The sequence below is a fragment of the Lysobacter enzymogenes genome (assembly GCF_023617245.1).
Taxonomy (GTDB): domain Bacteria; phylum Pseudomonadota; class Gammaproteobacteria; order Xanthomonadales; family Xanthomonadaceae; genus Lysobacter; species Lysobacter yananisis.
In genome coordinates this window covers 2,382,161-2,438,570 of the sequence record NZ_CP067396.1, presented here as the reverse complement: position 1 = coordinate 2,438,570, position 56,410 = coordinate 2,382,161, and the positions used below count along the sequence as shown (strand labels likewise).

At 70.4% G+C, this 56,410-nt stretch carries 48 protein-coding genes and 2 pseudogenes (1 of these 50 only partly in view); 19 read left to right on the top strand and 31 right to left on the bottom strand.

The window, feature by feature from the left end:
* Nucleotides 1–776, top strand: partial view of an ABC transporter ATP-binding protein gene (locus JHW41_RS10180; protein ID WP_250449827.1) — the 3' portion only. It extends 1,123 nt beyond the left edge of the window; only the last 776 of its 1,899 coding nucleotides appear in the window; the start codon falls outside the window, past its left edge; the stop codon is at nt 774–776.
* Nucleotides 777–1,019: 243 nt separating this feature from the next.
* The gene (locus JHW41_RS10175; protein WP_250449826.1) at nt 1,020–2,216 is read left to right on the top strand and encodes a PQQ-dependent sugar dehydrogenase; all 1,197 of its coding nucleotides are present in this window, start codon (nt 1,020–1,022) and stop codon (nt 2,214–2,216) included.
* 146 nt (nt 2,217–2,362) lie between these two features.
* On the opposite strand, the gene JHW41_RS10170 is transcribed toward JHW41_RS10175, so the two are convergent.
* Nucleotides 2,363–4,756: a Tex family protein gene (locus JHW41_RS10170; protein ID WP_250449825.1), complete on the bottom strand. Its 2,394-nt coding sequence runs from the start codon at nt 4,754–4,756 to the stop codon at nt 2,363–2,365.
* Between the two features lie 283 nt (nt 4,757–5,039).
* On the opposite strand from JHW41_RS10170, the gene JHW41_RS10165 reads away from it, so the two are divergent.
* Both JHW41_RS10165 and JHW41_RS10160 read left to right on the top strand, forming a co-directional pair.
* Nucleotides 5,040–5,849, top strand: a complete 810-nt coding sequence (locus JHW41_RS10165; protein WP_250449824.1) for a ferredoxin--NADP reductase — start codon at nt 5,040–5,042, stop codon at nt 5,847–5,849.
* A 4-nt stretch (nt 5,850–5,853) separates the two neighbouring features.
* Entirely contained in the window at nt 5,854–6,444 is a 591-nt protein-coding gene (locus JHW41_RS10160) for a TlpA family protein disulfide reductase (protein ID WP_250449823.1), read from the top strand.
* Nucleotides 6,445–6,481: 37 nt separating this feature from the next.
* Here JHW41_RS10160 and JHW41_RS10155 read toward each other — a convergent pair whose 3' ends face one another.
* Nucleotides 6,482–7,405, bottom strand: a complete 924-nt coding sequence (locus JHW41_RS10155; RefSeq protein ID WP_078999178.1) for a LytTR family DNA-binding domain-containing protein — start codon at nt 7,403–7,405, stop codon at nt 6,482–6,484.
* 154 nt (nt 7,406–7,559) lie between these two features.
* Here JHW41_RS10155 and JHW41_RS10150 point away from each other — a divergent pair, with 154 nt between their 5' ends.
* Nucleotides 7,560–8,753: an acyltransferase family protein gene (locus tag JHW41_RS10150; protein WP_250449822.1), complete on the top strand. Its 1,194-nt coding sequence runs from the start codon at nt 7,560–7,562 to the stop codon at nt 8,751–8,753.
* A gap of 276 nt (nt 8,754–9,029) precedes the next feature.
* Nucleotides 9,030–9,188 (top strand): DUF6053 domain-containing protein, encoded by a 159-nt coding sequence (locus JHW41_RS26810; RefSeq protein WP_428995531.1) that lies wholly within the window; start codon nt 9,030–9,032, stop codon nt 9,186–9,188.
* Here the strand turns inward: JHW41_RS26810 and JHW41_RS10145 are convergent.
* The 5 genes from JHW41_RS10145 to JHW41_RS10130 all read right to left on the bottom strand — a co-directional run bounded on the left by JHW41_RS10145 (nt 9,118) and on the right by JHW41_RS10130 (nt 15,359).
* A complete protein-coding gene (locus JHW41_RS10145) occupies nt 9,118–9,603 on the bottom strand; it encodes a glutathione peroxidase (RefSeq protein ID WP_078999176.1) in 486 nt (161 codons plus the stop codon). The two genes, JHW41_RS26810 and JHW41_RS10145, sit on opposite strands and share 71 nt — an antisense overlap.
* Nucleotides 9,604–9,692: 89 nt before the next feature.
* Nucleotides 9,693–10,022, bottom strand: coding sequence for a DUF6053 domain-containing protein (locus tag JHW41_RS26805; protein ID WP_428995497.1), 330 nt, complete (start codon nt 10,020–10,022; stop codon nt 9,693–9,695).
* Complete coding sequence (locus tag JHW41_RS10140) at nt 9,928–12,228, bottom strand: TonB-dependent receptor (RefSeq protein ID WP_428995496.1); 2,301 nt, start codon at nt 12,226–12,228, stop codon at nt 9,928–9,930. Before JHW41_RS10140 ends, JHW41_RS26805 begins: the two co-directional genes overlap by 95 nt.
* Before the next feature lie 566 nt (nt 12,229–12,794).
* Entirely contained in the window at nt 12,795–14,867 is a 2,073-nt protein-coding gene (locus JHW41_RS10135; protein WP_250449821.1) for an amidohydrolase family protein, read from the bottom strand.
* Between the two features lie 78 nt (nt 14,868–14,945).
* On the bottom strand, nt 14,946–15,359 hold the full coding sequence (locus JHW41_RS10130) for a VOC family protein (protein WP_250449820.1): 414 nt from the start codon (nt 15,357–15,359) through the stop codon (nt 14,946–14,948).
* A gap of 191 nt (nt 15,360–15,550) precedes the next feature.
* Here JHW41_RS10130 and JHW41_RS10125 point away from each other — a divergent pair, with 191 nt between their 5' ends.
* From JHW41_RS10125 to JHW41_RS10105, 5 genes are all read left to right on the top strand, one after another.
* Entirely contained in the window at nt 15,551–17,764 is a 2,214-nt protein-coding gene (locus JHW41_RS10125) for a M3 family metallopeptidase (RefSeq protein WP_250449819.1), read from the top strand.
* A gap of 349 nt (nt 17,765–18,113) precedes the next feature.
* The gene (locus JHW41_RS10120; RefSeq protein WP_057948034.1) at nt 18,114–18,881 is read left to right on the top strand and encodes a response regulator transcription factor; all 768 of its coding nucleotides are present in this window, start codon (nt 18,114–18,116) and stop codon (nt 18,879–18,881) included.
* Between the two features lie 549 nt (nt 18,882–19,430).
* Nucleotides 19,431–23,411, top strand: a complete 3,981-nt coding sequence (locus JHW41_RS10115) for a YadA family autotransporter adhesin (RefSeq protein WP_250449818.1) — start codon at nt 19,431–19,433, stop codon at nt 23,409–23,411.
* Between the two features lie 248 nt (nt 23,412–23,659).
* The gene (locus tag JHW41_RS10110) at nt 23,660–24,097 is read left to right on the top strand and encodes a hypothetical protein (protein WP_250449817.1); all 438 of its coding nucleotides are present in this window, start codon (nt 23,660–23,662) and stop codon (nt 24,095–24,097) included.
* Between the two features lie 95 nt (nt 24,098–24,192).
* Nucleotides 24,193–25,029, top strand: coding sequence for an NAD-dependent protein deacetylase (locus tag JHW41_RS10105; RefSeq protein WP_250449816.1), 837 nt, complete (start codon nt 24,193–24,195; stop codon nt 25,027–25,029).
* A gap of 124 nt (nt 25,030–25,153) precedes the next feature.
* On the opposite strand, the gene JHW41_RS10100 is transcribed toward JHW41_RS10105, so the two are convergent.
* The 3 genes from JHW41_RS10100 to JHW41_RS10090 form a co-directional block, all read right to left on the bottom strand.
* Complete coding sequence (locus JHW41_RS10100) at nt 25,154–26,368, bottom strand: glycerophosphodiester phosphodiesterase family protein (protein ID WP_078999211.1); 1,215 nt, start codon at nt 26,366–26,368, stop codon at nt 25,154–25,156.
* A gap of 302 nt (nt 26,369–26,670) precedes the next feature.
* Nucleotides 26,671–26,985 (bottom strand): hypothetical protein, encoded by a 315-nt coding sequence (locus tag JHW41_RS10095; protein ID WP_250449815.1) that lies wholly within the window; start codon nt 26,983–26,985, stop codon nt 26,671–26,673.
* Between the two features lie 322 nt (nt 26,986–27,307).
* Entirely contained in the window at nt 27,308–27,613 is a 306-nt protein-coding gene (locus tag JHW41_RS10090; protein WP_250449814.1) for a hypothetical protein, read from the bottom strand.
* A 217-nt stretch (nt 27,614–27,830) separates the two neighbouring features.
* Here JHW41_RS10090 and JHW41_RS10085 point away from each other — a divergent pair, with 217 nt between their 5' ends.
* On the top strand, nt 27,831–29,267 hold the full coding sequence (locus JHW41_RS10085; protein WP_057948042.1) for an amino acid permease: 1,437 nt from the start codon (nt 27,831–27,833) through the stop codon (nt 29,265–29,267).
* Between the two features lie 82 nt (nt 29,268–29,349).
* Here JHW41_RS10085 and cfa read toward each other — a convergent pair whose 3' ends face one another.
* Nucleotides 29,350–30,495 carry a cyclopropane fatty acyl phospholipid synthase gene (cfa, locus tag JHW41_RS10080; RefSeq protein ID WP_250449813.1) on the bottom strand — a complete coding sequence of 382 codons (1,146 nt, stop codon included), beginning with the start codon at nt 30,493–30,495 and terminating at the stop codon, nt 29,350–29,352.
* Nucleotides 30,496–30,684: 189 nt separating this feature from the next.
* Between cfa and JHW41_RS26800 the strand changes: the two are divergent.
* Nucleotides 30,685–30,792 (top strand): annotated as a pseudogene (locus tag JHW41_RS26800) (DUF6053 domain-containing protein); the annotation flags it as partial.
* An 80-nt stretch (nt 30,793–30,872) separates the two neighbouring features.
* Here JHW41_RS26800 and JHW41_RS10070 read toward each other — a convergent pair.
* From JHW41_RS10070 to JHW41_RS10055, 5 genes are all read right to left on the bottom strand, one after another.
* Entirely contained in the window at nt 30,873–31,712 is an 840-nt protein-coding gene (locus tag JHW41_RS10070; RefSeq protein ID WP_057948044.1) for a DUF3298 and DUF4163 domain-containing protein, read from the bottom strand.
* A 132-nt stretch (nt 31,713–31,844) separates the two neighbouring features.
* Nucleotides 31,845–32,558 (bottom strand): pseudouridine synthase, encoded by a 714-nt coding sequence (locus tag JHW41_RS10065; protein WP_078999146.1) that lies wholly within the window; start codon nt 32,556–32,558, stop codon nt 31,845–31,847.
* 126 nt (nt 32,559–32,684) lie between these two features.
* Nucleotides 32,685–32,897, bottom strand: a complete 213-nt coding sequence (locus JHW41_RS26795) for a DUF6053 domain-containing protein (protein WP_428995495.1) — start codon at nt 32,895–32,897, stop codon at nt 32,685–32,687.
* 26 nt (nt 32,898–32,923) lie between these two features.
* Nucleotides 32,924–33,199 (bottom strand): GNAT family N-acetyltransferase, encoded by a 276-nt coding sequence (locus JHW41_RS10060; protein ID WP_250449811.1) that lies wholly within the window; start codon nt 33,197–33,199, stop codon nt 32,924–32,926.
* Nucleotides 33,200–33,340: 141 nt separating this feature from the next.
* Entirely contained in the window at nt 33,341–34,966 is a 1,626-nt protein-coding gene (locus JHW41_RS10055; RefSeq protein WP_250449810.1) for a hypothetical protein, read from the bottom strand.
* 318 nt (nt 34,967–35,284) lie between these two features.
* Between JHW41_RS10055 and JHW41_RS10050 the strand changes: the two genes are divergently transcribed.
* Nucleotides 35,285–35,458 (top strand): hypothetical protein, encoded by a 174-nt coding sequence (locus JHW41_RS10050; RefSeq protein WP_157490394.1) that lies wholly within the window; start codon nt 35,285–35,287, stop codon nt 35,456–35,458.
* A gap of 138 nt (nt 35,459–35,596) precedes the next feature.
* Here JHW41_RS10050 and JHW41_RS26790 read toward each other — a convergent pair.
* The 5 genes and pseudogenes from JHW41_RS26790 to JHW41_RS10030 form a co-directional block, all read right to left on the bottom strand.
* Nucleotides 35,597–35,647 (bottom strand): annotated as a pseudogene (locus tag JHW41_RS26790) (DUF6053 domain-containing protein); the annotation flags it as partial.
* Between the two features lie 33 nt (nt 35,648–35,680).
* A complete protein-coding gene (locus tag JHW41_RS10045; protein WP_057948048.1) occupies nt 35,681–36,298 on the bottom strand; it encodes a rhomboid family intramembrane serine protease in 618 nt (205 codons plus the stop codon).
* Nucleotides 36,299–36,354: 56 nt separating this feature from the next.
* Nucleotides 36,355–37,977 carry an oligopeptide:H+ symporter gene (locus JHW41_RS10040; protein WP_250449809.1) on the bottom strand — a complete coding sequence of 541 codons (1,623 nt, stop codon included), beginning with the start codon at nt 37,975–37,977 and terminating at the stop codon, nt 36,355–36,357.
* A gap of 174 nt (nt 37,978–38,151) precedes the next feature.
* Nucleotides 38,152–38,928, bottom strand: coding sequence for a hypothetical protein (locus JHW41_RS10035; protein WP_250449808.1), 777 nt, complete (start codon nt 38,926–38,928; stop codon nt 38,152–38,154).
* A 35-nt stretch (nt 38,929–38,963) separates the two neighbouring features.
* On the bottom strand, nt 38,964–39,590 hold the full coding sequence (locus JHW41_RS10030; RefSeq protein WP_250449807.1) for a glutathione S-transferase family protein: 627 nt from the start codon (nt 39,588–39,590) through the stop codon (nt 38,964–38,966).
* A 346-nt stretch (nt 39,591–39,936) separates the two neighbouring features.
* On the opposite strand from JHW41_RS10030, the gene JHW41_RS10025 reads away from it, so the two are divergent.
* The 3 genes from JHW41_RS10025 to JHW41_RS10015 all read left to right on the top strand — a co-directional run bounded on the left by JHW41_RS10025 (nt 39,937) and on the right by JHW41_RS10015 (nt 43,175).
* Nucleotides 39,937–41,706 carry a M14 family metallopeptidase gene (locus JHW41_RS10025; RefSeq protein WP_428995530.1) on the top strand — a complete coding sequence of 590 codons (1,770 nt, stop codon included), beginning with the start codon at nt 39,937–39,939 and terminating at the stop codon, nt 41,704–41,706.
* A gap of 183 nt (nt 41,707–41,889) precedes the next feature.
* Complete coding sequence (locus tag JHW41_RS10020) at nt 41,890–42,306, top strand: hypothetical protein (protein ID WP_250449805.1); 417 nt, start codon at nt 41,890–41,892, stop codon at nt 42,304–42,306.
* A complete protein-coding gene (locus JHW41_RS10015; protein WP_250449804.1) occupies nt 42,303–43,175 on the top strand; it encodes an endonuclease/exonuclease/phosphatase family protein in 873 nt (290 codons plus the stop codon). The genes JHW41_RS10020 and JHW41_RS10015 overlap by 4 nt, the downstream gene beginning before the upstream one ends.
* 16 nt (nt 43,176–43,191) lie before the next feature.
* On the opposite strand, the gene thpR is transcribed toward JHW41_RS10015, so the two are convergent.
* The 9 genes from thpR to JHW41_RS09970 form a co-directional block, all read right to left on the bottom strand.
* Nucleotides 43,192–43,785 (bottom strand): RNA 2',3'-cyclic phosphodiesterase, encoded by a 594-nt coding sequence (gene thpR, locus JHW41_RS10010; protein WP_250449803.1) that lies wholly within the window; start codon nt 43,783–43,785, stop codon nt 43,192–43,194.
* Between the two features lie 38 nt (nt 43,786–43,823).
* Nucleotides 43,824–45,029 (bottom strand): hypothetical protein, encoded by a 1,206-nt coding sequence (locus tag JHW41_RS10005; RefSeq protein ID WP_250449802.1) that lies wholly within the window; start codon nt 45,027–45,029, stop codon nt 43,824–43,826.
* A gap of 38 nt (nt 45,030–45,067) precedes the next feature.
* A complete protein-coding gene (locus JHW41_RS10000; protein WP_250449801.1) occupies nt 45,068–45,823 on the bottom strand; it encodes a helix-turn-helix domain-containing protein in 756 nt (251 codons plus the stop codon).
* A 580-nt stretch (nt 45,824–46,403) separates the two neighbouring features.
* Entirely contained in the window at nt 46,404–48,287 is a 1,884-nt protein-coding gene (locus tag JHW41_RS09995) for an ATP-binding cassette domain-containing protein (protein WP_250449800.1), read from the bottom strand.
* A gap of 103 nt (nt 48,288–48,390) precedes the next feature.
* Nucleotides 48,391–49,254 carry a GNAT family N-acetyltransferase gene (locus JHW41_RS09990; RefSeq protein WP_250449799.1) on the bottom strand — a complete coding sequence of 288 codons (864 nt, stop codon included), beginning with the start codon at nt 49,252–49,254 and terminating at the stop codon, nt 48,391–48,393.
* Between the two features lie 189 nt (nt 49,255–49,443).
* Entirely contained in the window at nt 49,444–51,006 is a 1,563-nt protein-coding gene (locus JHW41_RS09985; RefSeq protein ID WP_250449798.1) for a protein adenylyltransferase SelO, read from the bottom strand.
* A 320-nt stretch (nt 51,007–51,326) separates the two neighbouring features.
* Nucleotides 51,327–52,004, bottom strand: coding sequence for a glutathione S-transferase (locus JHW41_RS09980; protein ID WP_250449797.1), 678 nt, complete (start codon nt 52,002–52,004; stop codon nt 51,327–51,329).
* 60 nt (nt 52,005–52,064) lie between these two features.
* Nucleotides 52,065–53,066 carry a nucleotidyl transferase AbiEii/AbiGii toxin family protein gene (locus tag JHW41_RS09975; RefSeq protein WP_250449796.1) on the bottom strand — a complete coding sequence of 334 codons (1,002 nt, stop codon included), beginning with the start codon at nt 53,064–53,066 and terminating at the stop codon, nt 52,065–52,067.
* Nucleotides 53,035–53,772: a hypothetical protein gene (locus JHW41_RS09970; protein WP_250449795.1), complete on the bottom strand. Its 738-nt coding sequence runs from the start codon at nt 53,770–53,772 to the stop codon at nt 53,035–53,037. Before JHW41_RS09970 ends, JHW41_RS09975 begins: the two co-directional genes overlap by 32 nt.
* Before the next feature lie 225 nt (nt 53,773–53,997).
* Here JHW41_RS09970 and JHW41_RS09965 point away from each other — a divergent pair, with 225 nt between their 5' ends.
* Complete coding sequence (locus tag JHW41_RS09965; RefSeq protein WP_057948063.1) at nt 53,998–54,480, top strand: YaiI/YqxD family protein; 483 nt, start codon at nt 53,998–54,000, stop codon at nt 54,478–54,480.
* Nucleotides 54,481–55,024: 544 nt separating this feature from the next.
* On the opposite strand, the gene JHW41_RS09960 is transcribed toward JHW41_RS09965, so the two are convergent.
* Nucleotides 55,025–56,209 carry an MFS transporter gene (locus JHW41_RS09960; protein WP_250449794.1) on the bottom strand — a complete coding sequence of 395 codons (1,185 nt, stop codon included), beginning with the start codon at nt 56,207–56,209 and terminating at the stop codon, nt 55,025–55,027.
* On the opposite strand from JHW41_RS09960, the gene JHW41_RS26785 reads away from it, so the two are divergent.
* Nucleotides 56,195–56,326, top strand: a complete 132-nt coding sequence (locus JHW41_RS26785) for a DUF6053 domain-containing protein (protein ID WP_428995494.1) — start codon at nt 56,195–56,197, stop codon at nt 56,324–56,326. The two genes, JHW41_RS09960 and JHW41_RS26785, sit on opposite strands and share 15 nt — an antisense overlap.
* Nucleotides 56,327–56,410 lie beyond the last annotated feature (84 nt).

Below are 56,410 nucleotides of genomic sequence, written 5' to 3'. Positions count from 1 at the left end.
CCGCGGCGGTGCCGAAGCCGATCCGCACCGGCTTCGTATTCGACAACGTCGGCTTCCGCTATCCCGACGCCGAGCACTGGGCGCTGCGCGGGCTGAGCTTCGAGCTGCGCGCCGGCGAAGTGCTGGCCCTGGTCGGCGAGAACGGCGCCGGCAAGACCACTTTGGTCAAGCTGCTGGCGCGGCTGTACGACCCCGACGAGGGCCGCATCCTGCTCGACGGCCGCGACCTGCGCGAGTACGACCTGGACCAGCTGCGCGCGAGCATCGGCGTGATCTTCCAGGACTTCGTCCGCTACCACCTCACCGCCGGCGAGAACATCGGCGTCGGCCAGATCGACGCGATGGACGACGGCGAGCGCATCCGCGAGGCGGCGCGGCGCTCGATGGCCGACGAAGTCATCGAATCGCTGCCGATGGGTTACGACCAGCAGATCGGCCGGCGCTTCAAGACCGGCGTGGACCTGTCCGGCGGGCAGTGGCAGAAGATCGCGATCGCCCGCGCCTACATGCGCGACGCGCAGGTGATGATCCTCGACGAACCGACCGCGGCGCTGGACGCGCGCGCCGAGTTCGAGGTGTTCCAGCGCTTCAAGGAACTGTCGCAGGACAAGACCGCGGTGCTGATTTCGCACCGCTTCTCCAGCGTGCGCATGGCCGACCGCATCCTGGTGCTGGCGCAGGGGCGGCTGGAGGCCAGCGGCACCCACGAGGAGTTGTTGGCGCAGGGCGGGCGCTATGCGGAGTTGTTCGAATTGCAGGCGGCGGGGTATCGGTGAGCGGCGGCATGCGGTCGTGCGCGCGGCCGTTGCGGCGGCACGGGCATAGACGGATGGCGACGTAGGCGAAGGTTCGCGGTCGCGGCTCGCGCCGCTCCTACAGGGAGCCCATGTAGGAGCGGCGCAAGCCGCGACCGCCATGTTCAGGCCTCTGCGCGAGCTACAAACGCAAACACAAGTCGAATTGTCGCGATCACCGCATCGGGCTATGGTCGAACGCATGTCCCCGCCCAGGAGCGATGCATGACTTTCGACCTACGCCGCGGCGCGCTCGCCGCCGCCCTGCTGCTCAGCCTGGCCGCCTGCCAGCAAGGCAACGACGCCGCGGCCGCGGCCGCCGCGCCAAAGCCGGCGCCGACGCAAGCCACCACCCACGCCGTGCCGAGCGAACTGGGCGAACTGCAGGTGACCGAAGTCGCCAGCGGCCTGGAGCATCCCTGGGCGGTGGCGCTGCTGCCCGACGGCGGCTTCCTGGTCACCGAACGCCCCGGCCGCCTGCGCCGGGTCGGCGCCGACGGCGCGATCTCCGCGCCGCTGAAGAACGTGCCCGAGGTCTGGGCGCAGGGCCAGGGCGGCCTGCTCGACGTAGTGCTGGCGCCGGACTTCGCCAGCAGCCAGCGCATTTATCTCAGCTACGCCGAGCCCGGTCCCGACGACAGTGCCGGCACCGCGGTGGCGACCGCCACGCTCGGCGCCGACGCGCTGAGCGATGTGAAGCGGATCTACCAGCAGCAGCCGAAGCTGGTCGGCCCCAATCATTTCGGCTCGCGCATCGCCTTCGACGGCAAGGGCCACGTGTTCATCACCCAGGGCGAGCGCCAGCAGCGCATGGCCTCGCAGGAGCTGGACAAGCTGCAGGGCAAGTTGGTGCGGCTGAATCTCGACGGCAGCGTGCCGGCCGACAATCCGTTCGTGGGCCGCGGCGACGCGCGCGCGGAAATCTGGAGCTACGGCCACCGCAACATGCAGTCGCTCGCGATAGACCCGCGCACCGGCACCGTGTGGGAAGCCGAACACGGCCCGCGCGGCGGCGACGAGATCAACCTGCCGCAAGCGGGCAAGAACTACGGCTGGCCGATCGTCACCCACGGCATCGACTACAGCGGGCTGAAGATCGCCGAGGCCGAAGGCAAGGAAAAGCCCGGGATGGAGCCGCCGTACCACGTGTGGGAGAAATCGCCGGCGCTGTCGGGCATGGCCTTCTACACCGGGCACGCCGGCTCGGGCTGGAACGACAGTCTGTTCCTGGGCGCGCTGTCGGACGGCAGCCTGATCCGGCTGAGCCTCGACGGCGACAAGATCGTCGGCGAAGAACGACTGCTCAAGCCGCTGGGCTGGCGCATCCGCGACGTGCGCGTGTCGGCCGACGGCAAGGTGTATGCGCTGACCGACGACAGCGATGGCAAGTTGTTGCGGATCGAGCCGCCCAAGGCGAAGTGATGGCGGCGGCGCGGTAGGACGGGTTCGTCGCTGTTGAAGGTTCGCGGTCGCGACCGCGCCGATGCAACCACCGCGAAAACCACCCGCAGCCCGATAACGAAAAAGCCGCCCGAGGGCGGCTTTTTCTTTGCATCGCTACGCGCGAATCAGGACTTCTGCTTGGCCCGCGCGAAAGCATCCGCCAGCGCACCGCCCAGCGGCGCCGAGCCCTTGCCCGGCGGCGCGAACGAACCGCCGCGCTGCTGCGGCTGATCTCGGCGACCGCCGCCGCGCGGACCGCCACGGTCGTTGCGCGGCTCGTTGCCACCGCCGCGTTCGCCGGGCGCGCGCGGCGCCGGCACCGGGTCGTCCAGGCGCCGGGTCAGGGCGATGCGCTTGCGCGGGATGTCCACTTCCAGCACCCGCACCTTGACCACGTCGCCGGCCTTGACCACGTCGCGCGGGTCCTTGACGTACTTGTCCGACAACGCCGAGATGTGGATCAGGCCGTCCTGGTGCACGCCGATGTCGACGAACGCGCCGAACGCGGCGACGTTGCTGATCACCCCTTCCAGGATCATGCCGACCTGCAGGTCCTTGAGGTCCTCGACGCCGTCGGCGAACTTGGCCGCCTTGAACTCGGGGCGCGGATCGCGGCCGGGCTTTTCCATTTCCTTGAGGATGTCGCGCACGGTCGGCACGCCGAACTTCTCGTCGGTGTACGGCTCCGGCTTCAGGCTGCGCACGAACTGCGGATCGCCGAGCAACTGCTTCACCTCGCGCCCGCACTGCTTGACGATGCGCTCGACCACCGGATACGCCTCCGGGTGCACGGCCGAGGCGTCCAGCGGCTCGTCGCCGTCGACGATGCGCAGGAAACCGGCGCATTGTTCGAACGTCTTGTCGCCCAGGCGCGGCACCTTGAGCAGTTCCTTGCGGGTCTTGAACGGGCCGTTTTCGTCGCGGTGGCGGACGATGTTCTCGGCCACGGTCGAGGACAGGCCCGAGACCCGCGCCAGCAACGGCGCCGAGGCGGTGTTGACCAGTACGCCGACCGCGTTCACGCAGTCCTCCACGCGCGCGTCGAGCGCGCGCGCGAGGCGGTACTGGTCGACGTCGTGCTGGTACTGGCCCACGCCGATCGCCTTGGGTTCGATCTTGACCAGTTCGGCCAGCGGATCCTGCAAACGCCGCGCGATCGACACCGCGCCGCGGATGCTCACGTCCAGATCCGGGAACTCCTTCGAGGCGAACTCGGACGCCGAATACACCGACGCGCCGGCTTCGCTGACCACGGCCTTGGTCAGCTTGGCATCGGCCATGAGCTTGATCAGATCGCCGGCGAGCTTGTCGGTTTCGCGCGACGCGGTGCCGTTGCCGATCGCGATCAGCTCGACCCCGTGCTTGACGCACAGCGCGCGCAGCGTGTGCAGCGACTGGTCCCACTGCTTGCGCGGCTCGTGCGGGTAGATGGTGTCGTGGGCGACGAACTTGCCGGTGGCGTCGACCACCGCGACCTTGACCCCGGTGCGCAGGCCCGGATCGAGCCCTAGCACCGCGCGCGGACCGGCCGGCGCGGCCAGCATCAGGTCCTTGAGGTTGTCGCCGAACACTTCGATGGCTTCGGCTTCGGCCTTTTCGCGCGCCTGGCCGAACAGGTCCAGCAACAGGTGCAGGTGCAGCTTGGCGCGCCAGGTCAGGCGGCAGCAGTCCAGCAGCCAGCGATCGGCCGGGCGGCCCTGGTCGCTGATGCCGGCGTTGACCGCGACGCGGCCCTCGCCCTGCTGGTGGCCGGCTTCGGCGTCGCTGCCCGGATCGAGGTCGAGGAACAGGATTTCCTCGCGGCGCGCGCGGAACAGCGCGAGCAATCGATGCGAAGGAATCTTGGCCAGCGATTCGACGTGGTCGAAGTAGTCGCGGTACTTGGCGCCTTCGTTCTCCTTGCCCTCGGCCACGCGCGCGCGGATCATCCCGACTTCGCCGAGCCAGGTGCGCAAGCCGCCGACCAGGGTCGCGTCCTCGGCCCAGCGCTCCATCAGGATCGCGCGCGCGCCGTCGAGCGCGGCCTTGACGTCGGCGACCTGCTTTTCCTCGCTGACGAAACCGGCGGCGAACTCGTCCGGCTTGAGCGTCGGATCGGCCAGCAGCGCATCGGCCAGCGGCTCCAGTCCGGCCTCGCGCGCGATCTGGGCCTTGGTCCGGCGCTTGGGCTTGTACGGCAGGTACAGGTCTTCCAGCCGCGCCTTGCTGTCGGCGGCCTCGATGTCGGCGCGCAGCTCGTCGCTGAGCTTGCCCTGCTCGGCGATGCTCTCCAGCACCGCGGCGCGGCGGTCCTCCAGCTCGCGCAGATAGCGCAGGCGCGATTCCAGATCGCGCAGCTGGATGTCGTCGAGCCCGCCGGTGACTTCCTTGCGGTAACGGGCGATGAACGGAACCGTGGCGCCTTCGTCCAGCAGGCCGACCGCGGCCTGGACCTGCGAGGTTTGGGCGCCGATCTCGCCGGCGATGAGCTGGGCGATCTTGCGGGCGATCTGTGCGGACTGCGCGTTCTGGTCTTGCATCGTTTCCAATCGTCTAGCCCCGACCGCGGGGCGCGCGTGGATTGTCGCAATGCTGGGGGGATGGGGGAACCCGTTGACAGGACTAGGGTTTTGGGGTCCGGGAGGGGCAGGAGTGAGCGGAGAGGAGTGAGGAGTGAGCAAGGGCGGAATCCTGCCTTCGCTCACTCCTCACTCCTCTCCGCTCACTTCTCACTCTCCTCTCCGCTCACTTCTCCAAGATAAGAATCGATCTCATCCAATCGAGTACAATACCCGTCCGCCCCGCTCCACAGCCCACCGCGCAATGTCCTCCGCCTTTGGCACCGAGACGGTGCTGGACGTCCGTCACTGGACCGACGACTACTTCAGCTTCACCACCACCCGCGACGACGGTTTCCGCTTCGACAACGGCCAGTTCGTGATGATCGGCCTGCAGGTGCCGAACGAGGCCGGCGTGGTCAAGCCGCTGTTGCGCGCGTACTCGATCGCCAGCGCCAACTGGGAAGAGCAGCTCGAGTTCTTCAGCATCAAGGTGCCCAACGGCCCGCTGACCTCGCGGCTGAAGTCGATCCAGCCCGGCGACAGCGTGCTGGTCGGGCGCAAGCCGACCGGCACCTTGCTGATCCACGACCTGCATCCGGGCCGCAACCTGTACCTGCTCGGCACCGGCACCGGCTTCGCGCCGTGGCTGTCGGTGATCAAGGACCCGGAGACCTACGAACGCTTCGAGAACGTCGTGCTCTGCCACGGCGTGCGCAGCGAGCAGGACCTGGCCTACCGCGACTACATCGTCAACGAATTGCCGCAGCACGAGTTCCTCGGCGAGCAGATCGCGGCCAAGCTCAAGTACTACCCGGCGGTGACCCGCGAGGACTTCGTCTTCGACGGCCGCGACCAGCGCGGCCGCCTGACCCAGATGATGGACAGCGGCCGGATGGCGGACCAGCTCGGCCTGGCGCCACTGGACGCCGAACATGACCGCGCGATGATCTGCGGCAGCCCGCAGATGCTCGCCGACTTCCGCGAGATCCTCGACCGCCGCGGCTTCGTCGCCGCGCCGCGCATCGGCACGCCGGGGCAGTATGTGTTCGAGCGCGCCTTCGTCGAGAAGTGAAGCCTTGCGCCGGCTGAGGCCGCTGGCCGGCTTGCTCGTGGCGCTCGCCTGCGCGGGCGTCTACTCGAGCACGTCGGCGCAAACGCCCGCCCCCGCCGCGCCCCCTGCGGCGGCGCAACCCGCGCGTGCCGCGTCCGCCGCGCCCGCGCTCGGCGATCCCGCGCCCGACTTCCTCGGACTCGACCGCAGCGGCCGACCGGTCAAGGTCAGCGACTACCGCGGCAAGCCGGTGGTCATCAGCTTCTGGGCCGGCTGGTGCGCGCCGTGCCGGCGCGAGCTGCCGATGCTGTCGACCCTGCAGCGCTCGGTCGGCCGCGAGCATCTGCAGGTGATCGCGGTCAACCTCAACGAACCGCGGCACGACTACGAAGAATTCCTGCGCCTGAACCCGGACCTGGACCTGGACTTCATCCGCGACCCCGGCAGCGCCGCGCGCTACTACGGCGTGCGCACGGTGCCGAACCTGTTCGTGGTCGACCGCGACGGCAAGCTGGTGCAGGCGCACCGCGGCTATTCGCCGGAGAAGATCGAGCAGTTCGTGCGCGAACTGGCGCCGCTGCTGCCGCCGCGGGCCGCGCGCAAGCCCGGCGGATGAAGCGCCGGCGCGGCGGTTGCGCCCGCCGCGCGCCGGCTCACCCCGCCCGCCGATCGCGCCGCAACGCCGCGCGATAGCGCCGGCTGCACGGCACGTGGCTGCCGTCGCGCATGGTGATGCGGGCGTCGCCGCTCTCCAGCGGTTCGATTTCGCCGACGCAATCCAGATTCACGATGTAGCTGCGGTGCACGCGCGCGAAGCGTCCCGGATCGAGCTGGCCCTCGATCGCCGCCATCGTGCTGCGCAGCGGATAGTCGCGGCCGCGCACGCGCAGGTTGACGTAGTTGGACGACGCCTGCAGCCACTCCACTTCGTTGGCCGCGACCAGGAACTCCTTGCCGAGCTTGCGCACCAGGAAGCGCTCCGGGCGCTCGGGCTGGGCCGGCTCGGGCAGGTCGTCGGGCGGCGCCAGCACGCTGGCTTCGCCCTGCAAGCGCCGCAGCAGCAGCCGGTAGCCTTCGATCCACAGCACCATGTAGCCGTAGGAGCGCGCGTCCTTGAGGTATTCGTAGACGAGGTTGATGCCCCAGCCGCCCAGTTCGTAGCGTTCGCCGACGCTGGCGTAGACCGCCTGCCGGATCGCGACCATGCCGACCACGTGCAGGACCGACCAGACCACGCTGGCGAGCAGGTGCAGGGCCAGCGTCCGGCGCCAGCCGTCGAGCTGCAGCGGCACCGCGCGGGTGAACCAGACCAGCGCCGGCACCAGCGCCAGCGCGGTCGCGCAACTGCTGGTCTCCCACACCAGCGGCGCCCAGTCGGGGATGTCCAGGCCGTAGCGGTGGATGTCGATGATCGAAGTCAGGGTGCCGGCGGCGGCGTTGACCGCGAACAGCGCGACCCAGAAAGCGATCTCGACCGGCCGGCGCCAGGGTCGGTAGCGGTCCCAGGCGCCGCGCTCGGGCTCGGCGGCGGTGGCGGGCGGGACGGCGGCGAGGGCCGCGGAAGCATCGGCGTTCATGCCGCGCATTCTCGCCCGCGCGCGGCCCGGGACGGCAACCGGTCGTCCCCGCGGACCGCGTTCCGTCCCCGCCGCGCCCCGTCCGGTCACCCCGCGGCGCCGCGCAAGTGATTGAACCGGCAAGGTTCGCCCCTCCTCCCAGCGCGGACCGACCATGCAACGCCGCTACGACATCGACGCTCTGCGCGCCCTCGCCTTCTGCCTGCTGATCCTCTACCACTGCGCCATGCTCTACGTCGCCGACTGGGGCTGGCACCTCAAGAGCACGCACCTGTCCGAGGGCCTGCAGTGGCCGATGCTGCTGGTCAACCGCTGGCGCATGGACCTGATCTTCCTGATCTCCGGCCTGTCGGTGCACTTCCTGCTGCGCGGCACCGGCGCGGGCCGGTTCCTGGCCGAGCGCAGCTGGCGCCTGCTGCTGCCGCTGACCTTCGGCTGCCTGGTCGTGGTGCCGATCCAGCCGTACGCCCAGGGCGTGGCCAACGGCCTGGTCGAACCCGGCTTCGGCGCCTTCCTGCTGCGCTACTACCAGTTCAAGCCGTGGCCGCAGGGCGCGTTCGACGGCTGGCAGTACGGCTTCACCTGGAACCACCTGTGGTACCTGGCCTACCTGTGGGTCTACACCGTGGTCCTGGCCGCCTTGCTGCCGCTGCTGCGCAGCCGCGCCGGGTCGCGGCTGCAGGCCGCGCTGGCCTCGTTGCGCGGCTGGGCGCTGCTGGCCTTGCCGGCGTTGCCGCTGGCGCTGTTCTCGATCCTGCTGCAGCCGCACTTCGCGGACACCGGCGACCTGATCCACGACTGGCATCGCCACGCGATCTATTTCACCGTGTTCCTCTACGGCTACTGGCTCGGCAACGACGCCGGCCTGTGGGCCGAGCTGACCCGGCTGCGCCGGCGCACGCTGACCTTGGCGCCGCTGCTGTTCGCAGCCTACCTCGCGCTGCTGAAGCTGCTGCCCGAAGACGTGCCCGACGCCGTGCAGTACCTGATCTGGACCTTGCGCAGCGCCTATATCTGGACCGCGCTGTGCGCGATCCTCGGTTGGTCGCACCAGTTGTTGAACCGGCCGCTGCGCTGGCTGCCGTGGGCGACCGAGGCGGTCTATCCCTGGTACGTGCTGCACCAGAGCCTGATCGTGCTGATCGCCTACTGGATCCTGCCGCTGAAGTTCGGCCCGGTCGCGGAACCGGCGATCGTGCTGGCCGGCACCGTGGCGGGCTGCTTCGTGCTGCACGAGATCGTCCGGCGGGTGCCGCTGTTGCGGCCGTGCTTCGGCTTGAAAGCGCGCAAGCGGCGCGTGCCGGCGGGCTTGGGCCCGGCTTCGGCGCCGGCGCCGAAACCGGCTTGAGGCGCGCAAGTTTTCAGGGCGCGTCGCAACCTTCGTGCGTCGCGCCTGCCCGCCGTCATGCCCGCGGAGGCGGGCATCCAGGGTTTTACCGAAGCATGACGCTGAAGTCTGTGGATCCCCGCTTTCGCGGGGATGACGGTTTGCGAGAGTCGCGGCGAAACCTTCCTGCCGTCATGCCCGCGAAGGCGGGCATCCAGGGCTTCACCGAGGTATGACGCCGAAGTCTCTGGATCCCCGCCTTCGCGGGGATGACGGTTTGGCGCAGGCGCCAGCTTGGTGGGAGGGCCTTCAGGCCCGACGCTCTCGTTTCAGATCGCGGCGATCGGCAACAAAAGCGTCGGGCCTGAAGGCCCTGCCACAGGCGTCAGGCCGCCAGCGCTTTCTCGATGTCCGCCGCGATCGACTCGGGCTTGTCGGTCGGCGCATAGCGCTTGAGCACGCGGCCGTCGCGGCCGACCAGGAACTTGGTGAAGTTCCACTTGATCGCGTCGATCCCGAGGAAGCCGCCCTTCTCGTCCTTGAGCCACTTCCACAGCGGGTGCGCCTTGTCGCCGTTGACGTCGACCTTGCTGTACATCGGGAAACTCACGTCGTAGGTCAGCGCGCAGAATTCCTTGATCTCGGCCTCGTCGCCCGGCTCCTGGTGGCCGAACTGGTCGCAGGGAAAGCCGAGCACGTCGAAGCCGCGGCTCTGGTAGTCGCGCTGCAGTTTTTCCAGGCCGGTGTACTGCGGAGTGAAGCCGCACTTGGAGGCGACGTTGACGATCAGCAGCACCTTGCCGCGGTAACGGTCGAGCGACTGGTCGCGGCCGTCGATGTCGACGGCGGAGAAATCGTAGGCGATGGTCATGGCGAAGCTCGCGCTCGCTGGGGAGGTGGCGGAACGATAGCGCGTCGAGGCGGGCTTTGCCCGGCGCGGCGCGCGGACGGCCACTGCGGTCACGGTTCGCTTCGGTGACGGCAGTCGGCTCCCGCAGGACCGTTGCGGGCTCTAGTGGGAGGGACTTCAGGCCCGATGCTCTTGTGCCAGATCGCGGCGATCCGAGCGAACGGCATCGGGCCTGAAGGCCCTCCCACAAGAGCGGAGCCGGGCCTCGCGGATACCGTCCCCGCAAAAAAACGGCCCGCCGAAGCGGGCCGTTCGATGCGATCGCTCGCGGACGCCGGGACGCGGTCAGAACTGCGCCTTGAACTCCACGCCGACGATGCGCGGGTCGTTGACGAAACCGACCAGGTTGTTGAAGTCGATGCCGCCGACCGCGCGCACATCGTCGAGGATGTTGCGCCCGTACACGGCCACGTCGTAGCGGCCGTTGTCCCACATGTAGCCCACGCGCAGGCCGCCTTCGGTCAGCGACTTGCCGCGGAACTCGCGCGCCTCGTACAGGAAGAAGTTCACTTCGCTGCGGTAGGCCCAGTCGGTGAACACGTAGAACTCGTTGCCGTTGGCCAGCGGCACGCTGTAGCGCGCGGTCAGGTTGTAGACCCACTTGGGCGCCTGCGGCAGCGGGTTGCCGTCGATCGCCGCGAGGGTCTGGCCGTTGCGCACCACCAGCGGATCGGTGACGGTGCAGCCGCCGCCGCACGGGGCCACGAACAGGTTGGCGTCCTTGATTTCGGTGTCGTTGTAGCTGGCGCCGAAGGTCACCATCAGGTTGTCGGTCACGTAGGCGTCGAAGTCGACTTCCACGCCCTGGCCGACGGTCTTGTCGGCGTTGAGCAGGATGGTCTGGTTGAGCGCGCCGCCGACGGCGTTGATCTGCTGGTTGTCGACGTTGTAGCGGAACAGCGCCACGCCCAGGCGCGCGCGCTTGTCGAACAGGTCGGCCTTGATGCCGGCCTCGTACGAAATCACCTTCTCCGCGTCGGCCACCGAGGGCTGCGGCGGGGTCTGGAACAGCAGGCGGCCCTGGATGCTCGGCGCGCGGAAGCCCTTGGCGACGCGGGCGTAGAGGTTGATCTCGTCGGTCGCCTGGAACACGCCGCTGACGTCCCAGCTGACGTCGTCGACGTCGGTCTTGACCTTGAACGGACCCGACACCGGCGCGCCGAACGGCGCGCTCTGCAGCACGCTGGCGGCGAAGTCCTTCTTGTCCTGGGTGTAGCGCAGGCCGCCGCGCAGCTTGAAGCGGTCGGTGACCGCGTACTCGACCGAGCCGAACGCCGCCCAGGCCTTGTTGCGCTGCTTCTGCTGGGCGTGGCCGGCCTGGATGCCGCCGGCGAGGGTGTCGTAGTTGAGGCTGTCGACGGTGATGTCTTCGTCGAAATAGAACAGGCCGGCCTGCCAGTTGAACGGGCCGCTGTAGTTGGATTCCAGGCGGAATTCCTGGGTCCACTGGCGGTGGTCGGGCAAACCGTCGGCCGATTCGGCGGTGAACGGAATGCCGGCCGGGGTGCTGCCGCCGGGCAGGAACGCCGCGCCGATGCCGCCGTCGATGTCGCCGCGGCTCAGCGATTCGGCCGACTCGTAGCCGGTGATCGAATACAGGGTCAGCTCGTTCGACAGGTCCCAGCTCAGCTTGGCGCTGGCGCCGTGGGTCTTGAGGTTCTGGAAGTTGCGCCCGTCGATGCCGACCTTGTCGACGTCGAAACCGTCGAACAGATCATTGGTGCCCTTCTTGAACAGCATCGCGCGGAACAGGCGCGCGGTGCCGTTGAGGCGGCGCGCGTGCACGTTGAACAGCGCATGGAAGGTGTCGCTGCCGTCGTACTGCAGCTGCAGGCGCAGCGCGGATTCGTCGTAGCCTTCCAGCTTGCGGTCGGGGCCGTTGGGATTGGTGTTGTCGACCCAGTCGTCGCGGCGCTGGTACATCGCCGAGGCGCGGCCGGACCAGTTCTCGCTCAGCGGGCCGCTGATCGCGCCTTCGAAGTTGGTGGTGCCGTAGGTGCCGTAGGAGATCTGGCCGTAGCCGGTCAGCTCGCGGGTCGGCTTGGCCGATTCGAACTTGACCACGCCGGCCGGGGTGTTGCGGCCGAACAGCGTGCCCTGCGGGCCGCGCAGCAACTCGACGTTCTCCAGGTCGAACACCGGGAAGCCCTTGAGCAGCGGGTTCTCGAGCACGATGTCGTCGTACACCAGCGACACCGGCTGCGACGCGTTCAAGTCGAAGTCGGTGTTGCCCAGGCCGCGGATGTAGAAACGCGGGAACGCGCGGCCGAACGAGGATTCGATGTTGAGGCTGGGCAGACGGCCGGACAGGAAGCGGATGTCGCCGCCGCCGGAGCCGAGCACGTGCAGCTTCTCGCGGTCGACGGTGGTCAGCGCGACCGGGACGTCCTTGGCGCGCTCGACCTTGCGCTGGGCGGTCACCATCAGCGCGTCGAGGGTCTTGGCCTCGCCTTCGGCCGGCGCCGCGGCGGCGGGCTGGGCGTCCTGGGCGAAGGCGACGGAGGAGGCGAAGGTCAGGCCGACGGCGAGCGCGAGCTTGTGGCTGCGCAGGGTACGGCGGCGGGGAGCACCAAGGTGCTTGGGCATGGTCGGGTTTCTCGGTGGACGGCGCATGGGGCGCCAGTGCTTGGGAAACCGCCGCGACGTCGCTCCCTGGCTACGGGGGATGGGACGCGAGCGCTGGACGGCGAAGGTCGATCGGACCGCCCCTTGGCGGTCGTGACGCGGATCGGCCCGCGCCGTGGTCGGCTCATTGACGGCGCGAATGTTACCAAATCATTAAAGAGCCTGTGCTCGAACGGCTGGAGGGCGATGGAAAGCCTAGCCAGATCAGCGACTTGCGGGGTCTAAGACAAAGCGAAAGGCAAAATGGATTCCGGCTTTCGCCGGAATGACGGCCTGCCAGCGGCGATGGCTATTGCCGCGGACCTGGCCGCAGGCCTGGCTCAAGCCCAAGCGCAGGCTTGGCCGTGGACCCGCCGGCGGCGGGCCGCGTTCCCGCTGCCTCCTGCCTCCCGCTTCCGTCATTCCGGCGAACGCCGGAACCCATTTTGATCTTGCTTGCAGCCGCGCGGCCGCCTGCCCCGCCGCGGCCCGGATCGGGCCGCGGGGAGCAAGCAAAGCGACGCTCACGCCGCGCGCGTCCGCCGCGCTTACTTCGCCGCCGTCACCTTCGCCGCCGGCGCGAACGGCTTCACTCCCAGCTCGGCGTACACCTCGCTCGGGTAGTACGCGGTCTGCCCTTGCAGCACCAGCGAGATCTTGCGGATGTCGCCGATGTCGCGGGTCGGGTCGCCGTCGACCAGGATCAGGTCCGAGCGCTTGCCCGCGCTGACCGAGCCGCGGTCGCCGTCGACCCGCGCGACCTTGGCCGCGTCGCGCGTGGCCACCTGCAGCGCCTGCGCCGGAGTCAGGCCGGCGCGCACGTACAGCGCCAACTCGTGCTGCAGGGTGAAGCCGGGGACTTCGTCGGTGCCGGCCAGCAGCGGCACGCCGGCCTTGTAGGCGCGGCCGACGAACTCGACCAGCTTGTCGTAGGACTTGTTGTAACGCTGCCAGGTCGCGTCGTCGGGGATGTTCATCTCCGCCGCGCGGCGGCCGCGCTGCACGTCGGGCGGCAGGTGGGTGTCGACCGCGGTGAAGATCGGCGACAGCTCGCCCTCGCGCTGGTGCAGGAACTCGAAGGTCGCCAGGGTCGGATCGATCGCGATCTTCTTGCTCGCCAGGGTCTGGATGAAGTCCTGCACCGGCTTGGAATCCAGGTCCAGGTCGGCGGTCTTCTCGGCGACGAGATAGAAGCGCTGCAGCGTGCGCGTGTCGGTCTTGTCGTCGACGAAGAAGTTCAGCATCAGCTGGTTGATGTGCTGGATTTCGTCGAAGCCCTGGTCGACCACGTCCTGCGCGCGCAGGAACGCCGGCACGTGGCCGCTCACGCGCATGCCCTTGCCGTGGGCGTAGGCGACGGTGTCGCGCAGCACCGCCTTGGGGAAGGAGTTGTAGATCTTGATCTGCGGGTAGCCGTGTTCGGAATACCAGTCCACCGCTTTCTTGGCTTCGTCCAGGTTCTTGATCACGAAGCCGTTGCGCGCGGAGTAGTCGCTCTCGCCCTCGATGAAGCCGGCCGGGACCACGTTCGGCGACATCAGCGTGCCGCCCTGGATCTCGCCGATCATCTGCTGCAGCGTCGCGTTGTCGTTGCCCATGTCGCGCACCGTGGTCACGCCGGCGGCGATGTTGAGCCCGCCGTCCCAGCGCGAGACGTGGCCGTGCATGTCGAACAACCCCGGCAGCAATGTCTTGCCCTTGCCGTCGACGGTGCGCGCGGCCTGCACGTCCTTGCCGGCCTTGCCGACCGAGACGATCCTGCCGTCGCGCACCAGCACGTCGGTCGGCGCGCCCACCGCCGCCTTCTCGCTGTCGAACACGCGCACGTCGCGGATCAGCGTGGCGCCGGCGAAATCGTGGCCGAGCTTCTTGCGCAGGTCGACCAGCAGCTCGCCCTCGGCGGCCTTCTGCCGGGTTTCCAGGTCGTTGGCGTTGGCCTGCCAGCCGTCCTGGATCAACTGCAGGAAGCCCGGATAGATCAGCGCGAACACGCGCGGCTGCGCTTCGACCGTGGCCCAGACGAAGTTCGGGGTGAAGCCCTGGCCGGTCAGCGCCAGCAACTGCACGGTCTGGCGCTTGCCGTCGCGCACGACGCTGGCCTCGCCGAGCTTGCGCGAGCTCAGGCTGCCGCCCGGCAGCAGCGGCAGCCGGCCGTCGCTGCGCTTGGCCAGCGCGCCCAGCGCCACCGACAGCCCGGCCGGGGCGCCGCCGAGCGGCGAATACAGCGCGGTGCCCGACACCGGCATCTCGCCCTGGTCGGACTTGGTCTTCCAGCGCACGCGATCGCCGTCGCGCTGGAAGCTTTCCTCGACCTTGGCGCCGAAGGTCGAGGTGCCGGTCACCGAGTACGTGCGGTAGGTGCCGTCCTCGGCCAGGGTGTAGGTCTCTTTCAGCTCGGGGCCGCGGCCGTTGTCCTTGAACACGAACTCGACCGTGGTGGTGCCGTCGTCGGCGACCGACACCACCTGCTGCCCGGCCTGCTTGCCGCCGTCGACCAGGGCCAGGTAACGCGTGGTTTCGGCGGCCAGCGCGCTGGCGCTGAAGCTCAACAGCAGGCCCAGGGCCAGGCTGCGTGCGGCGATCGAGGTCGGACGGGGATTACGCGGGCGCACAAGGGTCATCGGCACGGACTCGGCTGAGTGTTGCGGTGGAAGATCGGGGAAGCAAACGGGAAAACCGCGACGGACCGGCGCAGGCGCTCAGTCGTCCTGGCTGTGGGTGATCATCAGCACATAACCGTCCGGATCGCGCGAGCGGAACTCGCCGCGCGGCCGATAGAACGGATAGCCCATCGGGCCGGCTTCGAAGCCGGCGGCGCGCACGCGTTCGCGCATGCCGTCGACATCGTCGCAATAGACGTAGAACAGCACCGCCTGGACGCCGTCGTCGACCGGGCCGTCCGCGCGCACCAGCATCATCTGCGCGCCGGCGGGGCTTTGCATCCAGGCCCACACCGGCTCGTCGCCGCATTCGGGCACGCGGTGGACGTTGCCGACGGCGAAGCCGAGCAGTTCGTAGAACCCGATCGAGCGCGCCACGCTGGCGACGTGGATCATCGGCACGAACGCCTGCGCGACCGGCGCGCCCGCGCCGCCTTGCGATGACTGATTCATCCGCTGCTCCCGCGTGAAGTGCCCGGAGTGTAAACCGCGCCGGTCGGCGCCGGCCCGGGCGGTTGGTCATGCGCGATCTGCCGGTTCGCCCGCGCCGCGGCCCGCGCCGGCGCCGGTCTATGCCTTTCGTCATGGGCTGGCCCCGGGCCCATGGGGTAGGCTTCGGGGTTCCCTTTGACGAGGTTGAAGACATGAAGCACCCGCTCGCCGCAGCGCTGGCCGTGGCCCTGTTCGCCACCCTTCCCAGCCTGGCCCACAATGCCCAGGCCCAGGCCAAGACCGGAACCGCCGTGACCCAGACCGCCCCCAACGCCCAGCCGAGCGCCAACCCGTTCTTCCAAGCCAGCCCGCTGCCGCTGCACTACCCGCAGTTCGACAAGATCAAGGACGCCGACTTCGCGCCGGCCTTCGATCGCGGCATGGCCGACCAGCTCAAGGAAATCGCGGCGATCGCCGACAACCCCGAGCCGGCCAGCTTCGACAACACCATCCTGGCGATGGAGCGCTCGGGCCAGATCCTGACCCGCGCGATCTCGACCTTCTTCAACCTCACCGGCACCGACACCAACCCGACCCGCGAGAAGCTGCAGCAGACCTACGCGCCGAAGCTGTCGGCGCACCGCGACGCGATCTCGCTGAACCCGAAGCTGTTCGCGCGGATCAAGGACCTGTACGAGAAGCGCGCTTCGCTCGGCCTCGACCCCGAAGGCGTGCGCCTGATCGAGCGCTACTACTCCGACTTCGTCCGCTCCGGCGCCAACCTGACCGAAGCGCAGAAGACCAAGCTCAAGGCGATCAACGCCGAGCTGGCCGAGCTGGGCGCCAAGTTCAGCCAGAACGTGCTGGCCGAGGTCAAGGAATCGGCGATCGTCGTCGACACCAAGGAAGAGCTGGCCGGCCTGTCCGACGAGCGCATCGCCGCCGCCGCCGAAGCGGCCAAGGCGCGCGGCCTCAAGGACAAGTACCTGCTGACCCTGCTCAACACCACCGGCCAGCCGCCGGAAACCGACCTGACCAACCGCGCCCTGCGCGAGAAGCTGCACAAGGCCTCGGTGATCCGCGGCAGCCGCGGCAACCAGTACGACAACACCGCCATCGTCTCCAAGGTGGTGGGCCTGCGCGCCGAGCGCGCCAAGATGATGGGCTACCCGAACTACGCGGCCTACGTGCTGGAAGACGAGACCGCCAAGTCGCCCGAGGCGGTCAACAAGATGCTCGGCCAGCTCGCCCCGGCCGCGGTCGCCAACGCCAAGCGCGAGGCCGCCGACCTGCAGGCGATGATCGACAAGGAACAGGCCGCCAAGGGCGAGAAGAGCTTCCAGCTCGAGCCGTGGGACTGGGCGTTCTACGCCGAGAAGGTGCGCAAGGAGAAGTTCGCGTTCGACGAAGCCGAGCTCAAGCCCTACTTCGAGATGAAGAACGTGCTGGAGAACGGCGTGTTCTACGCCGCCGGCCAGCTCTACGGGCTGAAGTTCAAGCAGCGCACCGACCTGCCGCTGTACCACGCCGACACCAGCGTGTACGACGTGTACGACGCCAACGGCAAGCAGCTGGCGATCTTCATCGCCGACATGTACGCGCGCGATTCCAAGCGCGGCGGCGCGTGGATGAACTCCTACGTGGAGCAGTCCGAGCTGTTCGGCACCCTGCCGATCGTGGCCAACCACCTCAACATCCCCAAGCCGCCGGCCGGCAAGCCGACGCTGATGACCTGGGACGAGGTCACCACGATGTTCCATGAGTTCGGCCATGCCCTGCACGGCATGTTCTCGAACGTGAAGTACCCCTACTTCTCCGGCACCAGCGTGCCGCGCGACTTCGTCGAGTTCCCCTCGCAGGTCAACGAGATGTGGGCCGACTGGCCGTCGGTGCTGGCCAACTACGCCAAGCACTACCAGAGCGGCCAGCCGATGCCGAAGGAACTGCTCGACAAGGTGCTGGCGGCGTCGAAGTTCAACCAGGGCTTCACCACCACCGAGTACCTCGGCGCGGCGATGCTCGACCAGAACTACCACCAGATCGGCGACGTGTCGCAGGTGCCGGCGCCGAAGGACGTGATGGCGTTCGAGACCGCCTCGCTGAAGAAGGACGGCATCTACTACCCGCCGGTGCCGCCGCGCTACCGCACCCCGTACTTCAGCCACATCATGGGCGGCTACGCGGCCGGCTACTACGCCTACATCTGGTCGGAAGTGCTCGACGCCAACACCGTGGAATGGATCAAGCAGCACGGCGGCCTGACCCGCGAGAACGGCGACCGTTTCCGCGCCACCCTGCTCTCGCGCGGCGGCAGCAAGGACGCGCTGCAGCTGTTCCGCGACTTCGCCGGCCACGAGCCGAAGATCCAGCCGCTGCTGGAGCGCCGCGGCCTGACCGCGCCGGCGCCGGCCAAGCCGGCCAAGTAAGCCGGGCGGCGGTCGTCTCTCCGGGCCGGCATAAGGCCGGCCTGGAGGACGCCCCGAAACCCACGCGACACCCGTCGGACCGGCCTTGCGCCGGCCCGGCGCAAGAAGGGCGGCGTACCGTGTCCGGTGCGCCGCCCTTCTTGCGTTGGAGCGCACATGGGCCACATTCAATGCGTTATCACGATCTAAATATTGAGCATTAATTGACTGTTTTTAGAGGACTTTTGGCGAATAAAGATTTATGTCACATTAGATTCCAATGGACCCCCACTAACCTGATATTGGATATCGACGGCACTGTTTCTACTTAAGAAAACAGCTTGAAGTTCGATCAACAGGGGACATCAGGATGGCCGCCATTTCAGCAGTCCACCCCGGCTCCGGCCTCAACGGCGCCGACCACCGCAACAGCCGCCGGGTCGCCGTGGTCGAGCGCGACCCGAACCTGCGCCAACAGATCCAGCATTCGCTGCTGACCCGCCAGTTCGCCGTGGTCGAGTGCGCCAACGCCACCGCGCTGTACCGCAACCTGCTGAGCGCGCCGTGCGACATCGCGGTGATCGCCAGCGACCTGCCCGACGACAATCCGCGCAACGTCGCCCTGCACCTTCGCCAGCATTCGGACATCGGCATCATCGTGCTCGACGCCGAAGCCGGTTACGGCGGCCCGTCCGACGGCTATCACGAGATCGCCGACGCCTGCTTCCGCAAGCCGGTCGACCTGGACGGACTGGCGACGGTGGTGACCGCCATGCACAGCCTGCAACACCACATGCGCGCGCTGCCCGCGCGCGCCGGCAGCGGCCAGGCCGAATGGGAACTGGCCCTGGACGGCTGGACCCTGCGCACGCCCGACGGCGCCAGCATCGACCTCAGCGCGCCCGAGCGCAGCGTGTTGCTGCGCCTGGTCAACACCGGCGCCGGCGGCCATCCGGTCTCGCACGACAGCCTGATCGGCTCGCTGACCAACGACGTGTACGACTTCGACCCGCACCGGCTGGAGATGCTGATCTACCGCCTGCGCAAGAAGGTCGCGGTGATGAGCCCGCTGCCGTTGCCGCTGCGCGCGGTGCGCGGGATGGGCTACCTGTGCACGATCGTGCGCGCGAGCAACTGAGGCGCGCCATCGCGACGCGCAACGACGGCGGCTGCGGCCGCCGTCGCTGTTTCGGGCGGGCGGCGCGTTGGAGGCTCGGGTCCTGCCTCGATGGCGCCCTGGATGCCCGCCTTCGCGGGCATGACGGCAGGTAGGGTGCGCGCTCGCCAGCCGTCATCCCCGCGAACGCGGGGATCCAGAGGCTTCAGCGCGACGCTTCGATGAGGTTCTGAATGCCCGCCTTCGCGGGCATGACGACAGGCGGGGTGCGCGGCAACTCATTTCCCTGCGCGAAACAGCGGCCGACACCCGCGCGATCCCCACGCTCACGCACGCCCACCGCGCAACTGCCAACGTGATCACAGGTGAGCCAGGGTGAAGCAGCATGAGTGCTTTGTCCGCGCGCGCTGCCTAGCCTGCAATCGCCGATGCGTCGTCCGCGCCAGCGAACCCGGACGACCGCGGCATCGGGGGATTCAGGACAATTCGACGACGGCCGCGAGGCGGCCGCGCTGTGCGCCTGGCGCCTGCGATGCCGATCGGCTTGCGCCGATTCCGACGGAGGCTGCCATGACCCTGCGCCAACTGCGCCAACTGCGCCACCCGCGTCACACCCGTGCCTTCCCCGCCACCCCCGACCGCCGCCGCGCCGCCGCACTGCTGCGCGCCTCGCTGCTCGCCGGCTGCGTCGCCCTGGCCCTGCTCGCGCGTCCGGCCGCCGCGGCCGCACCGGGCGCGGCCGATGCCGACGCGACGCCGGCACTGGGCGAATCCGCGCCGATGACCGGCACCGAGGAATCCAACGACAGCGCGCTGTCCGAAGCCGATCCGTTCGCCGCTCCCGCGCCGCTGCTGCCGCTGGTGTTCGACGGCGTCCCCAACCGCGACACCTGGCGTTCGGCCAGCGCCTTCGACGGCGGCATGGTCTCGCCGATGAGCATCATCGAGCCGCCGCCGGCGCTCAACAACACCCTGCCCGGCCTGCTCGGCTACCTGCAGAACTGGCTGCTCGGCAACGACTACCAGTCCTGCGGCCTGCTCGGCACCGGCTGCCTGACCATCGACCGCGCCAATTTCAACTACTCCTACCTGTCGCTGATCCTCAACCTGGTGCAGTTGCCGAACGCGGTCGACCTGGACGGCAACCAGCCCGCCAACCACCTCACCCTGATCGGCGCGGTGCACTCCGACAGCTACATCCAGTTCCAGGACAGCAACTACACCGGCAACAACAACAACGCCTCGTGCGTGGTGATCGGCGTGGCCTGCACCTGGCGCACCAACGCCGCGCAGAACAACCAGGTGCTGATCGGCGACGGCAGCTACGCCAACGGCTCCAACACCATCGTCATGGGCACCAACGCCCGCCACCAGCTGCCCACCATCAGCGCGGCCGCGGCCGGCTTCACCGGCGGCCCGGACACCAACTACGCCGCGCGCCTCGGCAATTCGGTGGTGATCGGCGACAACAGCTTCGGCAACGCCAACCGCCAGACCATCCTCGGCTTCGGCGCGACCTCCACCCACGCCAACAGCGTGGCGCTCGGCGCGGGTTCCTCGACCGCGGTCGGCGCGCAGACCGGCTACGCCGCGTTCGGCCTGGCGGCGCCGCAGACCTCGTCCGGCGAAGTGTCGATCGGCGCGGCCGGCGCGACCCGCAAGCTCAGCAACGTCGCCGCCGGCAGCGTCGGCACCGACGCGGTCAACCTGGCCCAGTTGCAGGGCGCGCTGGCCACCGCAGCGAGCGATCCGTTCGCGGTCAAGTACGACGACGCCGGCGGTTCGCCGAACCTGCAGAGCGTCACCCTGCAGGGCGCCGGCGGCACCACCCTCGCCAACGTCCGCGCCGGCGCGGTCAACGCGGCCAGCACCCAGGCGATCAACGGCGCGCAGGCCTTCGCGATCAGCCAGTCCAACGCCCAGCGCCTGGGCGGCGGCGCCGCGGTCGCGGCCGACGGCACGGTGACCGCGCCGAACTACGTCATCGCCGGCAACGGCTACGCCAACGTCGGCGCCGCGCTGGCCGCGCTCGACGGCAATGCGCAGGCGCTGGACGCGTTCGCGGTGCAGTACGACGACGACGGCGCCGGCAACCCCAACTACGCCGCGATCACCCTGCGCGGACCGGCCGGTACCGGCACTGTGCTCGGCAACCTCGCCGCCGGGCAGATCGCCGCGGGCAGTTTGCAGGCGGTCAACGGCGGCCAGGTGTTCGGCATCGGCACCGGCATCGCCAATCTCTTCGGCGCCGGCGCCGCGTTCAACGCCGGCGGGACCTTTACCGCGCCGAACTACGTGATCGGCGGCAACGCGTACAGCAACGTCGGCTCGGCGTTGGCCGCGCTCGACCTCGGCGCGCAAAATGCGGATGCGTTCGCGGTGCAGTACGACGACGACGGCGCCGGCAACCCGAACTACGCCGCGATCACCCTGCGCGGGCCGGCCGGCACCGGTACGACGCTCGGCAACGTCGCCGCCGGGCAGATCGCCGCCGCCAGTTTGCAGGCGATCAACGGCGGACAGCTGTTCAACCTCGGCACCGGCATCGCCGACATCTTCGGCGGCGGCGCGACGTTCAATGCCGGCGGCACGTTCACCGCGCCGAACTACGTCATCGGCGGCAACGCCTACACCAACGTCGGCGCCGCGTTGAGCGCGCTCGACAGCAACCTCAGTAGCGGCAACGCCTTCGCCGTGCAGTACGACGACGACGGCGCCGGCAACCCCAACTACGCCGCGATCACCCTGCGCGGGCCGGCCGGCACCGGCACCGTCGTCGGCAACGTCGCCGCCGGGCAGATCGCCGCCAACAGTCTGCAGGCGATCAACGGCGGACAGCTCTTCAACCTCGGCACCGGCATCGCCGACGTCTTCGGCGGCGGCGCCGCGTTCAATGCCGGCGGCACGTTCACCGCGCCGAACTACGTCATCGGCGGCAATCCCTACACCAATGTCGGCGCCGCGTTGAACGCGCTCGACAACGGCCAGAGCGCCGGCAATGCCTTCGCGGTGCAATACGACGACGACGGCGCCGGCAATCCCGACTACGCCGCGATCACCCTGCGCGGTCCGGCCGGCACCGGCACCGTGATCGACAACGTCGCTGCCGGACAGATCGCCGCCGCGAGCCTGCAGGCCGTCAACGGCGGGCAGCTGTTCGACCTCGGCAGCGGCGTCGCCGGCCTGTTCGGCGGCGGCGCGGCGTTCAACGCCGGCGGGGCCTTCACCGCGCCGAGCTACTCCATCGGCGGCACCGCGTACCACGACGTCGGCGCGGCGCTGAACGCGCTCGACGGCAACCAGAGCGCCAGCAACGCGTTCGCGGTGCAGTACGACGACGACGGCAGCGGCAATCCCGACTACGCCGCGATCACCCTGCGCGGTCCGGCCGGCACCGGCACGGTGATCGACAACCTCGCCGCCGGGCAGATCGCCGCCGGCAGCCTGCAGGCGGTCAACGGCGGGCAGATCCAGACGATGGGCGACTCCATCGCCGCTGTCTTCGGCGGCGGCTCGCTGTTCAACGCCGGCAGCTTCGGCGCGCCGAACTACACCGTGCAGGGCGCCGGCTACAGCAACATCGGCGCCGCCTTCGCCGCGGTCGACGCCAGCCTGACCAACCTCAACAACCGCATCGACAACCTGCCGCCGGCGACCACGCCCGATCCGCGCGTGGCCATCGACGGCACCGGCAACGCCTCGGTCGCGGCCGGTTCGCGCGGGGTCGCGGTCGGCGCCAGCGCCAGCGCCGGCGGCAGCCGCGCCACCGCGATCGGCGGCGACAGCTACGCGGCCGGCGCCAACGACACCGCGGTCGGCGGCAACGCGCGAGTGAACGCCGACGGCAGCACCGCGGTCGGCGCGAACTCGAGCATCGCCGCCGGCGCGACCAACGCCGTCGCGGTCGGCGAAAGCGCCAGCGCGACCGCGTCCGGCGCGGTCGCGCTGGGCCAGGGCGCGGTCGCCGACCGCGCCGACAGCGTGTCGGTGGGCAACGCCAGCCAGCAGCGCCAGGTGGTCAACGTCGCCGCCGGCACCCAGGACAACGACGCGGTCAACCTCGCCCAGCTCAAGGCTTCGCAGTCCGGCACCGTGCGCTACGACGGCAATCCCGACGGCAGCGTCAACACCACCCAGGTCACGCTCAACAACGGCGGCGCGGCGGTGACCGTGCGCAACGTCCGCGCCGGCACCGCCAACACCGACGCGGTCAACGTGCAGCAACTCAACGACGGGGTGAACCGCGCGATCAACACCTCCAACCAGTACACCGACCACTGGGGCAACCAACTGCGCCGCGACATCGGCCAGCTCGACGACAAGGCCAGCGCCGGCGTCGCTTCGGCGATGGCGGTGGCCGGCCTGCCGCAGTCGTACATGCCGGGCAAGAGCATGGCGGCGATCGCCGCCAGCAGTTTCCGCGGCGAAAGCGGCTTCGCCGTCGGCATCTCCACCATCAGCGAGGACGGGCGTTATGTGTACAAGCTGTCGGGCAACAGCAACTCCAAGGGCGACGTCGGCGTGACCGTCGGCGCCGGCATCGTGTGGTGAGCGCGACGGCCGCAGGACGCGCGCCGTCGCCGCACCGCTGAGCATCACTGGGACCTCCCCCCGGCGACCCGCGAGCGCCCCGCGCGCGGGAAGCCAGGCCGCCCGGAGCGATCCGGGCGGCCTTTTTGTTTGGAATCAGGAATCAGGAGCCGCGGTTCAGCGGTCGCAGGCAAGCCCTGTGCGTTTGCAAAGCGACCGGGCTTGGCGTCTGCTACATCCGCCCCCCGAATCCCGAGCGCCGACCCCGCATGTTTTACATCGGTCTGTCCGCACAACCCCGCCCCGACGCGGTCGCGGCGGCGTTCGCCGCGCACGCGCCGCAGGCGCGATTGCGCTGGGGCGAGTTCGACGACGACTGCGCCGGCGTGGTGTTCGTGCAGCTGCACCGCAACGCCAGCGAATTTCCGTTCGCCCTGCACGCCACCAACCTGGCCGGCGGCGACGACTACGAGTTGGGCCTGGCGATCGCGCGCACGCTGTCGCTGGCGCTGGATTGCCGCAGCGTCTGCGACGGCACCCGCCACGGGCCCACCCGCGCGCCGGGCTGGTGCGTGGTCTGGGACCGCGGCCAGGCCTATCTGGGGGACGACTACCACAGCCTGTTCTACGACGACTCGCCGGACCTGAGCGCGGACGAACGCGCGCAGCTCGGGCCGATCCGGATCCTGCATCGGCTCGAACTCTAGGCCGGCGCATCCCGCACCGCCCGCGGACCGATCTTGGATTGGCCGCCGGCCGCACCCATTTCCTGCTCAGCCCACCGCCACGCCCCTGCCCGCGCATGACCGCCCAAGCCCCCGCCACCGACGACGCCGCCCAACGCCTGCGCGACTGGCTGCGCCCGCACCGCCGCCTGTTCGTGCTGACCGGCGCGGGCATCAGCACCGGTTCGGGCATTCCGCATTACCGCGACGAGAGCGGCGCCTGGCAGCGCAAGCCGCCGATCGATTTCCGCGCCTTCACCGGCGATGCCCGCGCGCGCTCGCGCTACTGGGCGCGCAGCTTCGTCGGCTGGCCCGCGTTCGACCGCGCCCAGCCCAACTCCGGCCACCGCGCGCTGGCGCGCTGGCAGCGGCGCGAGCCCGCACATGCGCTCGTCACCCAGAACGTCGACGCGCTGCACAGCCGCGCCGGCAGCCTCGACGTGGTCGATCTGCACGGCCGCCTCGACGAAGTCGTCTGCCTGGACTGCGGTGCGCGCCGCCCGCGCGCGCAGCTGCAGGAGGAACTGGCGCAGCGCAATCCGGACTGGCGCGACCTCGACGCCGCCGTCCTGCCCGACGGCGACGCCGACCTGGAAGGCCTGGCGTTCGAACGCTTCCAAGTCCCGCCCTGCGCCGCCTGCGGCGGTCTGCTCAAGCCCGACGTGGTGTTCTTCGGCGAGAACGTGCCGCGCGCGCGCGTGGCCGCCGCGCAGCAGTCGCTGGCGCAGGCCGACGCGATGCTGGTGGTCGGCTCGTCGCTGATGGTCTATTCCGGCTTCCGCTTCGCCCGCGCCGCGCGCGAGGCCGGGCTGCCGCTGGCGCTGCTCAACCGCGGCGTGACCCGCGCCGACGAGATCGCGACCCTGAAGCTCGAAGCCGATTGCGGCGCGACGCTGGACGCCGCGCTCGCGTAGCCGCATTCGCCTCCTGTAGGAGCGGCGCGAGCCGCGACCGCAGCAACGCAACTGCGGCGCAAGTTCCGGCGTAGTTGGTTTGTCGCGGTCGCGGCTTGCGCCGCTCCTGCAGGGGCTTACCGTTTTACTTCGCGATCGGGGCGATCTTGCTCTGTTCCAGGAACAGGTTGCGCGCAGCCACGCCGATGTCGGGGTTGTCGATGAAGAAGCCCTGCACGCCCAGGCCGTACAGCTGCAGCGCTTCGCCGAGCGCGCTCTGGTCGATGCCGTTGGCGGTCTGGGTCAGGAACGGCTCCTCGGCGCGCACGGTGTAGGGATGCACCTGCAGGCCCAGTGCCAGCGCGCGCGCGAGCACGGGGTGGACGATCCCGGTGTTGCGCGTGGCCAGCAGCGCATGGCCGTCGCCGTCGGCGTCGCGCTTGGCCGGCAGCGGCGCGCGCTCGATCAGGCTGGCCTTGTACGGGCCCAGGCCGGACGCGTAGTGCGCCTGCATCCAGCGCAGCGCCGCCGGTTCGGTCAGCGCGCCGTAGCGGGCCGCGGCCAGGCCGCCGGGGATGGCCTGGGCGAGGTCGCCGTAGATGCGCGCCAGATCCGCGCCGCTGCGCCGGTTGTAGACGATGTCGTACGGCGTGTCGCGCTCGAAATCGCCGTACAGCTGCACCAGCGGCAGGTCGATCCCGGCCTTGGGCAGGATGCGCTGCTTGAGCTCGATCAGGTTGCCGACCTCGAAGCTCTGGATATAGACCCGACGCGGATCGGTGAAGCCCTCGGCGACCAGGGTGTCGACCAGCTTCTGGCCGAGCGAGATCCCGATCCGGCTGCCGTCCAGGTGCCGGCCCTCGCTGGCGAACCAGGTCGGGTGCTTGGTTTCCGGATAGATGCCGACGACCCGGCCGTCGCGGCTCTCCTGCTTCGCCAGCGCGATCACTTCCTTCAGCGTCGCGATCGGGAACTGGCCGTCGTAACGGGTGTTGCCGGGACGCACCTGCGGGATGCGCTCCTTGGCCCGCAGGGTCTTGAGTTCGGCGAGGGTGAAGTCCTCGGTGAACCAGCCGGTCAGCGACTCGCCGTCGATGGTCTTGGTGGTCTTGCGGTCGGCGAATTCGGGATGCGCGGCGACATCGGTGGTGCCGGAGATTTCGTTCTCGTGGCGCACCACCAGTTCGCCGTCGCGGGTGGCGACCAGATCCGGCTCGATGAAGTCCGCGCCCTGGGCTATCGCCAGCCGGTAGGCCTCCAAGGTGTGCTCGGGGCGGTAGCCGCTGGCGCCGCGGTGGGCGATCACGATCAGGCCCTGCTGGCCCGGCGCGGCGGAGGTCGGAGGCGAAGCGTGGGGCATGGACGGCTTCCGTTCGGGCGCGGCGGCGCCGGCGGCGGCGGCGAACAACAGCAGCGCGAGCGCGGCCAGCGGGCGGCGCGGGAGGTTCGGGTGCGGCATCGGGGAATCCTAGATCGTACGCAAGCGGGATGCACGGCCACGCGGCCGTAGCCCCAGCCTGCCGGACGCCGATGACAGCCGTTGGGGCGGCCGCTCGCGGCCGCGGCCGCGAGGTCAGCGCGCGCGGGCCCGCTTGGAGCTTGCGGCGGGCGCAGCCGACGCGCGCCGCTTGCGCGCAGCAGGACGGGCTCACCCGACCCGCCTCACTGCGCCGGCAGACGCAGCTCGAACGCCGATCCCGGCGCGGCCGGCGTCCAGCCCGCTTCAAGGCCTAGCTGAATCGCCGCGGCCACTTGCGCCGGCGCGATCGTGGTTACCGGCTCGCCGAGCCAATGGTCCGGCCGCGCCGCGGCCGCGACGACGTGCAGGATCTGGCCCTCGCCGGCCCCGACCTGCTGCACCGCAAACGTCAGCGGCGCGCCCAGGCCCTGGGCGTAGGTCGGTCGCGACCGGACCGCCCAGCGGTACGCCTGCCCGTCGACGACGATACGGCGGCTGCCCTTGCTTGCGATGGCCATGCGCGGCGCGGCCTCCTGCCGGCGCGGGGGAAGCGCACAGCCTAGGAGCTGCCGGCGCCGCGGCCAAGAGCAGCGCGAGAGCAACTCGAGAGCAGCGCGAACACAGCGCGAGAGCGACGCGGTCGCCGCCGGCGGCGCTGCCGTCCGGCCAGACGCGTCGCGCGCGGCCCGGCCAGGCTACGTGCCGGCCTTCCGCCGCCCGCCCGGCCCGTCCGCCGGCCTGCGAGCGCAAACCCATCCTTGCGCGCAAACAGCCGCGAACGCCGCGCGGGGCGGCGGACCGGCCACCCGCCCGCCGCCCCGCGCCGACGCCCCTGCAAGCTCAGTGGCTGGCCGCGCCGACCGCGACGATGGTCACCTTGCCGTCGTCCACGGTCATGAAGATCCGGTCCGGCTCGCGCTTGCCGCCCGGATAGATCTCGATCATGTCGTGGCTGCTCTTGACCTTCTGCGCCACGATCGGCGCGTCGGCGAGCAGCCCCAGCCATTGGTTGACCTGGTCGCCGTCGACCGGCTCGGTCATCCCGGCCAGGGTCGAGATGGTCTGCAACACCGCCTGGGCCTGTTCGGGGTCGGCGAGCTTCTGGATCTTCTTGGCGTTGACGTCGTTCTGGTACTCGTACGGCATGCGGGCACTCCTGGCGGCGCGCGATCGGCGACCGCCGCGCGACGGCGGCGGTGGGGTACGGCGCCGCCCACGGCGGACGCCTCGATTGCGATAACGACCGGCCGGCCGCGGCGTGAACTCCGCCGCCGCGCCGCCGCGCCGGCCGACCATGCGCCGGCGTCCGCCGCCGGCCCGCGCAGCCGCTATGATTCGGCGGTCATTCGTATCGGAGCGCTCGATGAGCCTGGTCGCCAAGATCCTGCGGCACAAGTCGGTGGAACAACTGCAGGCGGAGGCCGGCAAGCGCTCGGACTTCCGCCGCGTGCTCGGGCTCTGGCAGCTCACCGCCATCGGCATCGGCGGCATCATCGGCGTCGGCGTGTTCGTGCTCGCCGGCCACGAGGCCGCCACCAACGCCGGCCCCGCGGTCGCCCTGGCGTTCCTGATCGCCGGCATCGCCAGCGCCGCCGCGGCGCTGTGCTACGCCGAGTTCGCCGGCATGATCCCGGTCACCGGCAGCGCCTACACCTACAGCTACGCCACCCTCGGCGAGTTGGCGGCGTGGCTGATCGGCTGGGACCTGCTGCTGGAGTACGCGCTGATCGTGGCGGTCGTGGCGATCGGCTGGTCCGGCTATGTGCAGGTGCTGCTGGAAGGCGCCGGCATCCACCTGCCGGTGTGGGCGCAGGGCGCCTACGGCACCGGCGAGGGCCGGGTGTTCAACGTCATCGCCGCCGCGGTCACCCTCGCGGTGTCGGCGCTGCTGGTGTTCCGCACCGAATGGGGCGCGCGCTTCAACACCCTGATCGTGGCGATCAAGGTGCTCGCGGTGGTGCTGGTGATCGGCGTGGGCGTGTTCTACATCAACACCGCCAACTGGGTGCCGTTCGTGCCCGAGCGCATCGTCGGCGAAGACGGCGTCGGCCATTTCGGCTGGAAGGGCGTCGGCACGGCTGCGGCGGTGGTGTTCTTCGCCGTGTTCGGCTACGACACCCTGACCACCGCGGCGGAGGAATCCAAGAACCCGCAGCGCGATCTGCCGCGCGCGGTGCTGCTGTCGCTGGGCGTGTCGATGGTGCTGTACCTGGCGGTGTCGCTGGTGCTGACCGGCATCGCCCACTACTCCACCCTCGGCGGCGACGCGCCGGTGTCGGACGCCTTCGCCGCGCTGGGCCTGCCGTGGATCGCCAAGGCGATCGCGTTCTCGGCCGTGGTCGGCATCGCCAGCGTGCTGTTCGCCTTCATGCTCGGCGCGGCGCGCATCTGGTTCTCGCTCTCGCGCGACGGCCTGCTGCCGGGCTGGTTCGCCAAGATCCACCCGAAGTACGGCACCCCGCACCGCCCCACCGTCGCGCTGGGCGTGTTCACCGCGCTGGTCGCCGGCTTCCTGCCGATCGGCGAGGTCGCCAAGCTGGTCAACATCGGCGTGCTCTCGGCCTTCATCATCATCTGCGCCTCGGTGTGGGTGCTGCGCGTGCGCAAGCCGCACCTGGAACGCAGCTTCCGCACCCCGCTGGTGCCGCTGATCCCGATCGTCGGCATCGCCTTCTCGATCTGGCTGCTGGCCGAGCTGGCGGCGATCACCTGGCTGATCTTCCTGATCTGGGTGTCGCTGGGGCTGCTGGTGTATTTCGCCTACGGCATTCGCCATTCGAAGCTGGCGCAGGAACAGTAGCCAGGAGTGAGCGCAGAGGAGCGAGGAATGAGCGAAAGCCGCTTTCGCTCACTCCTCACTCCTCTTCGCTATTTTCTCGCGTTCAACGCGGCGCGACGTAGCCCCCGGGCACCCCGTCCGGCGACAGCACCAACTGCCACAGCTGCGCATGCCGGGTGCGGAACGTCGCCATCGACGCGGCCAGGTAGAACCGCCACATCCGCCGGAAGCGTTCGTCGTAGCGCGCATCGAGCCGGTCCCAGGCGGCTTCGACGTTGTCGCGCCAGGCCTGCAGGGTCAGGTCGTAGTCGGCGCCGAAGTTATGCCAGTCCTCGATCACGAAGCGGTCTTCGGCGTGCTCGGCGATCTGCCGCGCCGAGGGCAGCATCGAGTTGGGGAAGATGTACTTGGCGATCCACGGATCGGTGTGGCTCACCGACTTGTTGCCGCCGATGCTGTGCAGCAGGAACAGGCCGCCGTCGTCGCTGGCGCGGTCCAGGCAGCGCCGGGCGACGTCGAAATACGCGGCGTAGTTCTTGACCCCGACGTGCTCGAACATGCCCAGCGAGAAGATCCGGTCGAAACGCTGGTCCAGGTCGCGGTAGTCCTGCAGGCGGATCTCCACCGGCAGCCCGCGGCACAGCTCGCGCGCGAACTCGGCCTGCTCGTGCGAGACGGTCACGCCGACGCCGACGATGCCGTAGCGCTCGGCGGCGAACCTCAGCGCCTCGCCCCAACCGCAGCCGATGTCGAGCACGCGCATGCCGGGCTTGAGCCGCAGCTTGCGGCAGACCAAATCCAGCTTCGCTTCCTGGGCCGAGTCCAGGTCGTGCAGCGCCTGTCCGTTGCGATCGCGCCAATAGCCGCAGCTGTAGACCAGCCGCTTGCCGAGCATCGCGCGGTACAGGTCGTTGCCCAGGTCGTAGTGGCGTTCGCCGACGGTGAAGCTGCGGCGGTGGCTCTGCAGATTGATCAGGTGCGCGCGCAGGCCATCGAGAATCGCCGCCCAGCCGTGCACCTGTTCGTCGATGCGCGCGCGCATCAGCCGTTCCAGCAAGCCGTCGAGCGACTGCGCATGCCAGGCGCCGTCCATGTAGGTCTCGCCCAGGCCGAGCGAGCCCTGCGCGATCACCCGCGAATAGAACGACTCGTCCTCGACCTGCAGGTCCCAGGGCCGGTCGCCGCCGACGCGCACGTCGGCCTGTTCCAGCAATCCTTCGACCCGTTTGTGCAGCGACGCAAGCGACATGGCGACCTCGTGCTCGGGGCGGGGGCGCCCGGAGGATGCTCGACCTGCTGATGTGGAGTGCGGACTCGGACGACGCGTCGTCGTGCGCCCGTCACGCTCGTCCTGAGACGGCTGGCGACCCGCTGCGGGCCGCCTGCGGCGCGTCCGTCGCGCCGCGGATCGACGATAGCAAAGCCGCGCCGGCGCGCGATGCCGATTCGGTCGCCTGCGGCGAACGCTGCGTTGCCGCAGCGATGCGGCTCTTCTGTGGGAGGGCCTTCAGGCCCGATGCTTTTCGCTCAGGTCGCGGCGATTTGGAACAAAAGCATCGGGCCTGAAGGCCCTCCCACAAAAGCTCCCACGCGTCGCTCATGGGCCCGAAGGCCCTGCGCGGCGGCTCAGACGCCGCCGAGGAACAGCCCGCGATAGGCCGGGGCCAGATGCGGCAACAACACCGCGGCCGGCACTTCCACTGTCTGAGTGCCGTCCGAATACGGGCCGACTTCGTACGGCGCGAACACGAACTTGAGCGCGCTGAGCTTGCCGTCGGCGCCGCGCACCGGCTCGAACATGGCGAAGTTGGCCGGGTCGGCGCCGGTGCCGTCGTCGATCATGCGGCCGCCGGTCTCGATCTGTTCGGCGCGCACCGCCGGGGCCAGGTCGTCGGCGTCGATGCGCTGCGACAACGCCGAGTGCAGCTGCTCGCGCACGTACTGCGAGACCGCGGCCCAGCCGCTCTTGTCCGGGATCAGCTCCTGCGCGGTCAGCAGCTTGTTCTGCCGCGGCAGCCAGACGAAGCGGGCGATCAGCGGCGCGGCGTGGGCGCCGCCGGTGTAGCTGCTGCCGTCGGCGGAGACCGCGACCAGCTCGGGCGTGTCGACCACGTCGTCGAAGGTCAGCGACAGCTCGTACGGCGAGGGGTTGTCCTTGGCGGTGCGGCCGTTGGCGGCGTCGATGAGTTCGGCGCGGGCGCCGTCGGCATAGCGCTTGAGCTCGCGCGCCAGGCCCGGGTACTTGGCCGCCTGGGTGGTGTAGGTGATGCCGACCACGTAGCCGGGCGTGGTCTCGACCACTTCCTTGAGCTCGACCGGCGCATCGGCGGCGTCGGCCACCGGCGCCGGCAACGCCGCGGTCGGCGCCGGCGCGGCCGACTGGCTGGTGGCGGGCGTGTCGGCTTCCTTCTTGCAGGCCGCCAGGGCCAGGGCCAACACGCAGACGGCGGCGGTGACGCGCTTCATGCAGCGATCCTTTTCGGGGCGTCCATGGGAGTTTCGCGCGACATTATCGCCCATGGCGTGACGCCTGCATCTAGGCCGCGGCGTCCTCGCGGCCGGCCGCGCCGCGCCGCGGCGCGCGCGTTTTCCCGGCGTTCACCACTGCGTGCGTTGCGGCAGCAGGCCTTGCAGTTCGGCGTCGGTGAGATTGCGCCATTGGCCGGGCTTGAGCCGGCCCAGCTTGACGTTGCCGATGCGCGCGCGCAGCAGCTGCTTGACCCGGAAGCCGAAGTGCGCGGCCATCAGCCGGATCTGCCGGTTCAGGCCCTGCACCAGCACGATGCGGAAACCGAAGCGGCCGAGCTTGCCGGTCTTGCACGGCAGCGTGGTCTGGCCGTGGATCGGCACGCCGCGGCCCATGCCGCGCAGGAACTCCGGGGTGACCTCGTGGTTCACCGCGACCAGGTATTCCTTTTCCAGCTTGTTCTCGGCGCGCAGGATCTCGTTGACGATGTCGCCGTTGCTGGTCAGCAGGATCAGCCCTTCCGAGTCCTTGTCCAGGCGGCCGATCGGGAAGATCCGGCGCTCGTGGCCGACGAAGTCGACGATGTTGTCCTTGACCCCGGACTCGGTGGTGCAGACCACGCCGACCGGCTTGTTGAGCGCGATATAGACGTGCTGGCGCTTGCCCTTGGCGGCGACGCGCACGCGCAGGACGTCGCCGTCGATGCGGACCTCATCGCCCTCGCCCACTTCGCTGCCGACCCGGCCGCGCACGCCGTTGACGGTGACCCGGCCCTCGGCGATGAGGCGGTCGGCCTCGCGGCGGGAGCAGAAACCGGTGTCGCTGATGTGTTTGTTCAGGCGCATGGGCGAAGCATGCCGGAAAACCGGCCTGCGGAAGGCGTGGGGGGCGCGTAGGCTGGCACAGTCGCGCGGCGAAGGCGAGTGCGGCGGCGGCACCGGGCCGCGAACGGGGCCGCGGCGGCTGTGTTTTCACGGGCCTGGGCGCCTGCAAGAGGGGTGCGGCCTCGGCGCTTGAAGGCAGGAATCCAGGCCTAGGCGCCTGGTGGGAGCAAGCCAGCGCTCGGCTGTTGTGGGAGGGGCTTCAGCCCCGACGCTTTCGTGCCGGATCGCCGAGATCCGATCGGAAAGCGTCGGGGCTGAAGCCCCTCCCACAACAGCCCTCCGACCCCGGCCCCCAATCATCGGGCCGGCCCGGGGCGACTGCGGCCTCAGCCCAGCAGTTGCGAATACTCCGGATGCCGCTCGGTCCAGGCCGCCGCGTACGAGCACGCCGGGCGCACCTTGTAGCCGGCCTGGCGCGCGTACTCGAACGCGGCCCGGACCAGGTCGCTGGCGATGCCGCGCCCGCCGATGGCCTCGGGCACGCCGGTGTGGGCGATGACGAGCTGGTCGCCGCGCAATTGGTATTCCAACTCCGCCTCGACGCCGTCGACGACGGTACTGAAGCGCTGCTGCGCGGGGTCGTGGGTCACGGTGACGGGCATGGTCGAGTCCTGTGCGGGTCGGGGCGGCGGCGGATCGCTCCGCCGCGGCCCCGGCGCGCCGCAGGGGCGCGCCGGGATCGATATCGACGCGAGCCGGTATCGACGAAGTTCGGCGCCGCAGCGCGGCGTCGGCGACGGGGCTCAGCGGTTGTCGCGCTTGCCCTGGTTGTGGCGGTCCTGGGTGCCGATCGACCCCTGGATCGCGTCCATCCGGCTCTCGGCCGCGTGCAGTTCGCCGGCCTTGTGCGCGGCGCTCTCGGACTGCGGGCCCGGCGCCGGCACGTGGCCGTGGCCCGGGTCGAGCTGCTGCCACGGCTGCGGCTCGCGCGCGGCGTCCTGCTTGGCCTGGAGCAGGCGGCGGGTGTTTTCCAGCGCTTGTTCCGGGGTGATGTGCGCGGTCGGCGCGTCGCTGGAATCGTCCGACTCGGCCGCATCGCCCTGCGGCGACGCGACGGTCTCGGCGGCCGGGGCCTGGCCGGCATCGCGGTCGGCCGCGGTTTCGGCTTCCAGCGCGGTTTCCGCCGCGCCCTGCGCGACCGCGCTCGGCGCGGCGGCGGGTTCGGCAGGCTGCTGCGACTCGGCCTGCAACGCGGGCGCGGCGGCCGGCGCGGCGGCGCCGGCTGCGATCAGCGAACCGGCCGGGACCGACGAGGGCGCCTCGACGGCCGGCGCCGGCTTGGCCTTGGGCTTGGCCGGCGCGGACGCCGGTTCGGCGAACAGTTCGCCCGTACGCTGCGGCTCATCCTGGGTCGGCGCGCTGTGCGCCGGCTTCGCAACCGCGGGCTTCTTCTTTGCGGCGGGCTTGGGCGCGCTCGCGGCTTCGGTCTTAGACGGCGCAGGCTGGGCCGGTGCAGAAACCGGAGCGGATGCGGGCTTGGGCGCGGATGCAGGCTTGGCCGCCGCAGGCTTCGCGACCGCCGGATTGACCGCGGCCGGCTTGGTCGCGGCAGGCTTGGTCGCTGCGGACTTCGCGATAACGGGCTTCGCGACCGCGGGCTTCGCCGCCGGCTTGGTTGCCGCCGCGGCCGCAACCGCGGGCTTCCGCTGCACCGGCGCCGAGGCGACCGGCGCCACACGCACGGCCTTCTTCGGCGCCGCCGGCTTGGTCGCCGACTGCTTGGTCGCCTTCTTGAGCGCCGCCTGCCGGGTCGCGACCGGCAAGCCCGACGTCTTCGTGACCGCGGCCTTCTTCGCAACAGGCTTCTTAGCGACCGGCTTCTTCGCAATCGGCTTCTTCGCCGCCACGACCTTGCCGGCGGACTTCTTCACGGCCGGCTTGCCGGCCACCACTTTCTTGGCCAGCGACTTTTTGGCAGCCACCTTCTTGCTCGCCACCTTCTTGCTCGCTGCCTTCGTCGCGGCCGCCTTGTTCGCCGCCGTCTTCTTCGCCACCGGCTTTTTGGCCGCAGGCTTGGCCGCCTTCTTCACGATCTTCCCGACCGCGGCCTTCTTGCCCGCGACCTTCTTGCCGGCCGCCTTCTTCGCGACCTTGGCGGCGGCAGCCTTGGTCGCCTTCTTAACGATCTTGCCGGCGGACGCCTTCTTCGCGACCTTCTTCGCCGCGACCTTTTTCGCGGACTTCGCCGCCGCGGTCTTGTTCGTCGCCTTCTTCGCCGGCGCCGGCTTGACCGCGGCCTTCTTCGCTTTCTTGACCGCGCCCTTGGCGGCCTTGGCCGCTCGCTGGGCTACGGTCTTCTTGCCCGCGGCGCGGGTGCGCGCCGGCTGGGCCGATTTGCTTGCGGACTTGCCCGCCTTCTTGCTCGCCATGCTTGACTCCTCGTCGAGTGTTTGCGAATGCGCGAATGATAGCGGCTGCCCCCGTGACTACATCAGCCTTGTGCTGTCGACAACACGCGTCCGTGTTAGCACGCGCCACCTTCATGGCGGGTGAGCGGACGTGAGACTGCGCCGCGTTGCGTCAGGCGACTGATGCGGACCGGCCTGTGTTGACGCCTCGCGTCACTTTTCGGCCGTGCAAGCTAGGGAAAACCCTGGCATGGAACCTGCGTGGAACTGTGCGTAAGTCCACAGTTACGACGAAGGGGAATTCCAATGGCTCGCCACATCGACCCAGACCGAAAAGACATGCGCAGCGACGACGCGCACAGCAATGCCGTCATCGCCCGCCTGTTCGACCTCGCCCGCAACGGCGAAGGCGACGATGCCGAGCTGCGCGAACTCGATGCGCAGATCCAGGCCGGGCTGGCCGCGGCCTACGGCGAGGGCGCGCTGGAACTGGAAAACCCGCTGGCGGCCTGAGCCCCGCTCCGCCGCAACGCAGCAAAAACTTGGGCCCGAAGTCCGTCCCGCCGATGCGGGAGGCCTTCGGGCCCGATGTTTTTGGGGCCGGCATCGCCCGGCCTTTGTGGCGGGGACTTCAGCCCCGCTGCTTTCGTGCCGGACCGTCGCGATTTGAGCGAACAGCGTCGGGGCTGAAGCCCCTCCCACTCAGGCGCATCGATCCGTCGACGCGCTGCGGCCTCAGCCCAGAAAGCCGGGTCCGCGCGGGCTGGCCAGGCGCTCCAGGAAGAACCAGAACAGCGCCGGCTTCATCATCAGCATGAACAGCAGGCCGTAGATCGCCCCGGACAGGTGCGCGTTGTGGTTGATGTTGTCGCCGCCGCGCTTGTCCATCCAGTACGAATAGCCGACATAGGCGATGGCGTAGACCACGGCCGGCACCGGTATCACGAACACGATGATCCAGTTCCACGGGTCCACCAGCACGAACGCGAACAGCACCGCCGAGACCGCGCCGGACGCGCCCAGGCTGACGTAGCCGCCGTCCTTGCGATGGCGCAGGTAGCTCGGCAGGATCGCGACCACGATCGCCGAGAGGTAGAACAGCGCGAACATCCCCGGCCCGGCCAACTGCGCGAACACCCCTTCGACCGCGCGGCCGAAGAAATACAGGGTGATCATGTTGAACAGCAGGTGCATCCAGTCGGCGTGCACGAAGCCGTGGGTCAGCAGCCGGTCGTACTGGCGGAAGCGCGCCACCCCCGGCGGCCACAGCACCAGCCGCTCGTACAGGCGGCGCTTCTCGAAGGCTTGCCACGACACCAGCACGGTCACGGCGATCAGGACGAAAGTGATCATGGTCGGGGCGGGCTCGCGACGGGGAGAGGCTCAGGTAAGGCGCGCGGCGAGACGGTTCAGGCCGCGCGGTAATGGTCCTGCATCGGGTAGCGCCGCGCGTACAGGCCGAAGGCCGCCGCCGCCACGAACGCGAAGCCGGCGAAGAAGAACATCAGGAACGCGTTCTCGCTCAGCCCGGTGGCGGCGATGTGCGAGGTCACCGCCTCGTTGCGCACCGCCGCGTTGGTCAGCATCACCCACAGGTTGCCGAACGTGCTGGTGAGGTACCACAGGGCCATGATCACGCCCTTCATCGACTGTGGCGACTGGCTGTAGGCGAACTCCAGCGCGGTCGCCGAGACCAGCACCTCGCCGAAGGTCAGCAGGATGTAGGGAACGATCTGCCATGCCAGCGACATGGGGTGGCCGGCGTCCATATACAACTGCAGCACCGCCGCGACGATCCACGACAGGCCCGAGACCGCAATGCCGAAGCCCATCCGCCGCAGCGGCGTGGGGTTGATCCCGATCCCGCGCAGCGCCGGGTACAGCACCAAGTTGTTGAACGGGATCAGCAGCATCACCAGCAGCGGGTTGATCGCCTGCATCTGCGAGGCCGCGGCCTTGGCCCCGCCCTCGCCGGAGATCAGCCAGCTCGGCCACCACCACAACTCGGTCGGCACCACCATGCGCTGGCCCTGCAGCACCCAGGTCGAGGCCTTCTGGTCGAACAGCGACCAGAACGGGGTGACGAAGGCGAACACGATCAGGATGCGCAGCACCGCGCGCACGCCGTCCACGGCCGCGTCGGGGTGGCGGCCGCGCGCGCGCTCGAGCTGCAGCGAGATGCCGTAGCCGCCGAAGCCGATCAGCAGGCCCAGCGCCATGCACGCGCTCTTGACGAAGCCCAGGCTCGGGATCAGCGCCAGCGCGCCGGCGGCCAGGGCCACGCCGACCGCGGCCACCGCCACGCCCGGGTTGCCCTGCCCCGGCGCCTTGGCGCGCAGCGCGGTGCGGGCGACGTTGAAGAACGAGTCCGGGTCCGGCGCGTTGCGGGTCGGCGGCACCATGACGTAGCGCTTGCGGCCCAGCCAGAAGATGAACGTGGCCAGGAACATCAGCGCGCCGGGGATGCCGAACGCCACCGAGGGGCCGTACTCGCGCAGGAAGATCGGCATCAGCAAGGACGCGAACAGCGAGCCGAAGTTGATCGTCCAATAGAACGCGTCGAACACCAGCTTGGCCTTGTGCTTGTTGCTCTGGTCGAACTGGTCGCCGCAGAACGACACCACCAGGGGTTTGATGCCGCCGGCGCCGAACGCGATCAGGAACAGGCCGGTGTAGAAGCCGGTCTGGTTGTGTTCGAACAGCGCCAGGCAGGCGTGGCCGGCGCAGTACACCAGCGAGAACCAGATGACGGTGTTGTACTTGCCGAAGTAGCGGTCGGCCAGCCAGCCGCCGAGCAGCGGGAAGAAGTAGGTGCCGATCATGAACGTGTGGAACACGTCCTTGGCCATGCGCTCGCGCTCGGCGAGGTCGCCGGTGGACGCCATCAGCAGGGTCCCGACCAGGAACGCGGTCAGGATGTTGCGCATGCCGTAGAAACTGAAGCGCTCGGCCGCCTCGTTGCCGATGATGAAGGCGATCTGGCGGGGCATCTTGCCCTGCGAATCGGCGGGGGCGGTGGCGGCTTGGGTCATGCGGCGGTCCTGGTCGTCGGTCGAATCGCGCGTCCTTCGCGGGGTCCGGCGCATGCGCCGGGCGGTCCAGCCCCACAGACTACCCCATCGTTCGCGCCGCCGGCTTGGCCGGCGCGGTCGCCAAGGCCGCGCGGACAGACGCCGCGCCCGGCCGGCGCGGCGTCGAACGACCGGTCAGATCGCCAGGTCACCGACCTGCAATTGGTATTCGAAGTTCTGCTGCATGCGGCCGTACTCCGAGTCGTACGGGTTGCCGTAGTTGGCGCCGACGCTGAGCCGGTGCGGCCCCGGCGCCAGCGGCGGCAGCAGCAGCCAGTAGCCGTCGGCGGCCGCGCGGTAGCGGCCGCCGCGGTCCGGGCCGGGGTGGGCGCGCGCGGCCTGCGGATCGAAACAGCGCGAGGCCAGCCGCAGCGGCCGCGCCAGCGGCTTGCCGTCGAGCAGCACCACCGCGCTGGCCAGGTAATCGTTGTTGACCGCCGCCGCGCGCTTGACCTCGGCGCAGTCCATCGCATTGGGGCCGGCGGTGGGCGCGTGGAAATACATGTTGATGACCGGCACCAGCAGGTGCGCGCCGGCCGGGACCCGACAGCGGCGCCGGGCGGCGAAACTGCCGTCGGTGCCGGCCAGGAACCAGACCGGGCCGCGTTCGTCCTGGCCCGTCGCGCACAGCCGGCCGTCGCGGTCGCGGTACGGCGCCAGGCCGTCGGGGAAGGCGTTGTTCGCCCAGCGCCACCAGCGCACCGTCCACTCGGCCGCGGGCACGCCGGCGACCGCGCCTGCGACCGAGCCGGGCACCGCGGCGGCCTGGGCGGGGGCGGCTTTGACCGGCTTGGCCGCAGCGGCGGCGGCGGGCGCGGCCGGCGCCGCGGCCGCCAGCGCCGCGGCCGAACTCAGAAGCAACGCCGCGCAGCATGCGGCGCGGCGGCGAAACGGGACATCGGGACGATCCATGCAGTCGCGCTCCTTGCGGATGGGACGGTTCGGGCTCAGGCCCACTCTTCCAGGCCTTCGCGCCGGTACAGCTCGGCGAAGCTCGGCCGCGCCTTCATCCGCCGCGCCAGCGCGCCCAGGTGCGGCCAGTCGTGCGCGGGACGCGGCAAGTTGCGGCTCCAGCGCATCAGCATGGTCAGGTAGAAGTCGGCCGCGCTCAAGCGCTCGCCGAGCAGGTAAGGCCCGTGCGCGCCCAGGTGCGCGTCCAGGCGTTCGCAGGCCGCCTCGAACCGGGCCCGGGCGCCGCGGCGCACCGCCTCGTCGTCGCACTGCAGGTCGTCCGGATACCACCACAGCCGCAGCGGCGCCTGCAGGGTGGCGGTGAGGTTGAACATCCATTGCAGGTACTCGGCGCGCTGCGGGTCCGCGGGCGCCGGCGCGAACGCGCCGTCGCCGTGGCGGTCGGCCAGCAGCATCGCCAGCGCCGCGGCCTCGTAGCGCGGCTGGCCGTCGACCAGCAAGGTCGGCACCACGCCGTTGGGATTGAGCGCGAGGTAGCTGGCGTCCTTGTGCTCGCGCGCGGCGATGTCGACCGCGCGCAGTTCGTGCGGCTGGTCCAGTTCGAGCAACAGCCAGTGGACGACCAGACTGGCGGCACCGGGCGTGTAGTACAGCGCGTACATGCGGACTCCTGGGGATGGAAGCTGGGGTTGAAAGCGCGAGTTGAAAGCGGCGGTCGAAGGCGAACGCGCGGGCGCGGGGCTCGCGGGCTCCGCAGTCTAGGCGACGGCGACGGCGTGCGGCCGCCGCGCGGCATGACTGCTGTCATCTCTCGACAGCAGGCCGTTTCGCGCACAGGCGCGGGCCGGCGCGATCCCTTACATTTAGCCGGCCCCATCGCCGGCCGGCTTTCGCCACGGCCGGCGCCCGCGCCGCGGCGCGACCTCACCGCAACCGCGGCGCCATCGGCATTCGCCGCACTCACATCCGGATTACGCAATGACCCGCCAGCCCGAGTTCCGCGCCGCCCTGCCCTCCGCCCTCGCCTTCGCGCTGGCCCTCGCCGGCGGCTATGCCGCGCCGGCGCCCGCTGCCGATGCGCCGATCACCACCGTGTCCGAGCGCAGCGGCTTCCTCAAGACCGGCCGCTACGAGGAAGTGATCGAGCTGTGCGCGCGCTTCGCCGAGCGCTATCCCGACGCGGTGCGCTGCGAGGAGTTCGGCACCACCCCGGAAGGCCGGCCGATGAAGGTGCTGGTGGTCACCCGCAGCGGCGCGTTCACGCCCGAACAGGCGCAGGCCAAGAATCTGCCGGTGCTGCTGATCCAGGGCGGCATCCACGCCGGCGAGATCGACGGCAAGGACGCCGGCTTCCTGGCCCTGCGCCAGGCGCTCGACGGCGAAGCGGCGAAGGGCGCGCTGGCCAAGCAGGTGCTGCTGTTCGTGCCGGTGTTCAACATCGACGGCCACGAGCGCTTCGGCGCCTGGAACCGCCCCAACCAGCGCGGCCCGGAGGAAATGGGCTGGCGCGTCACCGCGCAGAACTACAACCTCAACCGCGATTACCTCAAGGCCGACGCGGCGGAAATGCAGGCCATGCTCAAGCTGGTGCAGCGCTGGGACCCGCTGGCCTACGTCGACCTGCACGTCACCGACGGCGCCAAGTTCGAGCACGACGTGTCGATCCAGGTCGAGCCGGTGCACGCCGGCGACGAGGCCCTGCGCAAGGCCGGCGCCGCGTTGCGCGACGGCACCATCGCCCGGCTCGCCAAGCAGGGCTCGCTGCCGCTGCCTTACTACCCCTCGTTCGTCGAATCCGACAACCCGGCCTCCGGCTTCGAGGACGGCGTGCCGCCGCCGCGCTTCTCGCACGGCTATTTCTACCTGCGCAACCGCCTGGCGATGCTGGTGGAAACCCATTCGTGGAAGGACTACCCGACCCGCGTGCGGATCACCCGCAACACCATCGTCGACCTGCTCGACCTGGTCGCCGCCCACGGCGCGCAATGGCGCGGCGAGGCGCTGGCCGCCGACGGCCGCGCCAAGCGGCTCGGCGGGCAGGACGTGGCGCTGGACTACAAGGTCAGCGACAAGAGCCGCACCGTCGCCTTCCGCGGCTATGCGTACACGCGCACGCCGTCGGACGTGTCCGGCGCGCTGATGACCCGCTACGACGAAACCAAGCCGCAGGTGTGGAACGTGCCGCTGAAGTACGACATCCAGCCGGGACGGCAGGTGCCGGCGCCGCGCGGCGGCTACCTGGTGCCGGCCGCGCAGGCGGCGTGGGTCGCGGCCAAGCTCGACCAGCACGGCATCGAGTACCGGCGCCTGGATGCGGCGCTGGCCGGCGCCCAGGTCGAGGCATTCCGCGCCGACAAGGCCGAGCTGTCGGCGCAGTCCAGCGAAGGCCACCAGCGCAATACGCTGAGCGGGCAATGGAAGAGCGAAACCCAGGACCTGATCGCCGGCGCGCTGTTCGTGCCGATCGCCCAGGCCAAGTCGCGTCTGGCGATGGCGCTGCTGGAGCCGCAGGCGCCGGATTCGCTGGCGGCGTGGGGCGAGTTCAACAACGCCTTCGAGCGCAAGGAGTACATGGAGGACTACGTCGCCGAGGACGTGGCGCGCGAAATGCTCAAGGACCCGCAGGTCAAGGCCGAATTCGAGGCCAAGCTGCGCGACGATCCCGCCTTCGCCAAGAGCCCGCAGGCGCGGCTGGACTTCTTCTACCGCCGCCACACCGCCTGGGACGAGCGCTACAACCTGTATCCGGTGCTGCGCACCCAGACCGTCCCGCGCTGACCGCGCGATCCGCCCGCAGGAGCGGCGCGAGCCGCGACGACGCGACTGCGGCGAGAGTCTCGACGTAGTTGCGATGTCGCGGTCGCGGCTTGCGCCGCTCCTACAAGGGGCGGCCGCCGCGCGCGGGCGGCTGCAAGGGCTTCGCGTTATCCTCGGCGCGTCGTCGGTTTCAGGAAACGCCGCATGCGCCGTCTCGCCTTCGTTCCGCTCGCCGCGCTCTGGCTCGCGGCCTGTTCCGCGCCCGCGCCGGGCGCGCGCGAGGCCACGCCCGCGGCCGCGCCGGCTTCGACGCCGGCCGCCCCGGCGTTGCGCGCGGTCGGCACCGAGCCGGGCTGGCTGGCCGAAGTCGGCCCGGGCGAGTCGCCGGCGATCCGGCTGGAACTGGACTACGGCGAACGCAAGCTCGTCGTGCGCGACGCCACCCGTCTGGAGGACGTCTCCGGCTATACCGGCTACACCGCCGACGGGGTGTGGGTGTCGCTGAACTACCGGCGCGAGCAGTGCAGCGACGGCATGAGCGACCGCGACTATATCGCCAGCGTGGAGCTGCAGGTCGGCGACCGCCACTACCGCGGCTGCGCCGCGTCGCTGGCGCCATGAGCGGCGCGCGCGCGCGATGGCGCGCCGGCGTGTGCGTGATGCTCGCCGCCGCGTTGGCCGCCTGCGCGGCGCCGCAGCGCGCGTCCGCGCCGCAGGCCGCGCAAGCGAACGACGCGCAGGCGCGGGAACTGCGCGTGCTGACCCTCAACCTGTGGCACGACAAGGGCGACTGGCCGCGCCGGCGCGCGCTGATCCTGGCCGAGGTCGCGCGCTTGAAACCGGACCTGATCGCGCTGCAGGAAGTGCTGCAACGGCCGGGCCTGCGCAACCAGGCACAGGACCTGGGCGAGGCCCTGGGCTATCGGGTCGGCTTCGTTTCGGTCGATCCGCTCGATGCGCCGCTGCGCTACGGCAACGCGATCCTGATCGCCGGCGCCGGCTCCGACGCGCAGCAACGCAAACTCGAACCGCTCGACGACTACCGCAGCGCCGCGCACGTGCGCAGCGACAAGGCGGACGCGGACTTCTACGCCACCCACCTGCACAACGAACGCGGCGGCGGCGCGATCCGCGCGCGCCAGGTCGCCAGCCTGCTGGCGTTCGTCGACGCCAGCGCGCACGGCGCGCGCACGTTGATCGCCGGCGACTTCAATACCGAGGCCGACGCGCCGGAACTGGCCGCGCTGCGCGCGCGCTACGCCGACGCCTTCGCCACCGCCCATCCCCGCCTCGCCGCCGATCCGGCGCGCGCCAGCACGCTCAACCCGGCCTACCTGCCGGCGCAGCGCATCGATCACGTGTTCTACGACCGCCGCGGCTTCGCGGTGAAGGAAGCGCGGATCGTGCTGAACGAAAGCCGCGACGGCGTGTGGCCGTCGGATCACTTCGGTCTGTTCGTGCGCCTGCAGCCGCTGCCGCCGCAACGCTGAAGCGCACGCGGCGGCCTCAGCCGTCCAGCGGCCACTCGCCCAGCAGCGAATACTCGTTGCGCTTGCCGAGCACGCTGTGCAGCAGCACGAAGCGGTCGATCCGCCAGATCACCGGATCGATCGCCAGCGGCGCGCTCAACCCGTGCCCCGCCTCGCGCACGACAGTGACGTGCGGCGCGTGCGCGCGGTGGCTGGCGACGACCTTGACGCCCTGCTTGGCCAGGGCCACGCCGAGCCGGTCCCACAGCGCCGCCAACGACGGATTCGGTTCGGCGCTACCCAGCCACCACGGAATGTCGCGGTTGGCGAAGCTGCCGGCGCGGTCCAGCGCGAAATCGAAGGCGTCGGCGCGCACCGCGGCGGCCGCGGCGCCGGCGCGCTGCGCCAGCGCTTGCGGCAGTTCGGCGAAATCGCCGAGGAATTGCAGGGTGAGGTGATAGCGATGGGCGCCGATCAGGCGCCCGCCGGGGCGCTGCGCCGCCTCCAGCGCCAGCGCGCGCTCGCGGATCCGCGCGCGCACACCGGCGTCGGGCCACAGGGCGAAGAACAGGCGGTGCAATTCGGCGGGCTGGCACGGCGCGGGATCGCCGAACAGGGAAGACTGATGCATCGCGGCAGTCTAACCGTTGCCCGCGCCGCGCCGCGCGCTCAGGGCTTGCTCGCGGGCTTGCTCGCGGGCTTGTCCGTGGACTTGGCTTGCGGCCGCGCCGCGGGCTTGGCCTCGCCCTTGGCCGGCTCGGCGTAGGTTCCCGCCGGTTCGCTTTCGAGCTTGCGCGTATCGGCCAGCAAAGCCTCGGCGGCGACCCGGCGCAGCGCGACCGGGTCGGCCTTGCGCAGGTCGGCGTCGGCGCCCAGTCCCAGCGCCTTGGCGGCGTCGGTCAGCACGCGCTTGTTGGCGTAGGGATGCGGGTGATCGAGGTCGTCGTCCTGGGCGCGATAGAACCGGTCGAGGAGCTTCTCGCGGCTGCTGTCGGCCTGGGCCAGCTCGACCAGCTTGGCGCGGTATTCCAGCCGCCACGGCGGCAGCTTCGGCCAGCGCGCGAGGTCGGCGAAATGCTGGGCCTCGTGGCCGAGGAAACTGACCTTGAAGTCTTCGCCCTGCAGGTCGCCGTAGGACTCGCGCACCGCGTACAGGCCCTCGGGCTTGACCCAGCCGGCCGCGCCGGTCTTGCCGCAGGCGGTGTAGTGGCTCCAGCCGCGGCTGATCCAGCCGTCCATCACGAACACCTCGACCGGCTGGGCGACGCCGCCGGGCAGCGCGACGGTGTAGTCGCGCTGCTCCTGTCCACCCCACAGGAACAGGTCGTACAGCGGCGGGGTACGGCCCTGCAGCGGATGCAGCCCGCTCTCGCGCAGGTGCGCGTCGAGCTTGGCGTAGAGCGCTTCGAACGCTTCCTCGCCGTCGCCCGGCGCCGGTTCGCCGATCGCCGCGGCCAGTTCGGCCTTGAGCGTGCGTTCGAGCTCGCCGCGCCGCTGCGGTTCGCGCACCGCATGCCACCAGTAGCGCTGGTAGATGCCCAGCACTTGCGTAGCGAACGCATCGCGCGGCGCGGTCGCGCTCGCCGCCACGACCGGCGGCGGCGCCTTGCGCTCGTGGCGTTCGAGCATGCATTGGCGGAAGTCCGCGTCCTTGCCCTGGAACTGCTCGGCCGGCGCGGCCTTGAGCACGGCCAGCGCCGCCGGCGCGTCGGCGCGCAGCGCCGCGCCGAGCGCCTGGCTGACCGCGCTGGCGGCTTGCGGGCCGCTGGCCGGCGCGGCCGCCGGCGGCGCGGCGGTGGCGCCGATCGCCCAGCCGATCAACAGCGGCAGCGCGGCGGCCGGCAACAAGAACAACAACGGGGAACGGTGGCGCATGGGAGGGCTCCGGAGTCGCGCGGCGCGCGTCGGGGCCATTAGGCGGCGCGCGCGGCGTGCGGGTCTTGTACGCACTTGATCTTCGCTTCGACCCGGCATTCCGCCGGCGCCAGCACCTGCCGCCGCAGCTGCAGCGGCGTGCAGCCGGCATGCGCGACCACGACCTTGTGCAGGTGGCTCTGGTCGGCGAATCCGGCCGCGGCGGCGACGTCGGCCAACGCCATCGGCGCGGCCAGCAGGCGCAGCGCGCGACGCCAGCGCGCCTCGCGCCGCAGCGCGCGCGGCGACATGCCGAAGCTGCGGCCGAGCGCGCGGCTGGCGTGCTCGGCCGAGACGCCGAGTTCGCGCGCCAGTTCGGCGATCTCGCGCTCGTCCTGGTCCATGCGCCGCAGCAGTTCGCCCTGCCAGTCCGGCAGCGCCGCCGCTGGCAGCGGCTGCGCGCAGGCCAGCAGCTCGGCCAGGCGCCGCGGCGCGCGTTCGAACACTTCGCGCGCTTCGTTCAGATCGTGCACGCGCCAGGCGCGGGCGGCGAAGGCCGGATCGGCGGCGACGCCGGGCGTGGCCGCCTGGCTGAGTTCCAGATTGATCGCGCTGGCGCCGCTGCGGCCGAAACGGTCGCCGTGGGCGTGGAAGGCCGGATGCAGAACCAGGGTTCCCGCCGCGCACGGCAGCGGGCCGTCGAGGCTGGCTTCGGTGTAGTCGCCCTCGAGCACCAGCGCGGCGTACGGCTCGCGGTGGCGGTGCGTGGCCAGGGTGGCGTTGCGTTCGTGGCGGGTGCGGTAGGCTGCGGTCATGCGGGTTGCGGCGCGGCGGCGGGCGGGCCGACGCGCGCCTCGGGCGCGCGGCGCGATGCGGCGTGGGCGTGGCGGGCGGCGCGCATCGGGGCTCCTGCGCCGGTGGGCGGCGTCGATGCGGCGATTACGGGCCCGCGGCGGGGGCGGCGCAATGGCCGGAAGTTGGGGGGGCGGGGTTGGGGTGCGCACTCCGCTGCGTTGGGGTGGCGGTGTGTCGTGGCGGAGCGGAAGGCGTCGGGGCTGAAGCCCTTCCCACAACAGCAGGAGTCCTGCCACGACAGCTGAAGCCCTGCCCAAAACAGTCGGTTGTGGGACTCGGGGTCGGTGCAGGCGGGTTTCAGTCCGGTGGTGTGTCGCGGCGGAGCGAAAGGCGTCGGGGCTGAAGCCCCTCCCACGACAGCCAGAGCCCCTCCCCAAAACGGCCGGAGCCCTGCCCAAAACAGCCGGGGCCCTCCCGCAACCAGCCGGTTGTGGGGCGCGGGATCGGGGTTTCAGTCCGGCGGTGCGTCGTGGCGGAGCGGAAGGCCTCGGGGCTGAAGCCCTCCCACAGCCGGCGCCCTCGCGGGGCGCCGGCGGCGGCTCAGCCTTCCAGTTCGGACCAGCGCGAGTAGGCGTGGTCGAGCTCGGCCTGGGCCTTGGCCAGTTCGGCGTTGTGCGCGGCCATCGCGGCGGCGTCGCGCTGGTAGAAGGCCGGGTCGTTCATTTGCGCGGTGAGGTCGGACACGCGCGTTTCCAGCGACTCGATCCGCGCCGGCAACTGCTCCAGCTCGCGCGCGTCCTTGTAGCTGAGCTTGCGCTTGGCCGCGGCGGGCTCGGGCGCCGGCGCGGCGACGGCGGCGGGCTTGGCCATCGCCGCGGCGGTGGCCTTGGCCGGCGCGGCCCCGGCCGGACGCTGGCGCAGCCAGTCGCTGTAGCCGCCGACGTACTCGCCGACCCCGCCCTCGCCTTCCATCACCAGCGTGGAGGTCACCACGTTGTCGAGGAAGTCGCGGTCGTGGCTGACCAGCAGCAAGGTTCCCGGGTAGTCGCCGAGCAGTTCTTCCAGCAGCTCCAGCGTTTCCACGTCGAGGTCGTTGGTCGGTTCGTCCATCACCAGCAGGTTGGACGGCTGGGCGAACAGCTTGGCCAGCAGCAGGCGGTTGCGCTCGCCGCCGGACAGGCGGGTGATCGGCGCGCGCGCGCGCTCGGGGGTGAACAGGAAATCCTGCAGGTAGCCGATGATGTGCTTGCTCTTGCCGCCGACCTCGACGTACTCGCGACCCTCGGCGACGTTCTCGATCGCGTTCCAGTCCTCGCGCAGGGTCGCGCGGTACTGGTCGAAATAGGCGATCTGCAGGTTGCTGCCCAGGCGCACTTCGCCGGCCTTCGGCGCCAGTTCGCCCAGCAGCACCTTGAGCAAGGTGGTCTTGCCGCTGCCGTTGGGGCCGATCAGGCCGATCCGGTCGCCGCGGAACACGGTGCCGGAGAACCCGCGCAGCATCGGCTGGCCGCCGTAGTCGAAGTCCACGTCCTTGGCCTCGAGCACCTTGCGCCCGGACTGCTCGGACTGGGCGAATTCCATGCGCACGTTGCCGACGTTGTCGCGGCGCTGGGCGCGCTCGTTGCGCATCGCCTTGAGCCGGCGCACGCGGCCTTCGTCGCGGGTGCGGCGGGCCTTGATGCCCTGGCGGATCCACACCTCTTCCTGCGCCAGCAGCTTGTCGAAGCGCGCGTTTTCCTGCGCCTCGGCGTTCAGCCGCTCCTCGCGCCGGCGCAGGTAGTTGTCCCAGTCGCCGGGCCAGCTGGTGACGCGGCCGCGGTCGATCTCGACGATGCGGGTCGCCAGCGCGCGCAGGAAGCGGCGGTCGTGGGTGACGAACAGCAGCGCGCCGCTCCAGGACTTGAGGAACTGTTCGAGCCAGTCGATGGCTTCGATGTCGAGATGGTTGGTCGGCTCGTCGAGCAGCAGCAGGTCGGGCGACGAAACCAGCGCGCGCGCCAGCAGCACCCGCCGCTTCATGCCGCCGGACAAGCCGTCGAACGCGGCTTCGCCGTCCAGGCCGAGCCGGGTCAGGGTCTCTTCGACGCGCTGGTCCAGGCCCCAGCCCTGGGCGTCCTCGATCTTGGTCTGGACCTTGGCGACCGCGTCGGCGTCGTAATGCTCGGCGTGGCTGAGGTGGTGGAATTCGGCCAGCCAGTGGCCGAGTTCGCCGAGGCCGTCGGCGACCACGTCGAACACGCTGCCGCTGGCGCCGGCCGGGACCTCTTGTTCGAGCCGGGCGACGCGCACCCCACCCTCGCGACGGATCTCTCCATCGTCGGGGACGAGCTCGCCCGCCAGCAGCTTCATGAGCGTGGACTTGCCCGCGCCGTTGCGGCCGATCAGGGCGATGCGTTCGCCCGGTTCGATGGCCAGTTCGACGTTTTCGAGCAGCAGCGGGCCGCCGACGCTGTAGTCGGCGTTCTGTACGGTGATCAAAGGCATGCGCGCATTCTACCCGGGGCCGCGGCCCAGCGCCGCTTTCGTGCCGCCTTTGCCGCGATCGTGCGCGCGGCCGCACGGGCGCCACGACCGCAGCCTCGGCCGATCAGGTCCGCGCCAGCGAAGGGAAGCGGCTGTGCGGCCCCAACCGGGCCGGGTCGATGCCGCGCAGGAACAAGCCGGCCTCGTCGTCCGCCCCGGCCGGGCCGGCCTGCGGCCACAGCGCGCACGGGTCGAAACCGAAGCGCAGCGTCTCGACCGGGCCGACGATCAGGCGCGGCAACGCGGCCGCCAGGGCCGCGTGCGACGGCGCCACCGCGAACACGTCCTCGATGGTCAGCACTCCGTCCTGCTCCTGGGCGAACACCCAGGTATCGGCATCGACTTCGAACAGCGGCGCGGCGTATCCGTTGGCCGCGTACCAGGTCGCGGTGCGGCCGTAGTCGCGGCTGGCGAAGCAGCGCCCCAGCGGCGCCGCGCGCGCGGCCACGGCCAGGAAGCGTTCGCGCACGTCCGCATCGGCCAGATCCCGTTGCGGCGCGCGCTGCGGCGCGGGCGCGAGGGCGTGCGCGGCCTCGAACAGGCTTTGCGGCGCCGGCGCGAAACCGAAGCGCGGATAGAAGTCCAACACGCTGTCGTTGGCGAACAGCAACGCCGGCGCGTCGCCGCAGCCGGCCAGCGCCGCCTGCATCGCCCGCCGCGCCAGCCCGCGGCCACGGTGCTGCGGCAGGCAGCCGACCGCGCCGAACTGGAACGCCAGGATCTCCTCGCCATCGACGATCAGCCGCTGGCGCATCGTCGAGGCATTGGCGACGACGCGGCCGTCTTCGAACAGGCTGTAGGCGAGGTAGCCGGGCGCCCACTGGCCCCACTCGCACCAGCGGCGGAAATCGGCCTGGGAGAACACGCGCGCGACGTACTCGCAGTACGCTGGATGCAGCGCGGTGTCGGTGTGGTCGAGGACGCGCAATATCGGTTGTTGTGGCATCGCGCGATTGTGCGCCGACTCGCATCGCGCACGGGTTTCGTTTTGTATCGGGGCCTTCCTGTAGGAGCGGCGCGAGCCGCGACCGCTACAACGCAACTACGCCGCAGGCTCCGCAGCGGTTGTGGTGTCGCGGTCGCGGCTCGCGCCGCTCCTACAGGGGGATTGCGGGAATCAGGAGCTGCAGGAAAGCATCGAGCAGCCGGCCCGCTCGCGCGCCCAGTCCGGCCGCTTGGCCGCGAACGCCTCGCGCCCGGGCTGGTCTTCGTAGGGCCGGCGCATGACCTCAAGCAAGTCGCGCACGCCGGCCGGATCGCCCTGTTCGGCGCGGTCGATCGCTTCCTGGGCCAGATAATTGCGCAGCACGTAGCGCGGGTTGGCCGCGTTCATCCGCGTCACGCGTTCGGCCGCGGACGAACCGTCCTCGCGCGAACGCGCGGCGTAGCGCGCCAGCCAGTCGCGCAATGCCGGTTCGGCCTCGACGGCGCGCGTCGGGTCGTAATAGGCCTCGGCCAGCGGCGACGGATCGGGCGCGTCGGCGGCGACATCGATATCGGCCAGCGCGCGATAGAAGATCGTCATGTCGACTTCGTTGGCCTGCAGCCAGCCGCGCAGTTCCTGCATCAGCGCCACGTCCTCGTCGCCGCACTCGCGCAGGCCGAGCTTGGCCGCGATGGCGTCGCGTTCGGCTTTGTTGTAGACCTCGACGTAACGCCGCAAACCGTCCTGCAAGAGCTCCGTCGCGATCAACGGCGACAGCGCCCCGGCCAGCCGGCTCAGGTTCCAGTACGCCACCTGCGGCTGCTGGCCGTAGCGGTAGCGGCGGCGGCCGGCGTCGGTGGTGTTCGGGGTCCAGTCCGGGTCGTAGTTGTCGACCCAGCCGTACGGGCCGTAATCGATGGTCAGGCCGAGGATCGACAGGTTGTCGGTGTTCATCACCCCGTGCACGAAGCCGACCCGCATCCAGTGCGCCATCAGCGTCGCGGTGCGCTGCGCCACCTCGGCGAACCACTGGCCGTACACGCGTTCGCCAGGCTCGCCCAGATGCGGGAAATCGCGACGGATGCAGAAGTCCACCAACGTCTTCAACAACGCGGTGTCGCCGCGCGAGGCCGGCAGTTCGAAGTTGCCGAAGCGGATGAACGACGGCGCGGCGCGGCATACGATCGCGCCGGGCTCGGCCTGCGGATGGCCGTCGTAGAACATGTCGCGGACCACCGCCTCGCCGCTGCCGACCAGGCTCAGCGCGCGCGTGGTCGGCACGCCGAGGTGGTGCATGGCCTCGCTGCACAGGAATTCGCGGATCGAGGAACGCAACACCGCGCGGCCGTCGGCGCTGCGCGAGTACGGCGTGGGGCCGGCGCCCTTGAGCTGCAGCTCCCAGCGCCGGCCGTCGTCGGCGAGGACTTCGCCCAGCGAGATCGCGCGGCCGTCGCCGAGCTGGCCAGCCCAGGCGCCGAACTGGTGGCCGCCGTAGTTGGCCGCGTACGGCTGCATGCCCGGCAGCAAGACGTTGCCGGCGAACACCTGCGCGAACTCGGCGCTGGTTATGTCGGCCTCGCTGAAGCCCAGCGCCGCTGCCATTTCGGCCGAATGCGCCAACAGCGTCGGCGCCGCCACCGGGGTCGGATCGACCCGCGAGTACAGCGCGCCGTGGACCTGACGCACGCCCGGCGCGGTTTCCGGGTCGCCGGGCAGATCGCGGACGAAGGCGTTGTCGAAGCGCAGTGCGTGCATGGGCGGCGGGAATCGGTCGGGGATGCGGGGGAGATGGGTGCCGATGGTGGCGAATCCAAGCGGAGGATGGGTTTCGCCGCCCCTCCCCAACCGTCATTCCCGCGAACGCGGGAATTCAGAGACTTCGGCGCCATGCCTGGATAAAGCCCTGGGTTCCCGCTTTCGCGGGAACGACGAAGGTGAGGTTTCGCCGCGCCGCCTCAATCGTCATTCCCGCGAACGCGGGAATCCAGAGACTTCAGCGCCATGCCTGGGTGAAGTCCAGGAGGCCCGCCTTCGCGGGCCTGACGGCGGGTGGGTTTCGCGGCGCCGCACCCACCTCAACCCAGCAACGAATACGGCCCGCCCTTCTCCAACGCCCGCTGATACGCCGGCCGCGCGTGGATGCGCTCGACGAAGGCCTGCATCCGCGGCCGCCCGGCGCCGGCACGCGCGGCGGCGGCCTCGACTGGGAAGCTCATCTGGATGTCGGCGGCGGTGAAACGCTCGCCGGCGAACCATTCGTGTTTGCCCAGCTCGCTCTCGATATAGCCCAGGTGCAGCGCCAGCTGCGGCCCGACGAAGGACGTCATGGCCTTGTCGGCGATGCCGCGTGCGATCGGTTTGACGAAGAACGGCATCGGCGCGGACTTGATCCGCGAGAACACCAGGCTCAGCAGCAACGGCGGCATCGCCGAGCCTTCGGCGTAGTGCATCCAGTAGCGGTAACGTCGGCGTTCCTCGCCATCGAGCGGTTGCGGCGGCGGCGACAGCGCGTGGCCGCGGTCGTAGCGCTCGCACAGGGTCTCGATGATCGCCGCCGACTCGGCCAGCACCTGCCCGTCCAGTTCCACCAGCGGCGACTTGCCGAGCGGATGGATCGCGCGCAGTTCCGGCGGCGCCAGCATGGTCTTGGGGTCGCGTTGGTAGCGCACCACCTCGTAAGGCAGCGCCAGTTCCTCCAGCAGCCACAGCACGCGCTGGGAGCGGGAATTGTTGAGATGGTGGACCTTGATCATGGCCGGCGCCGTCGCTGGGGATGCGCGCATGGTAGCCGGCCTCGCGCGGGCGCGCCGGCCTCAGCCGCGGCTGAACACCAGTTGCGCCGCCAGCCGCCGCTTCCAATCCTCCAGATCGCCTTCCACCCACGGATACTCGGCGCGGAAGTTGTCCCACTCGATCTCCCAGGCGGCGATGTCCGGCAGGGCGTCGTCGGCCCAATCGGCGTGGTCCGCGTTGCAGCGGATCGCATCGACGAACAGGCGCAGCGGCATGTTGCAATGCTCGGCCAGCAGCACCGCGTCGTAGAGGTCCTTGCCCTGCGGCCACATGTCGGTCTGCAGCCACACCAGCTTCCACGCCAGCGACAGTTCCGCGCTGGCGCCCAGCAGCGACACCGGCTCGCCTTCGCTCAACGGGATCCCGACCGGCACCGGCGGCTGCGGCAGGCGTTCGCAGAACACGAAGTCGAACTGGACCTGGCCCTCGGGCAGGCCGTCCAGCGACCAGACGATGGTCATGCGCCGGCCTTCGGCGCGCTCGTAGGTCCAGATGTCGTCGTGGCCGACGCGGTCGAAATGGATCCGCACCGGGCCGATGGTTTCGCGCTCGGTCAGCAGGCGTGCCAGGTCCTTCAGCATCTCGCGCGCGGCTTCGTCGGCGGGCTTGAGCGTGTCCGGCAGCACCACCCAGTCGATGTCGCCCGGCGCGCGCGCCCGCTCGCCGAGATAGGCGTGCAGCAGCACGCTGCCGCGCAGGACCAGCCGGTCGCGCCACGGCGAGCGGGCGATCGCGCGCAGCATCTGCGCCTGCACCGAGGCGCGCGCGGCGTACCAGCGCTCGCGGTCGTCGTCGCTGGCGAAGGCCGGATCGCCGGTGCGGAAAGCGTCGCTGCGGTGCTTGAGCGCCGGATCGAACAGGTCCGGCCGGCCCTGGCCGCTGAGCTGGGTGCTGTCCGGGTAACGGATCGTGCGCGACGCACGCTGCGCCGCGCGCTGCGCTATCGCGAACGCCCGCGCCCGCTCCATCTCAGCGGCCTGGTCGGCCCGGCTATCGCCCTGCGCGCCGAGCCAGCGGGTCATCCGTTCCCATATCGATCCAGCCATCGTCCACCGCCAGGTTGTCGTCGTACACCACGTATTCGGTTTCCGCGCCGAGCCGGCGCAGGTCCATCGCATCGAGTTCGTCGAGCAGCGCGCGCAGTTGCGCGTACGCCCGCTCCAGACCGCCGCGGCTGCGCTGGGTGACGAAGCGCTCGTCCAGCCCGTCCTCGCGCGTGCGCAACGCGTTGCGCGACAGGTGCGCGCCGTGGCCCGCGACCCGCGCGGCCAGCGCCGCCAGGTCCGCGCCGGCGGGCAGCAGCAGCTTGATGTGGCTCTCGAAATAGCGGCCGGCGACGGCGTCGGCATCGTCCCGCGGCACGCCGCGGTTGCCCGGCGCGGCCTCGATCTTGATCCGCACCGGCGCCAGGCCGGCCGCGCGCAACTGCGCCGCGATCGCCTCGGCGCGTGCGCGCTGCTGCGCGAATTCGCCGCGGCCGCGCCAGCTCAGCATCGGTTGCAGCGGTTGCGCGCCGCGCGCCAGTTCGATGTGCAGGCACTTCAGGCCGTGCGCCGCGGCGAAACGCTGCAGCGCGCCGTCGCGGTCCGCAACCACGGTCAGGTGGGTTTCGAATTCGCCCGCGAAGTCGGCCGCCTCGCGCTCGCAGCCGGCCGCATCCCGGCCTGCGGCGGCGGGCGGCACGGCGGGCGGGGTCGGCGGGCGACGCTGGGCGGAGTCGGTGTCCATCGGAGCGGTTTCGCGGCGGGCGCCGTGGGGGCGCGGGCAATCCATGCGGCGAGCGAGCATAGCAGCGCGAGCCGACGTTTCCGCGTCGCCGCGCGGCCGTTTGCGCGCCACGCATCGGCCGACCGGCGGCGCGCGCGACCGACGGCGGATGCGCGCGGCCAGCGCCAACATGACGGCGCGCGCCCCGCGGCCGCACAATGCGCATCGCTCCCTCGCCCGCCCGCCATGACCGACACCTCCGCCGCGCCGCCGGCCGCTCCGCAGATCTGGGTCGACGCCGACGCCTGTCCCGTGGTGATCAAGGACATCCTGTTCCGCGCCGCCGAGCGCGCGCAGATTCCGCTGACCCTGGTCGCCAACCAATGGCTGCGCACACCGCCCTCGCGCTGGATTCGCGCGATCCAGGTCCCGTCCGGGGCGGACGTGGCCGACACCGAGATCGTGCAGCGGCTCGCCGCCGGCGACCTGGTGGTGACCCAGGACATCCCGCTGGCCTCGCTGGCGCTGGCCAAGGGCGCGGTCGCGCTGAACCCGCGCGGCGACCTCTACACCCGCGACAACATCGCCGAGCGCCTGTCGATCCGCAATTTCATGGAAGAACTGCGCGGCGCCGGCGTCCAGACCGGCGGCCCGCCAGCGCTGCACGCACGCGACCGGCAAGCGTTCGCGGCGCAACTGGACCGATGGCTGGCGCGGCGGCCGCGGTGAGTGGCTAAAGCCACGAGCACGAGCAAAATCAAAATGGATTCCGGCTTTCGCCGGAATGACGGCAGTGGGGGTTGCGCTCTCATCTCCCGTCATTCCGGCGAAAGCCGGAATCCATTTTGATTTTGCCGTTGCCGTTGCTTCTTGCTCGGACGCGACCACAAGCGAAGCCCATGTTCCGCAGCCCCGGAGGGCGTGCGCATGGATGCGCACGCGCGCCATGGGGCATGGATGCCCCTTATGGCGCGGCCCCGCGCCGCTGCGAGCCATAGTGGCTCTTGATCCGAAAAAACAAGGCCTTTTCTTTGGTTACTTTCTTTGTGGCTTAAGACAAAGAAAGTGACCCGGCCGCTTGCGGACGGAAGCTCCTGATCTTGGCTGGTCCTCACTCATAGCCTCGGCAAAGGCAGAACCAACACCAAGTCAAAATGGATTCCAGCGTCCGCTGGAATGACGGTCTCCAGAGACTCCCGGCTTCGCGGCATTCCTGCCTCCACCGCAACGAAAAGCGCAGCCAACGCGAATCGCCACCCAACACCCAGCCCCCTCAACCCTTGCGCGCAGCCACCAACTTCGCGCTGGCCGCCACCGCCACCAACCCCACGCCCAGCACCGCGAACGCGACCGCCAGACTGCTGATCTTCGCGATCCAGCCGATCCCGGCCGGTCCGATCAGGATGCCGGCATACCCCAGCGTGCTCACCGCCGAGATCGCCGCGCCGGCCGGCATCGCCTTCTGCGCGCCGGCGGCGGTGAACAGGATCGGCACGATGTTGGAGCAGCCCAGCCCGACCAGGGCGAAGCCCAGCAACGTCGTGCCGATCCAGGGCAGCGTCGCCGCCAGCGCGAAACCGGCCGCCGCGCACACCCCGCCCAGCGCCAGCACCGGCCGCGCGCCGAAGCGTTGGACGATGCGGTCGCCGCTGAACCGGCCCACGGTCATCGCCAGCGCGAACACCGCATAGCCCAGGCCGCCGGCGCTGGCCTCGGCGCCGCGCTGCGCGACCAGCAGCAGCGCGCTCCAGTCCAGCATCGCGCCCTCGGCCAGGAACACCACGAAGCACAGCGCGCCGACCAGGATCACGATCCCGTGCGGCAGCACGAACGTCGCGCCGCCGTGACCGTCGTCGCCGTAGCGCAGCAGCCCGCGGCTGCCGGCCAGCATCAACAGCGCCAGCAACACCGCCACGCTCAAGGCCGCGACCAGCGGCGTCGCCTGCAACCACAGCAAGGCGCTGACCATGGCCGCGCCGGCGATGCCGCCGACGCTGAAAAACCCGTGGAACCCCGACATCAGCGGCCGGCCGCTGGCTTTTTCCACGATCACCGCCTGGATGTTGATCGCCACGTCGATCGCGCCGATGGCGGCGCCGAACGCGAACAGCGCCGCGGCCATGCCGGCGACGGTGTCGAGCTGGGCCAGTAGCGGCAGCACCGCGGCGACCGCGGCGCTGGCCAGCAGGATCACTTTGCGGCAGCCGATCCGCGCGGTCAGCGCGCCGGTCAGCGGCATGGTGGTCATCGAGCCGGCGCCCAGCGCCAGCAGCAACAGGCCGAGCGTGCCTTCGTCGACCCCGGTGCGGGCCTTGGCGTACGGCACCAGCGGCGCCCAGCCGGCCATCGCCAGGCCGGCGATGAAGAAGGCGATGCGGGTGGAGAGACGTTCGAGCGCGCCGATGGGGCCGCCGCGGGCGGCGGGGTCGGAGGCTGCGGCGGAGTGCGGATCGCTCATTGGAATCTCTTCGGGTTCAAAGGTCGGTTGCCGGCGATCGGGGACAACAGCGTCGGGACTGAAGTCCCTCCCACGAAAGCCAAAGCGTCGGGGCTGAAACCATTTCGCAAAAGCTGAAGCTTCGGGACCGAAGTCCCCACAAAAATCAAAGCGTCGGGACCGAAGTCCCTGCCGCAAAGATCAAGGCGTCGGCACTGAAGC

Excerpts from the sequence above, each read along its gene's own strand:
- JHW41_RS10090 (WP_250449814.1), bottom strand. The coding sequence starts at position 27,613 with ATGCCGTACGAGTACCAGAACGACGTCAACGCCAAGAAGATCCAGAAG.
- JHW41_RS10015 (WP_250449804.1), top strand. The coding sequence starts at position 42,303 with ATGAGCGGCGCGCGCGCGCGATGGCGCGCCGGCGTGTGCGTGATGCTC.
- JHW41_RS09965 (WP_057948063.1), top strand. The coding sequence starts at position 53,998 with ATGACCGACACCTCCGCCGCGCCGCCGGCCGCTCCGCAGATCTGGGTC.
- JHW41_RS10020 (WP_250449805.1), top strand. The coding sequence starts at position 41,890 with ATGCGCCGTCTCGCCTTCGTTCCGCTCGCCGCGCTCTGGCTCGCGGCC.
- JHW41_RS10135 (WP_250449821.1), bottom strand. The coding sequence starts at position 14,867 with ATGACCCTTGTGCGCCCGCGTAATCCCCGTCCGACCTCGATCGCCGCA.
- cfa (WP_250449813.1), bottom strand. The coding sequence starts at position 30,495 with ATGTCGCTTGCGTCGCTGCACAAACGGGTCGAAGGATTGCTGGAACAG.
- JHW41_RS10035 (WP_250449808.1), bottom strand. The coding sequence starts at position 38,928 with ATGGATCGTCCCGATGTCCCGTTTCGCCGCCGCGCCGCATGCTGCGCG.
- JHW41_RS10130 (WP_250449820.1), bottom strand. The coding sequence starts at position 15,359 with ATGAATCAGTCATCGCAAGGCGGCGCGGGCGCGCCGGTCGCGCAGGCG.
- JHW41_RS10145 (WP_078999176.1), bottom strand. The coding sequence starts at position 9,603 with ATGACCATCGCCTACGATTTCTCCGCCGTCGACATCGACGGCCGCGAC.
- JHW41_RS10085 (WP_057948042.1), top strand. The coding sequence starts at position 27,831 with ATGAGCCTGGTCGCCAAGATCCTGCGGCACAAGTCGGTGGAACAACTG.
- JHW41_RS10005 (WP_250449802.1), bottom strand. The coding sequence starts at position 45,029 with ATGCGCCACCGTTCCCCGTTGTTGTTCTTGTTGCCGGCCGCCGCGCTG.
- JHW41_RS09980 (WP_250449797.1), bottom strand. The coding sequence starts at position 52,004 with ATGATCAAGGTCCACCATCTCAACAATTCCCGCTCCCAGCGCGTGCTG.
- JHW41_RS10030 (WP_250449807.1), bottom strand. The coding sequence starts at position 39,590 with ATGTACGCGCTGTACTACACGCCCGGTGCCGCCAGTCTGGTCGTCCAC.
- JHW41_RS10140 (WP_428995496.1), bottom strand. The coding sequence starts at position 12,228 with ATGCCCAAGCACCTTGGTGCTCCCCGCCGCCGTACCCTGCGCAGCCAC.
- JHW41_RS10040 (WP_250449809.1), bottom strand. The coding sequence starts at position 37,977 with ATGACCCAAGCCGCCACCGCCCCCGCCGATTCGCAGGGCAAGATGCCC.
- JHW41_RS26805 (WP_428995497.1), bottom strand. The coding sequence starts at position 10,022 with ATGTGCGCGCGGTCGGCGGCATCGACTTCAACAACCTGGTCGGTTTCG.
- JHW41_RS10100 (WP_078999211.1), bottom strand. The coding sequence starts at position 26,368 with ATGCCCCACGCTTCGCCTCCGACCTCCGCCGCGCCGGGCCAGCAGGGC.
- JHW41_RS10050 (WP_157490394.1), top strand. The coding sequence starts at position 35,285 with ATGCGCAGCGACGACGCGCACAGCAATGCCGTCATCGCCCGCCTGTTC.
- JHW41_RS10110 (WP_250449817.1), top strand. The coding sequence starts at position 23,660 with ATGTTTTACATCGGTCTGTCCGCACAACCCCGCCCCGACGCGGTCGCG.
- JHW41_RS10115 (WP_250449818.1), top strand. The coding sequence starts at position 19,431 with ATGACCCTGCGCCAACTGCGCCAACTGCGCCACCCGCGTCACACCCGT.
- JHW41_RS09995 (WP_250449800.1), bottom strand. The coding sequence starts at position 48,287 with ATGCCTTTGATCACCGTACAGAACGCCGACTACAGCGTCGGCGGCCCG.
- JHW41_RS10060 (WP_250449811.1), bottom strand. The coding sequence starts at position 33,199 with ATGCCCGTCACCGTGACCCACGACCCCGCGCAGCAGCGCTTCAGTACC.
- JHW41_RS09970 (WP_250449795.1), bottom strand. The coding sequence starts at position 53,772 with ATGGACACCGACTCCGCCCAGCGTCGCCCGCCGACCCCGCCCGCCGTG.
- JHW41_RS10165 (WP_250449824.1), top strand. The coding sequence starts at position 5,040 with ATGTCCTCCGCCTTTGGCACCGAGACGGTGCTGGACGTCCGTCACTGG.
- JHW41_RS10045 (WP_057948048.1), bottom strand. The coding sequence starts at position 36,298 with ATGATCACTTTCGTCCTGATCGCCGTGACCGTGCTGGTGTCGTGGCAA.
- JHW41_RS09985 (WP_250449798.1), bottom strand. The coding sequence starts at position 51,006 with ATGCACGCACTGCGCTTCGACAACGCCTTCGTCCGCGATCTGCCCGGC.
- JHW41_RS10055 (WP_250449810.1), bottom strand. The coding sequence starts at position 34,966 with ATGGCGAGCAAGAAGGCGGGCAAGTCCGCAAGCAAATCGGCCCAGCCG.
- JHW41_RS10125 (WP_250449819.1), top strand. The coding sequence starts at position 15,551 with ATGAAGCACCCGCTCGCCGCAGCGCTGGCCGTGGCCCTGTTCGCCACC.
- JHW41_RS09975 (WP_250449796.1), bottom strand. The coding sequence starts at position 53,066 with ATGACCCGCTGGCTCGGCGCGCAGGGCGATAGCCGGGCCGACCAGGCC.
- JHW41_RS10065 (WP_078999146.1), bottom strand. The coding sequence starts at position 32,558 with ATGCGCCTGAACAAACACATCAGCGACACCGGTTTCTGCTCCCGCCGC.
- JHW41_RS10000 (WP_250449801.1), bottom strand. The coding sequence starts at position 45,823 with ATGACCGCAGCCTACCGCACCCGCCACGAACGCAACGCCACCCTGGCC.
- JHW41_RS10170 (WP_250449825.1), bottom strand. The coding sequence starts at position 4,756 with ATGCAAGACCAGAACGCGCAGTCCGCACAGATCGCCCGCAAGATCGCC.
- JHW41_RS26795 (WP_428995495.1), bottom strand. The coding sequence starts at position 32,897 with ATGATTGGGGGCCGGGGTCGGAGGGCTGTTGTGGGAGGGGCTTCAGCC.
- JHW41_RS10150 (WP_250449822.1), top strand. The coding sequence starts at position 7,560 with ATGCAACGCCGCTACGACATCGACGCTCTGCGCGCCCTCGCCTTCTGC.
- thpR (WP_250449803.1), bottom strand. The coding sequence starts at position 43,785 with ATGCATCAGTCTTCCCTGTTCGGCGATCCCGCGCCGTGCCAGCCCGCC.
- JHW41_RS10155 (WP_078999178.1), bottom strand. The coding sequence starts at position 7,405 with ATGAACGCCGATGCTTCCGCGGCCCTCGCCGCCGTCCCGCCCGCCACC.
- JHW41_RS10070 (WP_057948044.1), bottom strand. The coding sequence starts at position 31,712 with ATGAAGCGCGTCACCGCCGCCGTCTGCGTGTTGGCCCTGGCCCTGGCG.
- JHW41_RS09960 (WP_250449794.1), bottom strand. The coding sequence starts at position 56,209 with ATGAGCGATCCGCACTCCGCCGCAGCCTCCGACCCCGCCGCCCGCGGC.
- JHW41_RS10095 (WP_250449815.1), bottom strand. The coding sequence starts at position 26,985 with ATGGCCATCGCAAGCAAGGGCAGCCGCCGTATCGTCGTCGACGGGCAG.
- JHW41_RS10175 (WP_250449826.1), top strand. The coding sequence starts at position 1,020 with ATGACTTTCGACCTACGCCGCGGCGCGCTCGCCGCCGCCCTGCTGCTC.
- JHW41_RS10120 (WP_057948034.1), top strand. The coding sequence starts at position 18,114 with ATGGCCGCCATTTCAGCAGTCCACCCCGGCTCCGGCCTCAACGGCGCC.
- JHW41_RS10105 (WP_250449816.1), top strand. The coding sequence starts at position 24,193 with ATGACCGCCCAAGCCCCCGCCACCGACGACGCCGCCCAACGCCTGCGC.